The organism is Streptomyces sp. NPDC005963 (genome assembly GCF_040638655.1).
Classification (GTDB): domain Bacteria; phylum Actinomycetota; class Actinomycetes; order Streptomycetales; family Streptomycetaceae; genus Streptomyces.
On the sequence record NZ_JBEXVD010000006.1, the window covers coordinates 288357 to 346027 of the forward strand.

Annotated in this window: 50 protein-coding genes, 1 tRNA gene, 1 pseudogene and 1 riboswitch (2 of these 53 cut by a window edge); of the genes and pseudogenes, 33 read left to right on the plus strand and 19 right to left on the minus strand. The window is 69.3% G+C overall.

All coding sequences use genetic code 11. The features are described from left to right. The 3 genes from ABZ348_RS12550 to ABZ348_RS12560 all read right to left on the minus strand — a co-directional run. Positions 1-2024, minus strand: partial view of a Tex family protein gene (locus ABZ348_RS12550; RefSeq protein ID WP_358932105.1) — the 5' portion only. The gene continues 394 nt to the left of window position 1, outside the view; the window shows 2024 of its 2418 coding nt (coding positions 1-2024); the start codon lies at positions 2022-2024; its stop codon lies beyond the left edge, outside the window. A gap of 87 nt (positions 2025-2111) precedes the next feature. Further along, complete coding sequence (locus tag ABZ348_RS12555; RefSeq protein ID WP_358932107.1) at positions 2112-2246, minus strand: LPFR motif small protein; 135 nt, start codon at positions 2244-2246, stop codon at positions 2112-2114. Positions 2247-2384: 138 nt separating this feature from the next. Beyond that, entirely contained in the window at positions 2385-3197 is an 813-nt protein-coding gene (locus ABZ348_RS12560; protein WP_358932109.1) for an enoyl-CoA hydratase/isomerase family protein, read from the minus strand. 74 nt (positions 3198-3271) lie between these two features. Here ABZ348_RS12560 and ABZ348_RS12565 point away from each other — a divergent pair, with 74 nt between their 5' ends. Further along, positions 3272-3982, plus strand: coding sequence for a DUF308 domain-containing protein (locus ABZ348_RS12565; protein ID WP_358932111.1), 711 nt, complete (start codon positions 3272-3274; stop codon positions 3980-3982). A gap of 135 nt (positions 3983-4117) precedes the next feature. Next, positions 4118-4570, plus strand: coding sequence for an ATP-binding protein (locus ABZ348_RS12570; protein WP_358932231.1), 453 nt, complete (start codon positions 4118-4120; stop codon positions 4568-4570). A 35-nt stretch (positions 4571-4605) separates the two neighbouring features. Here the strand turns inward: ABZ348_RS12570 and idi are convergent, their stop codons facing one another. From idi to galE, 3 genes are all read right to left on the minus strand, one after another. Continuing rightward, positions 4606-5187, minus strand: a complete 582-nt coding sequence (gene idi / locus ABZ348_RS12575; protein ID WP_358932113.1) for an isopentenyl-diphosphate Delta-isomerase — start codon at positions 5185-5187, stop codon at positions 4606-4608. A gap of 372 nt (positions 5188-5559) precedes the next feature. Further along, positions 5560-6507: a cation diffusion facilitator family transporter gene (locus ABZ348_RS12580; RefSeq protein WP_358932115.1), complete on the minus strand. Its 948-nt coding sequence runs from the start codon at positions 6505-6507 to the stop codon at positions 5560-5562. Positions 6508-6803: 296 nt separating this feature from the next. Further along, positions 6804-7775: a UDP-glucose 4-epimerase GalE gene (galE, locus tag ABZ348_RS12585; protein ID WP_358932233.1), complete on the minus strand. Its 972-nt coding sequence runs from the start codon at positions 7773-7775 to the stop codon at positions 6804-6806. 256 nt (positions 7776-8031) lie between these two features. On the opposite strand from galE, the gene ABZ348_RS12590 reads away from it, so the two are divergent. The 17 genes from ABZ348_RS12590 to ABZ348_RS12670 all read left to right on the plus strand — a co-directional run bounded on the left by ABZ348_RS12590 (position 8032) and on the right by ABZ348_RS12670 (position 26656). Next, positions 8032-9852 (plus strand): DUF5941 domain-containing protein, encoded by a 1821-nt coding sequence (locus ABZ348_RS12590; RefSeq protein WP_358932234.1) that lies wholly within the window; start codon positions 8032-8034, stop codon positions 9850-9852. Further along, positions 9849-10586 (plus strand): phosphocholine cytidylyltransferase family protein, encoded by a 738-nt coding sequence (locus ABZ348_RS12595; RefSeq protein ID WP_358932117.1) that lies wholly within the window; start codon positions 9849-9851, stop codon positions 10584-10586. Before ABZ348_RS12590 ends, ABZ348_RS12595 begins: the two co-directional genes overlap by 4 nt. After that, positions 10574-11635, plus strand: a complete 1062-nt coding sequence (locus ABZ348_RS12600) for an iron-containing alcohol dehydrogenase family protein (RefSeq protein ID WP_358932119.1) — start codon at positions 10574-10576, stop codon at positions 11633-11635. Before ABZ348_RS12595 ends, ABZ348_RS12600 begins: the two co-directional genes overlap by 13 nt. Beyond that, positions 11613-12392, plus strand: coding sequence for a CDP-alcohol phosphatidyltransferase family protein (locus ABZ348_RS12605; RefSeq protein ID WP_358932121.1), 780 nt, complete (start codon positions 11613-11615; stop codon positions 12390-12392). The genes ABZ348_RS12600 and ABZ348_RS12605 overlap by 23 nt, the downstream gene beginning before the upstream one ends. A gap of 35 nt (positions 12393-12427) precedes the next feature. Beyond that, entirely contained in the window at positions 12428-13273 is an 846-nt protein-coding gene (locus tag ABZ348_RS12610) for a glycosyltransferase (protein ID WP_358932236.1), read from the plus strand. A gap of 102 nt (positions 13274-13375) precedes the next feature. Beyond that, entirely contained in the window at positions 13376-14305 is a 930-nt protein-coding gene (locus ABZ348_RS12615) for an ABC transporter permease (protein ID WP_358932123.1), read from the plus strand. After that, positions 14298-15086 (plus strand): ABC transporter ATP-binding protein, encoded by a 789-nt coding sequence (locus ABZ348_RS12620; protein WP_358932125.1) that lies wholly within the window; start codon positions 14298-14300, stop codon positions 15084-15086. Before ABZ348_RS12615 ends, ABZ348_RS12620 begins: the two co-directional genes overlap by 8 nt. Before the next feature lie 458 nt (positions 15087-15544). Then, positions 15545-16468, plus strand: a complete 924-nt coding sequence (gene hpnC / locus ABZ348_RS12625; protein WP_358932127.1) for a squalene synthase HpnC — start codon at positions 15545-15547, stop codon at positions 16466-16468. After that, positions 16465-17415, plus strand: coding sequence for a presqualene diphosphate synthase HpnD (gene hpnD, locus ABZ348_RS12630; protein ID WP_358932129.1), 951 nt, complete (start codon positions 16465-16467; stop codon positions 17413-17415). The genes hpnC and hpnD overlap by 4 nt, the downstream gene beginning before the upstream one ends. A gap of 130 nt (positions 17416-17545) precedes the next feature. Continuing rightward, complete coding sequence (gene hpnE, locus ABZ348_RS12635) at positions 17546-19012, plus strand: hydroxysqualene dehydroxylase HpnE (RefSeq protein ID WP_358932131.1); 1467 nt, start codon at positions 17546-17548, stop codon at positions 19010-19012. Between the two features lie 38 nt (positions 19013-19050). After that, positions 19051-20118 carry a polyprenyl synthetase family protein gene (locus ABZ348_RS12640; RefSeq protein WP_358932238.1) on the plus strand — a complete coding sequence of 356 codons (1068 nt, stop codon included), beginning with the start codon at positions 19051-19053 and terminating at the stop codon, positions 20116-20118. Positions 20119-20266: 148 nt separating this feature from the next. Continuing rightward, entirely contained in the window at positions 20267-22300 is a 2034-nt protein-coding gene (shc, locus tag ABZ348_RS12645) for a squalene--hopene cyclase (protein ID WP_358932133.1), read from the plus strand. Then, entirely contained in the window at positions 22293-23072 is a 780-nt protein-coding gene (locus ABZ348_RS12650; RefSeq protein ID WP_358932135.1) for a 1-hydroxy-2-methyl-2-butenyl 4-diphosphate reductase, read from the plus strand. The genes shc and ABZ348_RS12650 overlap by 8 nt, the downstream gene beginning before the upstream one ends. 5 nt (positions 23073-23077) lie before the next feature. Then, a complete protein-coding gene (hpnH, locus tag ABZ348_RS12655) occupies positions 23078-24100 on the plus strand; it encodes an adenosyl-hopene transferase HpnH (RefSeq protein ID WP_358932137.1) in 1023 nt (340 codons plus the stop codon). 201 nt (positions 24101-24301) lie between these two features. Beyond that, entirely contained in the window at positions 24302-25720 is a 1419-nt protein-coding gene (locus ABZ348_RS12660; protein ID WP_358932139.1) for an aspartate aminotransferase family protein, read from the plus strand. Between the two features lie 64 nt (positions 25721-25784). Then, positions 25785-26405 (plus strand): XRE family transcriptional regulator, encoded by a 621-nt coding sequence (locus ABZ348_RS12665; protein ID WP_358932141.1) that lies wholly within the window; start codon positions 25785-25787, stop codon positions 26403-26405. Positions 26406-26464: 59 nt separating this feature from the next. Further along, the gene (locus tag ABZ348_RS12670) at positions 26465-26656 is read left to right on the plus strand and encodes a DUF6126 family protein (RefSeq protein ID WP_358932143.1); all 192 of its coding nucleotides are present in this window, start codon (positions 26465-26467) and stop codon (positions 26654-26656) included. A 210-nt stretch (positions 26657-26866) separates the two neighbouring features. Here ABZ348_RS12670 and ABZ348_RS12675 read toward each other — a convergent pair whose 3' ends face one another. Beyond that, the gene (locus tag ABZ348_RS12675; protein WP_358932145.1) at positions 26867-27679 is read right to left on the minus strand and encodes a tyrosine-protein phosphatase; all 813 of its coding nucleotides are present in this window, start codon (positions 27677-27679) and stop codon (positions 26867-26869) included. Between the two features lie 410 nt (positions 27680-28089). Then, a riboswitch (cyclic di-AMP (ydaO/yuaA leader) is annotated at positions 28090-28275 on the plus strand. A gap of 3 nt (positions 28276-28278) precedes the next feature. Between ABZ348_RS12675 and ABZ348_RS12680 the strand changes: the two genes are divergently transcribed. Further along, entirely contained in the window at positions 28279-29280 is a 1002-nt protein-coding gene (locus ABZ348_RS12680; RefSeq protein WP_358932147.1) for a peptidoglycan DD-metalloendopeptidase family protein, read from the plus strand. 229 nt (positions 29281-29509) lie between these two features. Continuing rightward, on the plus strand, positions 29510-30274 hold the full coding sequence (locus ABZ348_RS12685; RefSeq protein ID WP_358932149.1) for an SGNH/GDSL hydrolase family protein: 765 nt from the start codon (positions 29510-29512) through the stop codon (positions 30272-30274). A 132-nt stretch (positions 30275-30406) separates the two neighbouring features. On the opposite strand, the gene ABZ348_RS12690 is transcribed toward ABZ348_RS12685, so the two are convergent. The 5 genes and pseudogenes from ABZ348_RS12690 to ABZ348_RS12710 all read right to left on the minus strand — a co-directional run bounded on the left by ABZ348_RS12690 (position 30407) and on the right by ABZ348_RS12710 (position 35849). Then, positions 30407-31270 carry an STM4011 family radical SAM protein gene (locus ABZ348_RS12690; RefSeq protein ID WP_358932151.1) on the minus strand — a complete coding sequence of 288 codons (864 nt, stop codon included), beginning with the start codon at positions 31268-31270 and terminating at the stop codon, positions 30407-30409. Between the two features lie 8 nt (positions 31271-31278). Next, entirely contained in the window at positions 31279-32649 is a 1371-nt protein-coding gene (locus tag ABZ348_RS12695) for an STM4012 family radical SAM protein (RefSeq protein ID WP_358932153.1), read from the minus strand. Next, positions 32646-33461, minus strand: coding sequence for an STM4013/SEN3800 family hydrolase (locus tag ABZ348_RS12700; protein ID WP_358932240.1), 816 nt, complete (start codon positions 33459-33461; stop codon positions 32646-32648). The genes ABZ348_RS12695 and ABZ348_RS12700 overlap by 4 nt, the downstream gene beginning before the upstream one ends. A gap of 325 nt (positions 33462-33786) precedes the next feature. Further along, positions 33787-34890 (minus strand): annotated as a pseudogene (locus ABZ348_RS12705) (STM4014 family protein); the annotation flags it as partial. Positions 34891-34892: 2 nt separating this feature from the next. Continuing rightward, on the minus strand, positions 34893-35849 hold the full coding sequence (locus tag ABZ348_RS12710; protein WP_358932155.1) for an STM4015 family protein: 957 nt from the start codon (positions 35847-35849) through the stop codon (positions 34893-34895). 178 nt (positions 35850-36027) lie between these two features. Here ABZ348_RS12710 and ABZ348_RS12715 point away from each other — a divergent pair, with 178 nt between their 5' ends. Both ABZ348_RS12715 and ABZ348_RS12720 read left to right on the plus strand, forming a co-directional pair. Beyond that, positions 36028-36354: a hypothetical protein gene (locus tag ABZ348_RS12715; RefSeq protein WP_358932157.1), complete on the plus strand. Its 327-nt coding sequence runs from the start codon at positions 36028-36030 to the stop codon at positions 36352-36354. A 125-nt stretch (positions 36355-36479) separates the two neighbouring features. Then, a complete protein-coding gene (locus ABZ348_RS12720; RefSeq protein WP_358932159.1) occupies positions 36480-37550 on the plus strand; it encodes a DUF6745 domain-containing protein in 1071 nt (356 codons plus the stop codon). Positions 37551-37654: 104 nt separating this feature from the next. On the opposite strand, the gene ABZ348_RS12725 is transcribed toward ABZ348_RS12720, so the two are convergent. The 3 genes from ABZ348_RS12725 to ABZ348_RS12735 form a co-directional block, all read right to left on the minus strand. Then, on the minus strand, positions 37655-38536 hold the full coding sequence (locus ABZ348_RS12725) for a carbohydrate kinase family protein (RefSeq protein WP_358932161.1): 882 nt from the start codon (positions 38534-38536) through the stop codon (positions 37655-37657). A 176-nt stretch (positions 38537-38712) separates the two neighbouring features. Further along, entirely contained in the window at positions 38713-39333 is a 621-nt protein-coding gene (locus tag ABZ348_RS12730; RefSeq protein WP_358932163.1) for a TetR/AcrR family transcriptional regulator, read from the minus strand. Positions 39334-39666: 333 nt separating this feature from the next. After that, positions 39667-40836: a Glu/Leu/Phe/Val dehydrogenase dimerization domain-containing protein gene (locus tag ABZ348_RS12735; protein WP_358932165.1), complete on the minus strand. Its 1170-nt coding sequence runs from the start codon at positions 40834-40836 to the stop codon at positions 39667-39669. A 511-nt stretch (positions 40837-41347) separates the two neighbouring features. Here ABZ348_RS12735 and ABZ348_RS12740 point away from each other — a divergent pair. From ABZ348_RS12740 to ABZ348_RS12765, 6 genes are all read left to right on the plus strand, one after another. Further along, on the plus strand, positions 41348-42625 hold the full coding sequence (locus tag ABZ348_RS12740) for an MBL fold metallo-hydrolase (RefSeq protein WP_358932167.1): 1278 nt from the start codon (positions 41348-41350) through the stop codon (positions 42623-42625). Positions 42626-43589: 964 nt separating this feature from the next. After that, a complete protein-coding gene (locus tag ABZ348_RS12745; RefSeq protein ID WP_358932169.1) occupies positions 43590-45482 on the plus strand; it encodes an ATP-binding protein in 1893 nt (630 codons plus the stop codon). A gap of 7 nt (positions 45483-45489) precedes the next feature. Continuing rightward, complete coding sequence (locus ABZ348_RS12750; protein ID WP_250917119.1) at positions 45490-45924, plus strand: roadblock/LC7 domain-containing protein; 435 nt, start codon at positions 45490-45492, stop codon at positions 45922-45924. Between the two features lie 2 nt (positions 45925-45926). Then, positions 45927-46298: a DUF742 domain-containing protein gene (locus tag ABZ348_RS12755; RefSeq protein WP_358932174.1), complete on the plus strand. Its 372-nt coding sequence runs from the start codon at positions 45927-45929 to the stop codon at positions 46296-46298. Further along, entirely contained in the window at positions 46276-47028 is a 753-nt protein-coding gene (locus tag ABZ348_RS12760; RefSeq protein ID WP_358932176.1) for an ATP/GTP-binding protein, read from the plus strand. Before ABZ348_RS12755 ends, ABZ348_RS12760 begins: the two co-directional genes overlap by 23 nt. Further along, positions 47025-47600, plus strand: coding sequence for a GAF domain-containing protein (locus ABZ348_RS12765; protein ID WP_358932178.1), 576 nt, complete (start codon positions 47025-47027; stop codon positions 47598-47600). Before ABZ348_RS12760 ends, ABZ348_RS12765 begins: the two co-directional genes overlap by 4 nt. A gap of 325 nt (positions 47601-47925) precedes the next feature. Here ABZ348_RS12765 and ABZ348_RS12770 read toward each other — a convergent pair whose 3' ends face one another. After that, positions 47926-49122 carry an acyl-CoA dehydrogenase family protein gene (locus tag ABZ348_RS12770; protein WP_358932180.1) on the minus strand — a complete coding sequence of 399 codons (1197 nt, stop codon included), beginning with the start codon at positions 49120-49122 and terminating at the stop codon, positions 47926-47928. A 687-nt stretch (positions 49123-49809) separates the two neighbouring features. Here ABZ348_RS12770 and ABZ348_RS12775 point away from each other — a divergent pair. The 3 genes from ABZ348_RS12775 to ABZ348_RS12785 all read left to right on the plus strand — a co-directional run bounded on the left by ABZ348_RS12775 (position 49810) and on the right by ABZ348_RS12785 (position 53707). Further along, positions 49810-50187 carry an MmcQ/YjbR family DNA-binding protein gene (locus ABZ348_RS12775; protein ID WP_358932182.1) on the plus strand — a complete coding sequence of 126 codons (378 nt, stop codon included), beginning with the start codon at positions 49810-49812 and terminating at the stop codon, positions 50185-50187. Between the two features lie 230 nt (positions 50188-50417). Next, positions 50418-50494: transfer RNA gene (locus tag ABZ348_RS12780), tRNA-Pro, on the plus strand. A gap of 777 nt (positions 50495-51271) precedes the next feature. Then, on the plus strand, positions 51272-53707 hold the full coding sequence (locus tag ABZ348_RS12785) for a discoidin domain-containing protein (RefSeq protein ID WP_358932184.1): 2436 nt from the start codon (positions 51272-51274) through the stop codon (positions 53705-53707). 125 nt (positions 53708-53832) lie between these two features. On the opposite strand, the gene ABZ348_RS12790 is transcribed toward ABZ348_RS12785, so the two are convergent. Then, positions 53833-54951 (minus strand): acyl-CoA desaturase, encoded by a 1119-nt coding sequence (locus ABZ348_RS12790; RefSeq protein ID WP_358932186.1) that lies wholly within the window; start codon positions 54949-54951, stop codon positions 53833-53835. A 7-nt stretch (positions 54952-54958) separates the two neighbouring features. Beyond that, a complete protein-coding gene (locus ABZ348_RS12795) occupies positions 54959-56014 on the minus strand; it encodes a ferredoxin reductase (protein WP_358932188.1) in 1056 nt (351 codons plus the stop codon). An 86-nt stretch (positions 56015-56100) separates the two neighbouring features. Between ABZ348_RS12795 and ABZ348_RS12800 the strand changes: the two genes are divergently transcribed. Continuing rightward, entirely contained in the window at positions 56101-57240 is a 1140-nt protein-coding gene (locus tag ABZ348_RS12800) for a helix-turn-helix domain-containing protein (RefSeq protein WP_358932190.1), read from the plus strand. Between the two features lie 68 nt (positions 57241-57308). Here the strand turns inward: ABZ348_RS12800 and ABZ348_RS12805 are convergent, their stop codons facing one another. Next, a protein-coding gene (locus ABZ348_RS12805) for a TetR/AcrR family transcriptional regulator (RefSeq protein ID WP_358932192.1) crosses the window boundary here: on the minus strand, positions 57309-57671 show its 3' end. The gene runs 384 nt beyond the window's last position; the window shows 363 of its 747 coding nt (coding positions 385-747); its start codon lies beyond the right edge, outside the window; it ends in the stop codon at positions 57309-57311.

A 57671-nucleotide genomic window follows, 5' to 3' on the forward strand; every position in this document is an offset into this window, starting at 1 on the left:
TCCTGGTGCACCCCGATGTCCACGAACGCGCCGAACGCCGCCACATTGGTGACCACGCCTTCGAGCACCATCCCGGGCGTCAGATCGCCGATCTTCTCCACGCCCTCCTTGAAGGAGGCCGTGCGGAACGCGGGCCTCGGGTCCCGACCCGGCTTCTCCAACTCCCGCAGGATGTCCGTCACCGTCGGCAACCCGAACGTCTCGTCGACGAAGTCGTCGGGCCGGAGCGACCGCAGCGCACCCGTGTTGCCGATCAGCGACGCGACCGCGCCACCGGTCGATTTCACCATGCGGCGCACCACCGGATATGCCTCCGGGTGGACGCTGGAGCCGTCCAGCGGGTCATCGCCGTCCCGGATCCGCAGGAACCCGGCGCACTGCTCGTACGCCTTCGGTCCGAGCCGTGCCACATCCTTGAGCGCCTTCCGCGAGCGGAAGGGGCCGTTGGCGTCCCGGTGCGCCACGATGTTCTCGGCGAGACCGGCGCCGATGCCCGAGACCCGTGAGAGCAGGGGTGCGGAAGCGGTGTTGACGTCCACGCCGACCCCGTTCACACAGTCCTCGACCACCGTGTCCAAGGAGCGCGAGAGCTTCACCTCGGACAGGTCGTGCTGGTACTGGCCGACACCGATCGACTTCGGGTCGATCTTCACCAACTCGGCCAACGGGTCCTGCAACCGGCGCGCGATCGAGACGGCCCCGCGCAGCGACACATCGAGGCTCGGCAACTCCTGCGAGGCGAAAGCGGATGCGGAGTAGACCGATGCCCCCGCCTCCGAGACCATCACCTTCGTCAGGTTCAACTCGGGGTGCCGGGCGATGAGTTCGCCCGCGAGCTTGTCCGTCTCGCGGGATGCCGTGCCGTTGCCGATGGCAACGAGGTCGACCGCGTGCTCCCGGGCGAGCTGCGCCAGCCGGGCCAGCGACTGGTCCCATTTGTTGGCGGGCACGTGCGGATGGATCGTGTCCGTGGCGACCACCTTGCCCGTCGCATCCACGACGGCCACCTTCACGCCCGTACGGAAGCCGGGGTCGAGCCCCAGCGTCGCCCGGGTGCCGGCCGGTGCGGCGAGCAGGAGATCGCGCAGGTTCGCGGCGAACACCCGCACCGCCTCGTCCTCGGCCGCGGTCCGCAGCCGCAGCCGCAGATCGATACCGAGGTGCACCAGCACCCGGGTCCGCCAGGCCCATCGCACGGTGTCCGCGAGCCACTTGTCGCCGGGGCGACCGCGGTCGGCGACGCCGAAGCGGCGCGCGATCGCGTTCTCGTAGGCGGAGGGACCCGGCTCGTCGGACGGCGCGTCCGGCTCCAACGTGAGGTCGAGGACGTCTTCCTTCTCGCCCCGCAACATGGCCAGCACCCGGTGCGACGGCAGTTCGGTGAAGGGTTCCGCGAAGTCGAAGTAGTCGGCGAACTTCGCTCCGGGCTCCTCCTTGCCCTCACGCACCTTCGCGGCCACCCTGCCCCGCGTCCACATGCGTTCCCTCAGCTCGCCGATGAGGTCGGCGTCCTCCGAGAACTTCTCGGTCAGGACGGCCCGGGCGCCCTCCAGCGCGGCGGCCGGGTCGGCGACGCCCTTGTCCACGTCCACGAAGGCCGCGGCGGCCGTGAGCGGCTCCACCGTCGGATCGGCGAGGAGCCCCTCGGCCAACGGCTCCAACCCCGCCTCGCGGGCGATCTGTGCCTTGGTGCGCCGCTTGGGCTTGAACGGCAGATAGATGTCCTCCAAGCGCGCCTTGGTGTCCGCGCTGCGGATCTGCGCCTCCAGGGCGGCATCCAGCTTGCCCTGCTCGCGCACGGACTCAAGGATCGCCGCCCGCCGGTCCTCCAACTCCCGCAGGTACCGCAGGCGCTCTTCGAGCGTGCGCAACTGCGCGTCGTCGAGCATCTCGGTCGCTTCCTTGCGGTAGCGCGCGATGAACGGCACGGTGGACCCGCCGTCCAGCAAGTCCACGGCCGCCTTGACCTGCCGTTCCCGTACGCCGAGTTCCTCGGCGATCCTGCCTTCGATGGACGTCGTCACGGTTCCCCGACTCGCCTTCCCGTACTGCCAAGTGCCTGAGAGTGCATTGTGCCGGTACGCCGGGACGGATGTCGCGCTGCCCGCCCCTCAGGCACGTCGCGTACGACCTCCACGGCCCGATGCCCCGCCGAAGAGACGGGCCAGCAGACGGAACGGCAGGGTGACGACGGTGGCGACGGCTGAGCCGAGCGTGCGGAGCACATCGGCGATGGCACGGAACATGGGAACCTCCTGATGGCGTGGTGTGCGGTCAGGGGTCGGCTTGCCCCGGGCGGCGCGTCCAAACACGACCGGACGTCCGGGACCCGAACCGCTCGCCGAACCGTCCGGCCACACACGGTCACCACAGCGAAGCGAGAACTAGCGCTGGCGCAGGCCCCCGGCCGGACGCCCGGGTCCCGCCTCCGGCACCGCCCAGGCGAACCGCGGTGGGCGGCGCTCCAGGAAGGCGGCGACGCCCTCGGTCACCTCGTCGGCCGAGCGTGCCTGCTCCGCCCAGTAGGCGTCCCGGTCCACCCGGCCGGCCGCGAACTCCTTCGCCGCAGCCTGTGTGAGCTGGGAGCGAGCGGCGAGGATCCGGGTGAAGGCGGTGACCCGCTCGCCCAGTGTCCCGGTCGGGAGGACCTCGTCCACCAGACCGGTCCCCAGTGCCCGCTCCGCGTCGATCAGCTCGGCGGAGAACAGCAGGTACTTCGTTGCGGAGGGGCCCACCAACGACACCAGTCGACGGGTCGAGGACGACGGATAGACGATGCCCAGCTTGGCCGGCGTCACCCCGAACAGGGCCCCTTCCTCGGCGAACCGCAGATCACAGGCCACCGCGAGCTGGCAGCCGCCGCCCACGCAGTGGCCGCGCACGGCCGCGACGGTCGGCTTGGGGAAGGCCGCCAGGGCGGTCTCCGCGCGGGCGGCGAGGGCCTGCGAGGTCTCACCGGTCCCGCGCAGCGAGGTGATGTCGGCGCCGGCGCAGAAGGTGGCCCCCGCCCCGGTGAGCACCAGGGCGCGGACGGCGGGGTCGCCCGCCAGTGGTTCGAGGAGCTCCGCCAGCTCGTGCCACATCGTTGCGGTCATGGCGTTGCGTTTGGCCGGATTGCTGATCACAACGGTGGCCACACCGTCCGTGACGCTGTGGGTCACCCGCGGTGGGGTGCTCGGCTGGGCTGGTGACTCCATGGGGCGGATGCTATCCGCCACCAGCGGATCTACGATCAAGGAGGGGCAGCGGGGGGCTCGGCAAGGAGGAAGCGATGGCCGGTACCGCTCAGGCTCCCAAGAAACTGAAGCGCAACTTCAGTCTGCTTGCCGGGCTCGGTGTGATCCTCGTGCTCGCCGGACTCGTCGGCCTGGTCTACACCTGGGCGGCGACCCTCACTTCCATGCTGCTGTTCGGCTGGCTGCTGCTCATCGGCGGGGCGATCGGGCTGCTGCACGCCATCGAGTCACGGGGCAGCGACTACTTCTGGCTGGCCGTGGTGGTCGCGGCCCTCAACATCGCCGCGGGAATCGTGGTGATCCGGCACCCCGAGGGGTCGGCGGAGGCCCTGACATTGTTCGCGGCGCTCCTGTTCCTCACGGGCGGGCTCTTCCGCCTGGTGGGTTCCCTGGTCGTACGGGGGCCGCAGTTCGGCTGGACGCTGCTCCAGGGCGCCTTCGGACTGCTGCTGGGCATTCTGGTCCTCGGCAATTGGCCCGAGAGCAGTCGGTACGTACTGGGGCTGTTCTTCTCGCTGGCCCTGCTCTTCGACGGACTCGGCCTGTTGGCGATCGGGGTAGGCGGCCGTCGGATCGTCCGCATGGTCGCCGAGCCGGCGGACACGGGAGGGCGGTCGGCCGCCCCCGGTACGGCGGACCCCTTTCCCGACGGCGGACCCGAAGGCGGACCCGGAGCCGGGCCTGACGGCCGTGGCGGGCCCGACCCGCAGCGGCCAGAAGGGGGCCAGGACCAGTCGCGCGGTTGACCCTGGCATACGCGTGTGGTCAATACGGGTCAATTGGTGCTGACTTCTGTTCAGTGCCACTGACCGGACCGGCTCGCTGCCAAGACTGTTGACTCGATGGTCAGTAACAGTCGAGCCAAGGGCGGTACCGCAACGATGGAGAGCCGTGGGAGCGTCCCTGCGCATCCACTTCCCTATGAGGGCGTCTGGCGGTTCACCGCCCCGACGGTCGAGGTGTCGGTGCCCCAGTCCCGGCAGGCGGTGCGGGACCTCCTGCACCGCCAGCGCGTTCCCTTGGGGGACGACCTCCTCCAGGGCCTCCTCCTGATCGTCTCCGAGCTCGTCACCAATGCCGTCAAGCACGCCGCCGTGCTCTCGCCCGAGGTGATCGTCGAGGTCACGGTGGTCGGGCAGCGCGTACGGGTCTGCGTCGAGGACGACCACCCCTACCGCCCGCAGGCGCTGGAGTCGGACTGGCGGCAGACCGGAGGCCGCGGATTGCACCTGGTGCGGGAGATCACGCGCGAGGCGGGCGGCAGTCACGCCGTCGAACACACCGCGCGGGGCGGAAAGGTCGTGTGGGTGGAGCTGCCGTTGACAGGGTGCTGAGGGACGCCCGGCGGGGCGTCCCTACCGCGCTGCCGCTACCAACCGCAGGCGCGCCCCGTCATTTCCCTGACCGCCGGACGCGCCGCGTCCAGCACCGTCGTGAACCAGGTCGAGAAGGTGTCCTTCTCCACGCGCTCGGCCAACTCGTCCGCCGTGACGTACGCGGTCTCGCCGACCTCGTCGGGGTCGGGGAGGACGGGGGCCTGGACGAGCCCTACGAAGAGGTGGTTGTACTCCTGCTCCACCAGGCCGGACGCGGGGTCCGGGTGGTTGTAGCGCACCGTGCCCGCTGCGGCGAGCAGCGAGGGCGAGAGGCCGAGTTCCTCGTGGGTGCGCCGGGCTGCGGCGGCGAACGGCGCCTCACCCGGGTACGGGTGTCCACAGCAGGTGTTCGACCAGACTTCGGGGGAGTGGTACTTGCCCGCGGCGCGGCGCTGGATGAGCAGGCGCCCCTGCTCGTCGAAGAGGAAGACGGAGAACGCCCGGTGCAGTTGTCCGGGTGCCTGATGGGCGGCGAGCTTCTCGGCGGTGCCGACGGTGTTGCCCTGCTCGTCGACCAGTTCGAGCAGAATCGTGGGGGGTGCACTGTTCGTGGCGGTGGCTGGTGAGGTCGGCATAACCATCCTTCGCATGTGGTCCTCGCCCTGAGGGGCCTGCCTAGTCTGCCGTACAAAAGCGGCTTGTCCGCACCTCTGCTTGTCCGGGCATGTCCTTTAATGTCCATTTCGCTAGCCCGGGCCCCGGCATTCACCCGGGCCAGGGGCGGCACTCCGCTGGTCGTGGAAACGGATCGTGCCCCGTGCCGTCCGGCGGCACACTCCAAGGTCAATCAAACACCAGTTCCGCCGAGGCCCTCACACCGGTATGCCGATCGCGGGGGACCGCCACGCACCGGGCTCCGCAAGGCGTCGAAGTGCACTCATGTGAGGGGCCGCCGAGTCATCTGTGACTCGGCGGCCCCTCACATCGACGGTCCCGGGAGGTTCACCTCAGTGGCACACCTTCGCCTCGTGCTCGGCATGGCCCACGGGCTCCAGTTGGAACGTGCAGTGCTCCACGTCGAAGTGGTCTCCCAGGCACTCCTGGAGGTCGTGCAGGATCTTCTCGTGACCCTCCTGCTCCAGGGCGTCGGGGCTCACCACCACGTGCGCGGACAGGACCGGCATCCCGGAGGTGATGGTCCAGGCGTGCAGGTCGTGTACGTCCTCCACGCCGGGCAGTGCGGTGATGTGCGCCCGTACGTCGGCCATGTCGACGTCCTTGGGGGCGGACTCCAGGAGGACGTTCAGCGTCTCCCGGAGCAGCTTGAAGGTGCGCGGCACGATCATCAGGGCGATCACCAGCGAAGCGATCGGGTCGGCGGCCTGCCAACCGGTGGTGATGATGATCGTGGCGGACACCAGGACGGCGAGGGACCCGAGGGTGTCCGCGAGGACCTCCAGATACGCCCCGCGCACATTGAGACTCTCCTTCTGCCCGCGCATCAGCAGCGAGAGGGAGATGATGTTGGCGACCATGCCGACCGCGGCGAAGGCGATGGTCAGGCCGCCCTGGGTCTCGGAGGGGGTGATGAAACGCTCCACCGCCTCGAAGAGGACGAAGCCGCCGACTCCGAGCAGCAGCAGACAGTTCGCGAGGGCCGCGAGTATCTCCGCCCGGGCGAGACCGAAGGTCCGGTTCTGGCTGGGGGGTCGATTGGCGAAATGGATGGCCATCAGGGCCATGGCGAGACCGACGCCGTCGGTCGCCATGTGGGCCGCGTCGGCGACCAGGGCGAGGGAGCCGGTGATCACACCGCCGACGATCTCCAGCACCATCACGCTCAGCGTGATCGCGAGCGCGATCCGCAACCGCCCCTTGTAAGCCGCGGCTGCCGTGCCCGTCGGTGGTGCGTGAGAGTGCGAATGCGAGTGTCCGTGGTCGTGCCCAGCCCCCATAGGAGACGCCTCCCGGTCATCGAACAATGATCTGTCGAATCCACAGTGAACTACGGGTGGGGGGTATAGGCAACACGGCACTGAACACCGTTGTCATATCCTCTGACCTGCGGAAATGTTCCGCAGGTCAGAGAGTCGGCCGGACATTTCAGCCCGTCCGAAGAGTGAGACGGCCCTGCTGCCCCCCGGCGCGAGCGCCCCCGCGCACCTGCCGTGAGGGCGTCGAGGTGCGCGCCCGCAAACGAAGACCGGGTCGGGGCGTGTGCCCCGACCCGGTCCCAGGGCCCGTACGCGTCCTACTCCGGGTGCCGCAGCCGCCAGCCTGCCCAGGCGGACTCCACCATCTCGCGCACCCCGTGCGACGCCGACCACCCCAGCTCGTCGCCGATCAGACCGACCGAGGCCACCGCCTTCGCCGCGTCACCCGGCCGCCGCGGCTCGACCACGGGCTCCCCGGTGTATCCGGTGACCTCGGCCACCAGATCGGCGAGCTCCCGCACGGAGACGCCGACCCCCCGGCCGATGTTGACGGTGAGGTCACCGCGCGCCTCGCCCCCGGCCAGCCTGCGCGCCACGGTGAGGTGGGCGTTCGCAAGATCGGCCACGTGGATGTAGTCGCGGATGCAGGTGCCGTCCGGCGTCGGATAGTCGTCGCCGAAGATCCGCGGTGCCTCTCCGCGCGTGATGCGGTCGAAGAACATCGGGATGATGTTGAAGACCCCGGTGTCGGCCAACTCGGGTGTGGCGGTGCCCGCCACGTTGAAGTAGCGCAGACAGGCCGTCGACAGCCCGTGGGCCCGGCCCGTCGCCCGCACCAGCCATTCCCCGGCCAGTTTGGTCTCGCCGTAAGGATTGATCGGCACGCACGGTGCCGACTCCGGGATCAAGTCCAGCTCGGGGACGCCGTACACCGCCGCCGACGATGAGAAGAGGAATCTCTCTACGCCGCCCTTGACGACAGCTTCCAACAACACGGTCAGACCGTGAACATTCTCCTGGTAGTAGTGGAGCGGCTGCTCCACAGACTGACCAACCTGCTTCTTTGCCGCTAGATGTACAACCCCCGTGACATCGTGAGTCGCGATGGTGTGATCCACCACTTGCCGGTCCAGCACCGAACCGCGCACAAGCGGAATCTCTTGGGGGAGACGCTCAACGATCCCAGACGACAAATCGTCCAAGATCACGACCTTCTCACCCGCCCCCAGCATCGCCCGCGCCACATGCGCGCCGATATACCCCGCTCCACCTGTAATCAGCCAACTCATGACCGCCACCCTAGAGCGGTGAGGGGGCGGTTTGTGGGCCGAGGCACTGATCGATAATGATGATCTCCGTGCGGGTTTCCCTCCACGGGTGCCCGCTATGCCGGTCGGAGGCCGACCGGGGCGCAAATGGCCAGTGAACTCCCGCCTGAGTGCATCCGATAGCCTCTGCCGCAGTCTCCGCCGACGTGCCGCCGTCCTTCAGTGCAGGGACGGGCCGCCGCGCACCACCACCCTCGGTTCCAAGGAGTGAGTTCGTCTGCCGACCGCCATCCTCACCGGTCCGCCCGTGCCCGGATCGTCCCTCGATGGCGATCTGCGGTCCCTGGGCTTCGACGTACGGATCTCACCGGAGGCCGAGCGCACCGCCGAGATCCTGGCCGCCGTGCCCGCCGCCGAGCGGGTCGCCCTCGTGGACGCGCGGTTCGTCGGTCATGTCCACTCCCTGCGTCTGGCCCTGACGGACCCCAGGTTTCCGCTGGCCGCCGTATCCGGGGCGCTCACCGCACAGCCCGCGGCGCGCTCCGCCCTCCAGGGCGCCCTGACCGCCGTGGAGTCCCGCGGCGCCGACCGTGCGGTACGCGTGGACCAGGCGCTGCCCGACCTGGTCGCCGAGGACCTGACCGCCGACGGCACGGCCGTCCACCGTCCCGAACTCGGCTCCCTCGTGGCGACCGTGCCCGACGACCCCCAGACCCGCAACGAGGCGCGCCAGGCCGTCGCCGCCGTGGACGAAGAGGCCGTACGGCTGCGTTCCGCGGTCAAGGCCCGCGACGGCTTCTTCACCACCTTCGCGATCAGCCCTTACTCCCGCTACCTCGCCCGTTGGTGCGCCCGACGGGGGTTCACCCCCAACCAGGTCACCACCGCGTCACTGATCACGGCCCTGATCGCGGCGGCAGCCGCCGCCACCGGCACCCGCGGCGGATACGTGGCCGCCGGCGCCCTGCTGCTGTTCTCGTTCGTCCTGGACTGCACCGACGGACAACTCGCCCGCTACTCCCTCCAGTACTCGACGATGGGCGCCTGGCTCGACGCCACCTTCGACCGGGCCAAGGAGTACGCCTACTACGCGGGTCTCGCACTCGGCGCGGCCAGGGGCGGCGATGACGTGTGGGGGCTGGCCCTCGCCGCCATGGTGCTCCAGACCTGTCGCCACGTCGTGGACTTCTCCTTCAACGAGGCCAACCACGACGCCGTCTCCAACACCAGCCCCACCGCAGCCCTCTCCGACCGACTCGACAGCGTCGGCTGGACCGTCTGGGTCCGGCGCATGATCGTGCTCCCCATCGGCGAGCGCTGGGCCATGATCGCGGTGCTGACCGCCGTCGCCACCCCCCGGATCGTCTTCTACGCCCTCCTCGTCGGGTGCACCTTCGCCGCCTGCTACACCACTGCGGGACGTCTGCTGCGCTCGCTGACCCGCAAGGCCGAGCGGACCGATCGTGCCGCCGGCGCCCTGCACGACCTCGCCGACTGCGGCCCGCTGGCCGAAGCCGTCGCCCGGGCCGCGCACGGGCCGGTGCGCGGGCTGCCCGCGCTCGCCGCGCCCGTCATCGCCCTCGTCGGTGCCGCCGGGCTCGTCACCGCCGCCGCCCTGAGCGACTACGGTTCGCCCTGGCCGGTGATCGCCGCCGTGCTCTACGTGATCACCTCGGGCCTCGCGGTCGCCCGCCCCCTCAAGGGAGCGCTCGACTGGTTGGTCCCCCCGATCTTCCGCGCCGCCGAATACGGCACGCTGCTGGCCCTGGCGGCCCGTGCCGAGGCCGATGGCGCCACCGGGGCGCTGCCCGCGGCCTTCGGGCTGGTCGCAGCAGTCGCCTACCATCACTACGACACGGTGTATCGCATCCGGGGGGGCACTGGCGCGCCCCCGCACTGGCTGGTGCGGGCGATCGGCGGGCACGAGGGCCGGATCGCGGCCGTCGCGCTGCTGGCCGCCCTGGTCGACGGCACCGGATTCACCATCGCGCTGACGACCCTCGCCGCGGTCATCGCCCTCGTGGTGCTGGTGGAGAGCATCCGCTTCTGGGTGTCGTCCTCCGCACCCGCCGTACATGACGAAGGAGAAACCGCATGATCGGCCTCGTACTGGCCGCCGGTGCCGGACGGCGACTGCGCCCCTACACCGACACGCTTCCGAAGGCCCTCGTGCCCGTGGCCGGTGAGAAGACCGTCCTCGACCTCACCCTGAGCAACTTCGCCGAGATCGGGCTCACCGAAGCGGCGATCGTCGTCGGCTACCGCAAGGAAGCCGTCTACGAGCGCCAGGCCGCCCTGGAGGCCGCCTACGGCCTCAAGCTCACCCTCGTCGAGAACGACAAGGCCGAGGAGTGGAACAACGCCTACTCCCTGTGGTGCGCCCGAGAGGTCCTCAAGCGCGGAGTCATCCTCGCCAACGGGGACACGGTCCACCCGGTCTCCGTCGAACGTACCCTGCTGGCCGCCCGCGGCGAGGGCCGGAAGATCATCCTCGCCCTGGACACGGTGAAGCAGCTCGCCGACGAGGAGATGAAGGTCATCACGGGCGACGCCGACCAGGTGCGGAGCATCACCAAGCTGATGGACCCGCAGACCGCGACGGGCGAGTACATCGGCGTCACCCTGATCGAGCCCGAGGCCGCCGTCGACCTCGCGGACGCCCTCAAGGTCACCTTCGAGCGCGACCCCGACCTCTACTACGAGGACGGCTACCAGGAACTCGCCGACCGCGGCTTCGGCGTGGACGTGGCCCCCATCGGCGATGTGAGCTGGGTGGAGATCGACAACCACGACGACCTCGCGAAGGGCCGTGAGATCGCGTGCCAGTACTGACCCGGCTCATCCCGTCGCCGGTCGTCGTCGACATCAGCAGGGGAGCCCTCGACGATCTGGCCGGCCTCCTCGCCGACCAGCGCATCTCGTCGTCCGGCAAGCTGGCGGTGGCGATCAGCGGCGGCTCCGGGCGCACCCTGCGCGAGAGGCTCTCGCCGGTGCTGCCGGGTGCGGATTGGTACGAGGTCGCCGACGGCACCATCGACTCCGCGGTGAAGCTGGCCGACGCCATTAAGGGACAGCGGTACGACGCCGTGGTCGCCCTGGGCGGCGGCAAGATCATCGACGTCACCAAGTACGCGGCGGCCCGCGTCGGGCTGCCCATGGTGTCCGTCGCCACCAATCTCGCCCACGACGGCATCTGCTCGCCCGTCGCCACCCTCGACAACGACAACGGTCGGGGTTCCTACGGCGTCCCCACGCCGATCGCCATGGTCATCGACCTCGACGTGGTCCGTGAGGCACCACCCCGGTTCATCCGCTCCGGCATCGGCGACACCGTCTCCAACCTCTCCGCCATCGCCGACTGGGAGTTGTCCCACGAGATCAACGGCGAACCGGTCGACGGACTGGCCGCCGCGATGGCCCGTACCGCCGGCGAAGCGGTGCTGCGGCACCCCGGCGGCGTCGGTGACGACACCTTTCTGACCGTCCTCGCCGAGGCCCTCGTCCTCACCGGGATCGCGATGTCGATCAGCGGGGATACCCGGCCCTCGTCCGGTGCCTGTCACGAGATCAGCCACGCCTTCGACCTGCTCCACCCCCAACGGGCCGCGAGCCACGGCGAACAGGTCGGTCTCGGAGCCGCCTTCGCCATGCACCTGCGCGGAGCCACCGAGTCCGCCGGACTCATCGCGGAAGTCCTGCGCAGGCACGAACTGCCGGTACTCCCCACCGAAATCGGCTTCACCGTGGACGAATTCGTCGAGGCCGTGAAGTACGCCCCCCAGACCCGCCCCGGGCGCTTCACCATCCTTGAGCACCTTGACCTCACCCCCGACCAGATCAGGGACGCGTACGCCGACTATGCCAAGACCATCCGTAGCTGAACTCCGCCCGGTCGTTCACCCGGAGGGAGTGAAGGACCGGAGAAGCGGCGAACACTGGGCCGGACGCCTCTACATGCGAGAGATCTCGCTGCACATCGACCCCTACTTGGTGAACACCCGGATCACTCCCAACCAGCTGACCTACCTCATGGTCGTGGTCGGCGTGATCGGAGGCGCGGCGCTGCTGGTGCCCGGACTCACCGGTGCGATCCTCGCCGTGGTGCTCTTCCAGATCTACCTGCTCCTCGACTGCGTCGACGGGGAGGTCGCCCGCTGGCGTGGCCAGACCTCCGTGACCGGGGTCTACCTCGACCGCATCGGCCACTACATCTGTGAGGCGGCCCTGCTGGTCGGCTTCGGCGTGCGCGGCGCCGACGTCTTCGGCGACGGGCGGCCCGAGTGGCTCTGGGCCTTCCTCGGCACGGTCGCGGCACTGGGCGCCATCCTGATCAAGGCCGAGACGGACCTGGTCGACGTCGCCCGGCAGCGCAGCGGACTGTCCGCGGTGAAGGACGAGGCTTCGGTCCCGCGTTCCTCGGGCCTCGCCCTTGCCCGTCGGGCCGCAGCGGCGCTGAAGTTCCACCGGCTCGTCGGCGGCATCGAGGCGAGCCTCTTCATCCTGGTGTGCGCGATCCTCGACGTGGTCCAGGGCGACCTGTTCTTCACCCGTCTCGGCATCGCGATCCTGGCCGGCATCGCCGTCGTCCAGACGCTGTTGCACCTGGTCTCGATCCTCGCCTCCAGCAGGCTCAAGTGACCGCCTCCCTCCGGCTCGGCGCGGTGGTCATCACCATGGGTGACCGCCCTGAGGATCTGCGTGCCCTGCTGGAGTCGGTGGCCGAGCAGAAGGGCGACCCCGTCAGCGTGGTCGTCGTCGGCAACGGAGCTCCGGTGACCGGCGTGCCCGCAGGGGTGCGGACGGTCGAGCTACCGGAGAACCTGGGCATCCCCGGCGGTCGCAATGCCGGGATCGAGGCGTTCGGACCGTCCGGAACCGAGGTGGACGCGCTGCTCTTCCTCGACGACGACGGACTGCTGCCCGACCCCGGCACCGCCGAGTCGGTGCGCGAGGCCTTCACCGCCGACTCCGGTCTCGGCATCCTCAGCTTCCGGATCGCAGATCCCCAGACGGGCGCCACCCAGCGGCGCCACGTGCCAAGGCTGCGCGCGTCCGACCCGATGCGTTCCTCCCGCGTGACCACCTTCCTCGGTGGTGCCAGCGCTGTGCGCACCGCGGTGTTCGCCGAGGTCGGCGGCTTGCCGGCGGAGTTCTTCTACGCACACGAGGAGACCGACCTCGCCTGGCGTGCCCTCGACGCGGGATGGGCCATCGACTACCGCTCGGACATGCTGCTGCACCATCCGACGACGGCACCCTCCCGGCACGCGGTCTACCACCGTATGGTGGCCCGCAACCGGGTCTGGCTGGCACGCCGGAACCTGCCTGCACCCCTGGTGCCGATCTATCTCGGCGTCTGGGTGCTCCTCACATTCGCCCGGCGACCTTCCGCGCCCGCGCTGAAGGCATGGCTGGGCGGATTCGCCGAGGGTTGGCGGGCACCGTGCGGTGTCCGCCGGCCCATGAAGTGGCGTACCGTGTGGCGGCTCACCCGACTGGGCCGACCACCGGTGATCTGACAAGCTTGGGCCTTGAGAGCACCGGGCGCACTCCGGTCATCCGGCGACGGCCGGGTATCGCGCCCCAACTGCCGCGCATCTCGAAGACGAAAGTTTCCACTTGTGAGTGACACTACCCATGACGGCGCGATCACGATGACCGCCCGGCCATCGGCCGACGACGGTCTGTCTCCGGCGCAGCTCGCCACCAAGTACGGTCTGACGGTCAGCGGCGCCCGGCCGGGACTGATCGAGTACGTCCGTCAGCTGTGGGGCCGGCGGCACTTCATCCTGGCCTTCTCGCAGGCCAAACTCACCGCCCAGTACAGCAAGGCCAAGCTGGGGCAGCTGTGGCAGGTCGTCACCCCGCTGCTCAACGCCCTGGTCTACTTCCTGATCTTCGGCCTGATCCTGGAGGCCAACCGGGGGATGGCGGTCGAGGTCTACATCCCGTTCCTGGTGACGGGTGTGTTCGTCTTCACCTTCACCCAGAGTTCGGTCATGGCCGGTGTGCGCTCCATCTCCGGCAACCTCGGTCTGGTGCGCGCCCTGCACTTCCCCCGGGCCTCCCTGCCCGTGTCCTTCGCGCTCCAGCAGCTCCAGCAGTTGTTGTTCTCCATGATCGTGCTGCTGCTGATCGTGATCGGGTTCGGCAGCTATCCCCAGCTCTCCTGGTTGCTGGTGCTCCCCGCGCTGGTGCTCCAGTTCGTGTTCAACGCCGGCCTCGCGCTGATCATGGCCCGGCTCGGCAGCAAGACGCCGGACCTCGCCCAGTTGATGCCGTTCATCATGCGGACCTGGATGTACGCGTCCGGCGTGATGTTCTCCATTCCGCTCATGCTTGAGGACAAGCCGGCCTGGATCGCCGATCTGCTCCAGTGGAACCCGGCGGCCATCTATATGGATCTCATCCGATTCGCGCTCATCGATGACTACGGCTCGTCGAATCTGCCGGACCACGTCTGGGCGTTCGCCGTCGGCTGGGCAGTCCTGTTCGGCGTCTGCGGGTTCGTGTACTTCTGGAAGGCTGAAGAACGGTACGGCCGTGGCTGATAACAACACTGAGCGGGTCCCCACCGTCATCGCCGACGATGTCCACATCGTCTACCGGGTGCTCGGCGCAGGAGGTGGCAAGGGCAGCGCAACCGCCGCCCTGAGCCGCATCGTGCGCCGCAAGAAGAAAGGGGAGCAGCAGCGGGGCGTGCGCACGGTGCACGCCGTGCGCGGTGTTTCCTTCACCGCCTACCGCGGTGAGGCCATCGGTCTCATCGGCACCAACGGCTCGGGCAAGTCCACCTTGCTACGGGCCATAGCCGGACTGCTCCCCACCGAACGCGGCAAGGTCTACACGGACGGCCAGCCCTCGCTGCTGGGTGTGAACGCCGCGCTGATGGGCGATCTCACCGGTGAGCGCAACGTCATCCTCGGCGGCCTGGCGATGGGCATGTCCCGTGAGCAGATCCGCGATCGCTACCAGTCCATCGTCGACTTCTCCGGCATCAACGAGAAGGGCGACTTCATCACGTTGCCGATGCGGACGTACTCGTCGGGCATGGGCGCGCGGCTGCGGTTCTCGATCGCGGCGGCCAAGGACCACGACGTCCTGATGATCGACGAGGCCCTGGCCACCGGTGACCGGAAGTTCCAGATCCGCTCCGAGCAGCGGATCCGGGAACTGCGCAAGCAGGCCGGCACGGTCTTCCTGGTCAGCCATAGCCTCGGCTCCATCCGGGACACCTGTGATCGGGTGCTCTGGCTGGAGAAGGGCGAACTGCTGATGGACGGCCCGACCAACGAGGTGCTCAAGGCGTACGAGAAGGAGACCGGCAAGTAGCTGCGGTAGAGCCGTGGGAACGGTTCCGGCAGTCGGCCGGCCCCGATAGGGCCCCCGCCTAGTCATCCTGGCGGGGGCTTTCCCGCGTCCTCACAACGGAGGACGGGCGGCTCCGTCAAGACCCGTGCCGCAGTGGACGGGAACTCTGAAGCGGGTCAAGTCCGTTCATTGAATGAAAGGTTGGCTGATAATGCGACGTTCGTGTAATGGCCGCTACGCCCCGGCGCATCAGCGGGTGTTGTACGACGTAAGCTGTACCAGTGCTGAATCGCGGCAAGTAGGGCGATACGTCCTCGACGCCCCGCCCGGCGGTCGGACCTCCAGTCGACGCGAAGACCGGCGGCGTGTCCGAAATAGGATGGATTGGGTCGGCAGTGTAGAACGGGAGATGTGACGGCAATGATCGGAATTCTCCAGCTCCACGAGGCTTTCGCCGTCCGCACACCTGGCAGCCACGTATGACCGCTACCCGAGAGACCCCCGCAGCGCCTCCGGTGCCCACCGTACGCGCCACCCTCGACAAGGCGACGGAAGAGAACTTCCCCGTCGCCCCCTTCTTCCTGCCGCGAGCCTGGCGCGCGGACCTCATGGCCGTCTACGGATTCGCCCGACTCGTCGACGACATCGGCGACGGCGATCTCGCGCCCGGCGGTGCCGACGCCCGATGGCTCGGCGTCGCGCCCGCCGACGCCGACGACCGACTGGTCATGCTCGACGCACTCGAAGGCGACGTACGACGTGTCTTCGCCGCGGACGAACCACGTCACCCGCTCCTGCGCACGCTCGCCGCGACGGTCCGCGCCCGGTCCCTCACGATCGACCCGTTCCTCGGACTGATCGAGGCGAACCGCCGCGACCAGGTCGTCCACCGGTACGCGAGCCACGACGAACTCCTCTCCTACTGCGAACTGTCCGCCAACACCGTCGGACACCTCGTGCTCCAGCTCACCGGAACCACGACCCCCGAACGCCTGCGCCGTTCCGATGCCGTCTGCACCGCGCTCCAGATCGTCGAACACCTCCAGGACGTGGCCGAGGACCTCCACCGCGACCGCATCTATCTGCCGGCCGATGACATGCGTCGCTTCCACGTCACCGAGGCCGACCTCGCGGCGCCCGCGGCGAACGCCTCGGTGCGCGCCCTGATCGCCTTCCAAGCCCAGCGGGCCGACGAACTGCTCGACGAAGGGATCCCCCTCGTCGCCAGCGTGAGCGGCCGGCTGCGACTCCTCCTCGCCGGATTCACCGGCGGCGGACGGGCCGCAATCGGCGCGATCCGATCCGCGCGCTACGACGTACTGGGCGGGCCGCCCAGACCTGCCAGGACACAACTGCTCCGCGACGTGGGAGCCGTATTGCGAAGAGCACGCAAAGAGGGGTGAGCCGGACCATGGAACAACCGACACGGGCGCCCGCCCCGGTGCAGGCCGCGTACAGCTACTGCGAGGCCGTCACCGGACAGCAGGCACGCAACTTCGCCTACGGCATCAGACTGCTGCCGCCCGACAAGCGACTCGCGATGTCCGCGCTGTACGCGTTCTCCCGGCGCGTCGACGACATCGGCGACGGCACGCTCGCCCCCACGGAGAAGCAGAAGCGGCTGGAGGCCACCCGGGAACTCCTGGACCGCATCCGGCGCGATGACGTCGCCGAAGACGACACCGACCCGGTCGCCGTCGCCCTCGCCGACACCGCGCGCCGCTTCCCGCTGCCCCTCGGCGGTCTCGACGAACTCATCGACGGCGTACTGATGGACGTCCGCGGCGAGACCTACGAGACCTGGGACGACCTCAAGGTCTACTGCCGTTGTGTCGCGGGGGCCATCGGTCGCCTCTCCCTCGGTGTGTTCGGCACCCAGCCCGGTACGTCCGGCACCGAGCGCGCCGCCGAGTACGCGGACACCCTCGGCCTCGCCCTCCAACTCACCAACATCCTCCGGGACGTCCGCGAGGACGCCATCAACGGGCGGACCTATCTGCCCGCCGACGACCTCGCCAAGTTCGGCTGCTCGGCCGGCTTCACCACGGCCACCCCACCCGCCGGATCCGACTTCGCCGGGCTGATCCACTACGAAGTCCGCCGCGCCCGCGCGCTCTTCGCCGAGGGCTACCGACTGCTCCCCATGCTCGACCGGCGCAGCGGGGCGTGCGTCGCGGCGATGGCCGGCATCTACCGACGGCTGCTCGACCGCATCGAACGCGATCCGGAAGCCGTCCTGCGCGGCCGTGTCTCCCTGCCGGGCCGGGAGAAGGCGTACGTCGCGGTGCGCGGCCTCTCGGGCCTGGACACCCGGCACATCAGCCGCCACACCCTGCGGGGCCGTCCATGAGGCACCAGCCGACACCGTCCGGCGCGACCCCCTTCGGCGGGGTCGCGGGGCGGCCGTCCGCCCCGACCCGCGATGCATCGAGGTACGCCGTCGACGCTCCGTACGCCACGGGCAGCAGGGGGACCACAGCATGACCGATATCGACAGCCACACCGACAGCGACAGCCACACCGACAGCGGCAGCCACACTGACGGCGACCGTCACCGAGCGCCGTCGGACGACCCCGCGAGCGGGCGGCACGCGGTCGTCATCGGCGGCGGGCTCGCCGGTGTCACCACCGCCCTGCAACTCGCCGACGCGGGACTACGGGTCACCCTCCTCGAAAGCCGCCCCCGGCTCGGCGGGCTCGCCTTCTCCTTCCAACGCGGCGACCTCACCGTCGACAACGGCCAGCACGTGTACCTGCGCTGCTGCACCGCTTACCGCTGGTTCCTCGACCGGGTCGATGGCGCACACCTCGCGCCGCTCCAGGACCGGCTGGACGTGCCCGTACTGGACGTGGGCCGATCCGCCGGACCGCGGCTGGGGCGACTGCGTCGATCCGCACTGCCCGTGCCCCTGCACCTCGCGGCCAGTCTTGCGACCTACCCGCACCTCTCCCTGGCGGAGCGGGCGAGCGTCGGCCGTGCCGCACTCGCCCTGGGTCGGCTCGACCCCGCCGACCCCGAGCTCGACGGCATCGACTTCGCGACCTGGCTCGGGCGCCACGGCCAGACCCCGCGCGCCATCGAAGCCCTCTGGGACCTCGTGGGCGTGGCCACCTTGAACGCCACCGCGGCCAACGCCTCCACGGGCCTGGCGGCGATGGTCTTCAAGACCGGGCTGCTCTCCGACCCCGGAGCCGCCGACATCGGCTGGGCACAGGTGCCCCTCGGCGACCTCCACGACACCCTCGCCCGCAAGGCGCTGGACTCGGCGGGCGTGCGCGTCGAGACCGGCGCCCGGGTCCGCGGGCTGCGCGCGGCACGCGACGGCGGCTGGCGCGTCGACATCGACGGGGAGGGGCTCGACGCCCACACCGTGGTGCTCGCCGTAGCCCAGCGCGAGGCCCACGCGCTGCTCCCCGAGGGAGCCCTCGCCAACCCCGACCGGTTGTTGGACATCGCCACCGCGCCCATCCTCAACATGCACGTCCGCTACGACCGCAAGGTGCTGCGCCGACCGTTCTTCACCGCGCTCGGCTCCCCGGTGCAGTGGGTCTTCGACCGCACCGAGGCCGCCGGGCTGAAGGACGGCCAGTACCTGGCGATCTCCCAGTCGGCGGCCCAGGAGGAGATCGACGCACCCGTGGCCGAACTGCGGGCCCGGTACCTACCGGAGTTGGAGCGGCTGCTGCCGCCCGCACGGCAGGCCCGGGTGGAGGACTTCTTCGTCACCCGCGAGCGGACGGCGACCTTCGCCCCCGCTCCGGGCGTCGGCCGATTGCGGCCCGGTGCGTCGACCCGCGCGCCCGGCCTGTACCTTGCGGGCGCGTGGACCGCCACCGGCTGGCCCGCGACCATGGAGGGCGCCGTGCGCAGCGGATTCACCGCCGCGGGTGCAGCCCTCCGTGACCTCGGCCGCCCCCATGAACATCCGCTCAAGGAGGCGGCGTGAGCCCGTTTACCGGAACAAGAGGAGAGACCGTGCCGACTGTGCCTTCGGCGAATCCGGCTGATGACACCGCAGCAGGCGTGGACATCGCCGCGCTCCTGGAGCGCGGACGTGCCCTGTCGACACCGGTGCTGCGCGCTGCCGTGGACCGCCTAGCGGCACCCATGGACACCGTTGCCTCGTACCACTTCGGTTGGATCGACGCCGAGGGACGGCCGTCCGTCGGGGACGGCGGGAAGGCCGTACGGCCGGCGCTCGCCCTGCTCTCGGCGGAGGCCGCGGGGGCTCCTGCCGAGGTGGGCGTCCCCGGTGCCGTCGCCGTGGAGTTGGTGCACAACTTCTCGCTGCTGCACGACGACCTGATGGACGGCGACGAACAGCGCAGGCACCGCGACACCGTGTGGAAGGTCCACGGGCCCGCCCAGGCCATCCTGGTGGGAGACGCCCTGTTCGCGCTCGCCAACGAGGTCCTGCTGGAACTCGGCACCGTGGAGGCCGGCCGCGCCACGCGACGGCTGACCAGCGCCACCCGCAAGCTCATCGACGGCCAGGCGCAGGACATCTCGTACGAGCACCGCGAGCGCGTCACCGTCGAGGAGTGCCTGGAGATGGAGGGCAACAAGACGGGCGCCCTCCTCGCCTGTGCGGTGTCCATCGGCGCGGTGCTCGGCGGTGCTGATGACCGCACCGCCGACACGTTGGAGTCGTACGGCTACCACCTCGGCCTCGCCTTCCAGGCGATCGACGACCTGCTCGGCATCTGGGGCGACCCGGACGCCACCGGCAAGCAGACGTGGAGCGATCTGCGCCAGCGCAAGAAGTCCCTGCCCGTCGTCGCCGCACTCGCCGAAGGCGGTCCGGCCTCCCGACGCCTCGGGGAACTGCTGGCCGCGGACGTCAAGAGCAATGACTTCGACACCTTCTCCGAGGAGGAGTTCGCCACCCGGGCCGCCCTGATCGAAGAGGCCGGAGGCCGTGAGTGGACCTCCCAGGAAGCACGGCGGCAGCACACCATCGCCGTCGAAGCACTGTCAGGCGTCGACATGCCCACCCACATCAGGGCGCAGTTGATCGCGCTCGCCGATTTCGTCGTCGTACGGAAGCGATAGTCCGGCAGGACACGAAAGAGATGATCCCCACCCCGCCCCCCATATCCATGGCAGTCGCCGGCCAGTGAGCGGAATCTGAACCGCCCGCCGGTCGACGGAAACCCCAGCACCGCAGAGTTCAGCGCACCACTGCACCGAAGGGGAAGCCATGACAGCGACGACCGATGGAAGCGGTGGGCCCGTGCGGGCCCACGCGGCTGCGGCCGGCGAGATGACCGAAGTCCACGTGCCCGTGCGCCCCGGCGACAACGATGTGTTGGAGGCCGCGGGACGGGCCGTGGCCCTCTCCGTCGAGCACCTGCTCGGCAGACAGGACGCCGAGGGCTGGTGGAAGGGCGACCTGGAGACCAATGTGACCATGGACGCCGAGGACCTGCTGCTGCGGCAGTTCCTCGGCGTCGGGGACACCCGCACCACCGAGGCCGCCGCCCGTCACATCCGCGCCGAGCAGCGCGAGGACGGCGCCTGGACCACCTTCTACCGCGGCCCGGGTGATCTGTCGGCGACCATCGAGGCGTACGTGGCGCTGCGACTGGCCGGTGATCGGCCCGACGAGCCCCATATGGTGCTCGCCTCCGCGTGGGTGCGACGGCACGGCGGGATCGCCGGCGCCCGGGTGTTCACCAGGATCTGGCTGGCCCTGTTCGGCTGGTGGCAGTGGGACGACCTGCCCGAGATGCCCCCGGAACTGATCTTCCTGCCCCGCTGGTTCCCCCTGAACATCTACGACTTCGGCTGCTGGGCCCGCCAGACCATCGTGCCGCTCACGGTGGTCTCGGCCAAGCGCCCGGTCCGACCGGCCCCCTTCACACTGGACGAACTCCACACCGACGCCCGGCAACCCAATCCGCCCCGTCCGCTGGCCACCGCCCTGAGCTGGGACGGCTTCTTCCAACGCGCGGACAAGGCCCTGCACCTCTACCACAAGGTGGCTCCGAGGAGGCTGCGGCGGGCGGCGATGGACGCCGCTGCGCGGTGGATCGTCGAGCGCCAGGAGAACGACGGGTGCTGGGGCGGCATCCAACCGCCGGCGGTCTACTCGCTGATCGCCCTCCACCTGCTCGGCTACGACATCGACCACCCCGTCATGCGGGCCGGGCTGGAGTCCCTGGACCGCTTCGCCGTGTGGCGCGAGGAGCACGGTGACGCCGGTGGGTCCGTCCGCATGGTCGAGGCGTGCCAGTCGCCTGTGTGGGACACCTGCCTTGCGACCGTGGCCCTCGCGGATGCAGGACTGCCCGCCGACCACCCCGCCTTGGTCCGCGCGGCTGACTGGATGCTCGGCGAGGAGGTCGTACGGCCCGGCGACTGGACGGTACGGCGACCACAACTCGCCCCCGGTGGTTGGGCGTTCGAGTTCCACAACGACAACTACCCCGACATCGACGACACCGCCGAGGTCGTCCTCGCCCTGCGCCGGGTGCGTCATCCCGATCCGATGCGGGTGGAGGGCGCCATCGCCCGTGCGACGCGCTGGACCTTCGGCATGCAGTCCAAGAATGGGGCGTGGGGTGCCTTCGACGCGGACAACACCAGCCCCCTGCCGAACCGGCTGCCCTTCTGTGACTTCGGTGAGGTCATCGACCCGCCGTCCGCCGATGTGACCGCGCACGTCGTCGAGATGATGGCCTACGAGGGCAGGACCGACGACCCCCGCACCCGACGCGGCATCGACTGGCTCCTCGCCGAACAGGAGCCCACCGGCGCCTGGTTCGGCCGGTGGGGCGTCAACTACATCTACGGTACGGGCTCGGTGGTGCCCGCCCTGATCGCAGCAGGGATGCCCACCTCGCATCCCGCCGTCCGTCGTGCGGTGCGCTGGCTCGAATCCGTACAGAACGACGACGGCGGCTGGGGCGAGGACCTGCGCTCCTACGACGAGGAGGAGTACATCGGCAAGGGCGCCTCCACCGCGTCGCAAACGGCGTGGGCCCTGCTCGCCCTGCTGGCGGCCGGGGAGCGGGAGAACAAGACGGTCGAGCGGGGTGTCGCCTGGCTCACCGGAACACAACGCTCCGACGGCTCCTGGGACGAGCCGTACTTCACCGGCACCGGCTTCCCTTGGGACTTCTCCATCAACTACCACCTGTACCGGCAGGTCTTTCCGCTGACCGCGCTCGGTCGGTACGTCAGGGGCGAACCGGTGCTCGCCGGCCTCTCCCCGGAGCGCACCCATGGCTGACTCCCCGGGCCCGTCGCCGTACGTCCCGGACCCCGGCCCGGCAGCCTGTCCGCCACCCCAACACACCGGGGCGGCCGAAACCCCCGATGCCTCCTCGTCCGCGCCCGAACCGGGCGGGCACCCGGAGCCGTCCGACGGGCCCCTGCTGATCGTCTGTGCACTGGCCATCGAGAGACTGGCGCTGCGCGCCGGTGCGCGCGGTGTGCAGGGCCGGGCGACCGTCCTGCGCACCGGAATGGGACCTGTGAACGCCGCACGCGGTGTCGGGGCCGCGCTCGCCGACCCTTGTCTGCGCGGGGCGGCCGTCATCGCCTCCGGCTTCTGCGCGGGTCTCGCGCCCGACATGCGTCCCGGTGACCTGGTGGTGGCCACCCGGACCCGGGGAGCCGAACACGCCACCGGTGCGGACGCTGACACCCCCTGCACCGAGACCTCGGCCCTCGCCGATGCGGTCGCGCGGGCGGTCCCCGGCCGTCAGGTCCACACCGGGGTGCTCATCGGCTCGGCGCACATCGTCCGCGGACCCGAACGGGCGGCCCTGCACGCCGGGGGAGCGATCGCCGTGGACATGGAGTCGGCGGTCAGCTTGCGCACGGCCCTGGCCGTCGGGCCCCGCCCGGTTGCCGCCGTCCGGGTGGTCGTGGACGCCCCAGAGCATGAGCTGGTCCGCATTGGCACGGTCCGCGGTGGAATATCGGCTTTCCATGTTCTTCGTGCCGTACTTCCCGCATTTCATGAATGGCACCGTTCTCTGCTGCTCCCCCGGAGGTGAGCTAGATGGCCATGCCGCTCCGCCAGACCATCCGCGTCGGAACCTATCTCTTGGAACAGAAGCTTCGCAGGCGGGAGAAGTTTCCGCTGATCGTCGAACTGGAGCCGCTCTACGCCTGCAACCTCGCCTGCGAAGGGTGCGGCAAGATCCAGCACCCGGCCGGTGTGCTCAAGCAGCGGATGCCGGTGGCGCAGGCGGTCGGGGCGGTGCTGGAGTCCGGTGCCCCGATGGTGTCCATCGCCGGCGGCGAGCCTCTGATGCACCCTCAGATCGACGAGATCGTACGCCAGTTGGTGGCCCGGAAGAAGTACGTCTTCCTCTGCACCAATGCGATGCTGCTCCGCAAGAAGATCGAGAAGTTCACACCGTCCCGGTACTTCGCCTTCGCCGTTCACATCGACGGCTTGCGGGAGCGGCACGATGAATCGGTGGCCAAGGAAGGAGTGTTCGACGAGGCCGTGGCAGCCATCAAGGAAGCCCAACGCCGTGGCTTCCGCGTCACCACCAACTCGACCTTCTTCAACACCGACACCCCCCAGACCATCATCGAGGTGTTGAACTACCTGAACGACGACCTCCAGGTCGACGAGATGATGATCTCGCCCGCGTACGCCTACGAGAAGGCCCCCGACCAGGAACACTTCCTGGGCGTCGAGCAGACCCGAGAACTCTTCCGGAAGACCTTCGCCGACGGCAACCGAAGGCGCTGGCGCCTCAACCACTCGCCGCTCTTCCTCGACTTCCTGGAGGGCAAGGTCGACTTCCCCTGCACGGCGTGGGCGATCCCCAACTACTCGCTGTTCGGCTGGCAGCGGCCCTGCTACCTGATGAGCGACGGCTACGTGCCCAGCTACCGCCAACTGATCGAGGAGACCGACTGGGAGAAGTACGGCCGGGGCAAGGACCCGCGCTGCGCCAACTGCATGGCCCACTGCGGATACGAACCCACCGCGGTGCTCGCCACCATGGGCTCGCTGAAGGAATCCCTGCGCGCTGCGCGCGAAACGATGTCGGGCAACCGCGGATAGCGATCGACCGCGCGAGCACCACACCATCGGGACCGCCGGCCGAAACGGCTCCCGCCTCGGTCTCGCGCGGTCGATCAGCAGGTCGCCCGTGGACGCGGTGCGGCCGAGAACCAGGGGGCGGTGCGCCGCCGCACCGACCTGGACCGACCTGGTCGGTGTCGGTTCCGTCCCCACGGCGCCGCCAGTGAAGGAGACCACCCCATGACCGATCCGCCGTCCGCGGCGAACGGGTCGCGCCCCACCGGCTTCGACCTGACGGCCCTGCTCGCCGCCCGCGGCGCCGAACGCTACGCCCTGCACGAACGCCACCTCAACCCACAACTCCCGCGCATGTTGCGGACCATCGGATTCGACAAGGTCTACCAGCGGGCCGAAGGCGCGTACTTCTGGGACGCCGAGGGGCGGGACTACCTCGACATGCTCGCCGGCTTCGGAGTGATGGGGCTCGGCCGCCACCACCCCGTCGTCCGTAAGGCGATGCACGACGTGCTCGACGCCTCGTTGGCGGACCTGACCCGCTTCGACTGCCCGCCCCTGCCGGGACTGCTCGCCGAGAAGCTCCTCACCCACAGCCCCCATCTCGATCGGGTGTTCTTCGGGAACAGCGGCACGGAGGCGGTGGAGACGGCCCTGAAGTTCGCCCGGTACGCCACCGGACGCCCACGGGTCCTCTACTGTGACCACGCCTTCCACGGGCTGACCACCGGCTCCCTCTCCGTCAACGGGGAAGCGGGCTTCCGCGATGGCTTCGCCCCGCTCCTGCCCGACACCGCGATCGCCCTCGGCGACCTCGACGCGCTGGAACGGGAACTGCGCACGGGCGATGTGGCCGCCCTCATCGTGGAGCCCATCCAGGGGAAGGGCGTCCACGAGTCCCCGCCGGGCTTCCTGCGCGCCGCCCAGGAGCTCCTCCACCGACACCGGGCGCTGCTGATCGTCGACGAGGTGCAGACCGGTCTCGGGAGGACCGGTGACTTCTACGCCCATCAGCACGAGGAAGGGGTGGAACCCGACCTGGTGTGCGTGGCGAAGGCGCTCTCCGGTGGCTATGTGCCGGTGGGGGCGACCATCGGCAAGGACTGGATCTTCAAGAAGGTCTACTCCTCCATGGACCGGGTGCTGGTGCACTCGGCGAGCTTCGGCTCCAACGCCCAGGCGATGGCGGCCGGTCTCGCGGTCCTCTCGGTCATCGAGGATGAGCAGATCGTGGCCAACGCCCGGGCGACCGGGGACCTGCTGCGGTCCCGGCTGGCCGCACTGGTGGGTCGCTACGAGTTCCTGCACGCGGTGCGCGGGCGGGGACTGATGATCGGGATCGAGTTCGGGCGCCCCCAATCCCTGGCCCTGCGCAGCCGCTGGACCGTGTTGCAAGCCGCGCGCAAGGGCCTGTTCGCCCAGATGGTGGCCGTCCCGCTGCTGGAACGGCACCGGATCCTGACCCAGGTCTCCGGGGACCGGATGGAGGTGATCAAATTGATTCCTCCCCTGACGATCGGCGAGCGCGAGGTGGACCGGTTCCTGGCCGGCTTCACCGCGGTCATGGAGGACGCCCACGCCGGGGGCGGTTTGATGTGGGACTTCGGCAGGACCCTGGTCAAGCAGGCCGTAGCCAACCGCTGAGCTGGCTTTTTGCCTCTGAGGCACGAAACTTGCCTCAGAGGTACTTTCCTGGCGCAATGGACCCATGCAGAGTCCTCCCGGGGGCCACCCCCCGGACCTTCGAACCCGGGTCGGAGAGCCACCGGCCGAGCTGCCGGACGTGGCGCCGCAACTGCGCGACCTGCGCCGCAGGCGGGGGCTCACCCTCGAAGCAGCGGCCCAGCGCGCCGGGCTCTCACCCGCGCACCTGTCCCGCCTGGAGACCGGCCGCCGCCAGCCCTCGCTGCCGATGCTGCTCTCCCTGGCCCGCATCTACGGTACGACCATCGCCGAGCTCCTCGGCGAGCTCGCACCCGAGCGCGACCCGGTCATCAGGGCCGGCGTCCGCGAGCCCGCCATGGCCGACGGCTGGACGTACCACCAGGTCGGAACGCCCGGGCGGGCCATGCAGCCGCTACGGCTGATAGTCCCGTACGGCGCCCAGGGCGAACTGGTACGGGTCCACCCGGGCGAGGAGTGGCTCTACGTCCTAGACGGGCGACTTCGCCTCAGCCTCGGTGAGGCCGTGCACGAACTGGGACCCGGCGACAGTGCGCACTACGACTCCCTCACCCCGCACCGCATCGCCGCGGCCACGCGTGAGGGCGCCGAGATGCTGTTCGTCCACACCCTGCTCCAGAGCCCCGACCTCTATCCGCACATCTGATCCAGCCGAGCGCCTGCCCGGAACGAGCCCCGGAAAGACCGGAAGTCGAGAGGACCGTCATGTCAGAGAACCCCACCGCACCCGAGAACGCAGTCGCCGACAGCGCCGCCGCCCACGCCGCAGCGACCAAGAAGGGCAAGGAGAACGGCCGGTTCCCGCGCGGGATCTGGGTGCGCCTCTTCGCCTATCTGATCGCCGGCCATGTGTTCGCGGGCTTCCTCTACCTCCTCTTCGAGATGGGCGCCAAGTAGCGACCGCTCATGGGGGCGCAGTAGTCCGACGCAGCCGGCCGAGGACGTCAAGGGTTCTCAAGGGGGCCTCATGGGTCCCGGTCCCGCTTTCGGCGGCTGACGACCCACGGGGAATCGTCGAGCGACGAGGGGTCCACGAGTGCCGGCAGCGGACGAACGTCCCAGCTCCTGGCGCTTCCACCCCGTACCGCCCGACGTCTACCGTGCAGGTCAGACCTCGTCGAGGAGTCGATGGCGCAGCCGCTCCCGTGTCTCGGGAGTGATCCGCAGCCCCTCGGTGAGATAGCGCTCGGTGCCGCCCCACGTCTGGTCGATGGTTTCGAACGCGGTGTGGAGGTACTCCCTCCGCGCGTCGAAGAGCGGGCTGAGCAACTCCATCACTTCCGGTGACATCCCGGCCGGTGATTCGTCGCTGCGCCGCACCCGATACCGACGGTGCGGGTCGTTGGACTTCAGGTAGTCCGCTTCGATCGCGTCCCGCTCCACGCCGACCGCCAGGAGCGATACGGCTATGGAGAGCCCCGCCCGGTCCTTGCCCGCAGCGCAGTGCATCAGGGCGGGAACGCTGTCTTCGGCGAGGGCGTGCAGCACCCTGCTGTGCTCGTCGGTGCGGTCCCTGATGATCATCCGATAGGTGTCGGACATTCGTGCGGCTGCCTGGCCGTCTCCCAGGATGGACCGCAACTGCTCGATGTCCCCGTCGCGCACCATCTGCCAGAACTCCGCACCGTCCGCCGGGTCGCTGAGCGGGAGATTGAGGTTGCGTACGCCCTGGAGGGCGATGTCCGGACCTTCGAGCAGCATGTCCGCCGCATTGCGGAAGTCGAAGATGGTGTGGAGCCCCAGGGAGGACAGGAACGCCGCGTCGCTTCCGGTCGCATGGGCGAGGTGGCCACTGCGGAACAGTCGACCCTGCCGCACCCGACGACCGTCCAGGGTCGGGAGCCCGCCCACGTCCCGGAAGTTTCGCACCCCGGACAGCTCCGGCTCGATCGACGGGACCTGCGGCAGCTGCTGCGTCACGGAGGCTCCTGAGGGTCACTGCCGTCGGCGCCGCTCGCCGACGTTGGCGTGTTCTCGACGATACGACATCCGTTCGTCAGACGATCATGTTGTGTGATCTCTCCTGAGAACTGATTGTTCCACTCATTCTGTGCGATTGGCGCAATAGATGCTTCTGTCCGAAATGGGGGCTTCGGTGGCTTGATGTCCTTCCTGCTAAATGTTCGAAGGCCATCTCGTGAGCGGGATCATAGTGGTGACCCTCAGTGGCGGTGGGGCGTGACAGGATTCCCAAAGCGGTGGGGGAGTTGGCCATTCGCCGTCCACGGAGTGTTACGGGAAATTCTGCCCTCTATGACCTTTGTCATTGATCAGAAAAAGGCCCGGCTTGTTTGCCTCAAGAGGGCTCGATTACGGTCACGGAACTCCGGACGGATCGCCTAATCCTGCCGCCGACCGGAATTCATCCACATCCACGCGTGGCAGGAGCGGGGGACCCAGGTAGTACGCCGATCCCGGATTTCCGGACGGCTTGGGGTGAAGTCGCGCACAAGCGCGGCCGGGCATCTCCAGCTCGAACCCGACAGCTCACCTCGTAGGCGCCGGAGAGGAAATGCGCCATGCCCGCAAAGGGTAAGCACCGCCGTACCAGGACCAGCACCATCACCCGCGGTTTCGTCGCTGCCGGCACCGGTGGCGCAGCCATCGCCCTGCCGCTGATGGGCGCCTCGGGTGCCTTCGCCGCCGAGCGCACCGCACCCGTCGCGGCCCCCGTGGTCGCCTCGGCGAACGCCGCCGCCACACCTGCCGCTGCGCCCGCCGAGCGGACCGCCACCCCGGTCAGCTACCGGGTCGTCGCGGGCGACTACCTGTCCAAGATCGCCCAGGAGCACCGGGTCGACGGCGGCTGGCAGCAGCTCTACGCCGACAACCGCGAAGCGGTCGGCGACAACCCCTCGCTGATCCACCCCGGCCTCAAGCTCACCATCGGCGGCGCATCCGCCACCGAGTCCAAGGCCGCCGAGAGCAAGCCCGCGGCTCCGACCGAGACCAAGGCCAAGAGCAAGGCGGAGCCGCAGCCCGAGCCCAAGCAGGAGCGGCCCGCCAAGGCCGAAGCCAAGGCCGAGGTCAAGAAGGAGGCTGCGGCTCCGGCCGCCCAGTCCTCCGCCGCCCAGACCTCCACCAGCGACGATTCCGCCACCGAGGCCACCGGCTCGGGCTGGACCGGCCCGCTCTCGGGCGTCGGCGTCAGCACCTCCTACCGGATCTCGGGCGCCATGTGGTCCAGCGGCTACCACACCGGCATCGACTTCGCGGCGCCCACCGGCACCACCGTGAAGTCGGTCGGCCCCGGCACCGTCGTCTCCGCGGGTTGGAGCGGCGCCTACGGCAACGAGGTCGTCATCCAGCACACCGACGGCAAGTACTCCCAGTACGCCCACATGTCCTCCCTCTCGGTCTCCGCGGGGCAGAGCGTGAGCGGTGGCCAGCAGATCGGACAGGTCGGCTCCACCGGCAACTCCAGCGGCCCGCACCTCCACTTCGAGATCCGTACCGGCCCCGGCTACGGCTCCGACGTCGACCCGGTGTCGTACCTGCGTCAGCACGGCGTCTCCCTCTGATCGAGTCGCCCGTCACGGGCGCCGGAGGTCCTCGACGACCCCCGGTGCCATGAACACCGAGAAGTCCCCGTTTCGTCGCCGCGAAACGGGGACTTCCGTGTATTCCCTTGAGCGCCCCGATTCCCTGGTGGCATAGATCACCCGGCGTCAACCCCTCCTTACGGTCGCGTAGGTCACATCGCGGAGGTCAAGATGAGTGATCGTGGCAGGCGATTCGGGAACAGGGAGCATGAATACATTCGCGTCGTACGCGGCGATCGGCGACAGCTTCACGGAAGGGGTCGGGGACCCCGGTTCGGACGGAACCTTCATCGGTTGGGCGGATCGATTCGCCGCACTCCTCGGTGACGGAATGCCAGAACACACCTTCCGCTACGCCAACCTCGCCGTACGCGGCAGGCTCCTCGACCAGATCGTTGCCGAACAGGTGCCCCGCGCGAAGGAACTCGCCCCCGATCTGGTGACGTTCTGTGCAGGGGGGAACGACATCATCCGACCAGGCAGCGACCCCGACGACGTCGCCGAGCGTCTGGAGCGGGCGATCGCGGACCTCACGAGCGCGGTGGGCACGGTGATGGTGACCACCGGCTTCGACACCCGGAGAATGCCCGTGTTGCGTCATTTGCGAGGCAAGGTCGCCACGTACACCGCCCATGTCCGGGCGATCGCCGACCGCCACGGCTGTCCGGTACTCGACCTCTGGTCCTTGAAGTCGGTCCAGGACCCGCGTGCTTGGGACACCGATCGGCTCCATCTGTCGCCCGAAGGACATGCCCGGGTGGCGGTGCGCGCCGCCCAGGTGCTGGGACTCGATGTCACCACCGACCCCGACCAGCCCTGGCCCCCGCTACCGCGGCGCGGGACGCTGGAGGTGCGACGGGACGACATCTACTGGGCGCGCGAGCATCTGGCGCCCTGGATCGGCCGCAGGTTGCGCGGCGAGAGTTCGGGCGACCACATCGAAGCCAAACGGCCCGATCTGCTACCGCTGTAGACGGTCGACGCCCCCACCCGGCTGCTGGAACCCTGGGCGGTTCCGTACCAGGTCCGCGCGTGGCAACGACTGCGGGACCGGACGATCGATGTGACGGCCCCGTCCCCGTACCGCGAGGTCCCCTCGACGGACTCATCCCTTCCGAGCAGGGGCGGACGAGGCCGGGATCCGCTCCAGCACCCCTCCGGCGAAGACGTCGTACAGCGGAAGCGACTCCAGATGCACATAGCCGATGTGGCAGTCGCACACCGCCAGCGGACACGGGCGCGGACGCAGCGCCTCGCGGTAGGAACCGTCGTAGAGGTTGCCCAACTCCGTGGCGACGAAGTGGCAGCGCCGTACCGTGCCGTCGCCGTCGACGGAGACGACCGACTCCCCGGTCCGACAGGGCAGCCCGGCGGACGGGTGGGCACGGCGACTGTAGGAGAAGAGGGGGTCGAGGTCCGTCCACTTGGCCGCTTCGGCGTCCGAGTAGGTGTGGCCCTCTGCCGCATTGACCCAGAGGTAGATGTGGTCGGGCAGTGCTGCGCGCAGTTGACGCGCGTGGTCGAGGTGCTCCGGTACGCCGACGATGCCCACACTGAACCGGACGCCGAGTCGGGCCAACTCCTCGCACTTGCCGAGGAACCGCTCGTAGGGGGTCTGCCCTGGATGGTAGGTGCACCACAGTGCGAGAGCGGTGAGGTCGGCTTCGGCGAGCCAGTCGGTGCGGCAGCTGAGATTGGTCTGGATCGCCACCCTACGCACCTGCGGCAGCCGGGACAGTTCGATGAGGGCACGTCGGTACCAGGAGCGCACAAGCCCTTCGCCCCACGGTGTGAACAGGACCGACAACCGATCGTCGCGCTGATGGGACACCCAGGTGGTGAATCGTTCCAGCGCTGCCCGATCGGTGCGCAGTTGCTCCGGGGTGTCGCGGCGCTTGGCGAAGGGACAGTAGGGGCAGTCGTAGTCACAGGAGGCCAGCGGGCCGCGGTAGAGCAGTGTCAGATCCATGGGGCCGCTCACTTCGACTCGTACCGTGCCATGGCCGTCCGTACCGTGGGGGAGAAGAGCTCCGGCCCCAGTGCGTCCGAATGAGCCAGCCCCTCCGGGGTGAGCTTCAGCCGACCCGATGTGTGCGGCTCCAACCAACCGAGTGCGGTGAAGCGGTTCAACTCTGCGGCGAAGTCATCGGCGGGATCGCACTGGAACCGCTCCCGGTAGTCGGCCGTGTCCATGCCCTCGGCCTGGAGCAGGGATTGCAGGAGGTGACGGCGGCGGGCTTCCGTCACATTGATGCGGTAGCCGAACTCCGCACGGTCGAAGTCCTCGGTCCGCGTGTAGTCGTCGATGATGGAACGCACTTCCCCGGGCCGTACTGCGTAGTCGAAGGAGTAGTGCAACTCGGACGTGTAGGAACGGGCTCCACAGCCCAACCCGATCATCCCGTCGGTCTGGCACGCATAGTCGTCCGCGCCCTGGGCGGGTGCGTCCGGCCGGCGGAACATCCGCATCGAGACCTGCTCGTAGCCCTGGTCGACGAGGTGGTCGCGGCCGTGCCGGTACAGCCGGAGCCGCTGCTCGTCCCAGGCGGCGTCACCGGCCGTGCCCTGCGGGGTGGCTTCCGTTCCGCTACCGCTCGGGGTGCGTCGGTCCAGACCGGTCAGCGGTCTCACATAGAGCGGATAGAGGTAGAGCTCCTCGGGCCGCCAGGCGAGCGCGGCATCGAGTGAGCGACGCCAACTGTCCTCGGTCTGACCGTCGATGCCGTAGATCAGATCGATGTTCAGCACGGGGATGCGCGCGTCGCGGATGCGGCCGAGTGCGGCCTCGACCTCGGCTCGGCGTTGTGGCCGGACGGCCGCCTTCGACTCCTTGTCGTCGAAGCTCTGGACGCCGATGCTGAGCCGGGTGGTGCCGCGTTCGGCGAGGACGGCGAGCCGATCGGCGGTCGCCGTGGCCGGCGACGCCTCCACGGACAGGGGTATCGCGGTCAGCTCGGCGCCCATGCGCTTCTCGGCGATGTCGCAGAGCCGCTCCAACTCTCCGGCGGTGAGGAAGGTGGGCGTGCCCCCTCCGAAGGCAGCAGCGGCGAACCGCACGGGTGCGCTGTCGCCCAGTGCGTCCCGCACCGCGCTCGCCTGGCGGTCGAGCGCATCGAGGTAGCGCGTGGTGAGTTCGTCGGGAGCCCCGATCCGGGTGAAGAGGTTGCAGAAGCCACAACGGATCTCACAGAAGGGGATGTGCAGATACAGCGAGAGTGCGTCGGTGGGCTCCGCGGCCCAGGCGTCGCTCAGACGGGGACGGTCGGTGAGCCTGCGGTAGGCGGTCTTGTGCGGATAGGCGTAGACATAACTCTGGTACGGGCGCGGAACGACCGGGGGAGTGCTCATGCGGGGGCCTCGGCGGACTCAAGGAAGAAGTGGGCGTACGGCACGGTCCAGACGGCCTCATGGCCGAGGCGGTGGCCGGTGTAGCCGTCATCGCCGTAGGTGGTGCCGTGGTCGGAACAGATGACGACGAAACAACGGCGGCGCCTGCGAACCACCGAGAAGAGCCGTTCGATGTGGCGGTCCACGTACTCCAGGGCCGCCGCATGGGACTCGCGGGTGTCTCCGGTCTCCTTGGTCGCACCCGGCAGATGAAACCAGTTGGGCTGGTGCAGTGCGGGCACGTTGACGAAGAGGAACAGCCGCTGATCCGACGGCAGCGCGCCGATGACGCCTTCGGCACGCTCGATCTGGGCCTGGAACGACACGGGTGAGGTCACCCCGAACTCCGGCTCCCAGTGGCTCTCCTGGAACAGACCCGGCAGCACCGAACCGAGCGGACCCTGCTGGTTGAAGAAGCCGACGCCGCCGATGCACACCGTGCGGTACCCGGCTTCGGCGAGCCCGGAGACGAGGTCGGGCGTGTCGAAGACGAACGTTCTCCCCTCGGTCGTCTCGCTCCCTGTGAACCGTGCGGCGAAGAGCCTCGGATGGGGGCCGGGTTCGGCCGGAGTCGGGAGGAACCCGGCGAACATCGCCTGGTGGGATGCATAGGTGAAGTTCCCCGGCGCATGTCTCCGCTGCCAGGCGCCGCCAGGGAGGTACCGGGCGAGATGGGGCGTGCGGCCCGCCGCGCAGAGCTCCGACGCGACGTCGTGGCGCAGGGTGTCCACCGTGATGAACAGGATGTCGTCATGCCCCACGACCTCGTTCATGTCCGGATCGTCGCACCGGGCCGCCTCCTCGCCGAGCGGTGGAGGCAGGACGGGCACGGGTGGGGACGGCAGGGCGGGAGTGTCAGGCATGGGCACGGTGGTTCCTCGTCCTACGGGGTGCACGGTCGCGCGGATCGGTGGCGGCACCGCGCCCCACCGTCGTGCTGGGTGCGAATGGTTCCTCGGTGGTGTCGGCAGTGTCGGCAGTGTCGGTGCTGTTGACGGTGTTGACGGTGTCGGTGGTGTCGGTGGTGTCGGTGGTGTCGGTGGTGTCAGTGGTGTCGGTAGTGTCGGTGGGCCGTGCGCGGGCCGCACATCGCGACCGTACGGCGGTGATCTGGGCGGCGTAGGTGTCCTCGGACTCGGCCCCGCTGCCGGGGAGGCCGATCAGACCGGGCAGCAGATCGCCGAAGGCGTTGACCTCGCCGATGAAGAAGCTCCGCCAGTCCGAGGCGGGCAACAGGTCGACCCCGACCCGCAGCGAGCCGGGGAAGGCGCGCGCAGCCCCCTCGCACAGGCGCAGCGCCCCCGCCCAGTCCCCGCCGGCTCGCTCGATGGCAGTGCGGGCCGCGGCCAGATCGCCCCGGGCGCCGCCGAGGTGGAGATTGGTCATGGGAGAGCGGCTGGTGCGCACGACCGCGTGCGTGGCGAGCCCGGCGGTGACGACCACCCGTAGATCCGCGGTCCGACCGTCCTGGGACGCCTTGGGCACCCAACGTTCGATGTGCAGTCCGTCCGGCGCCAGGGCGTCGACGAGCGCCGCCACTTCCCCCTCGGTGCGGTATCGGCGCACTCTGAGGGAGTTGTAGAGCCGGCCCCGCCCGTCACGTTCGACCGAGGTGGTCGCCTGGATCCGGCCGCCGCTCGCCGTCTCCACGGCGAGCACGCCGGACGCCGATGAACCGTGGGCGAGCTTGATGAAGATCCGGCGCAGGCCGGTGCTCTCCTGAAGCGCTCGGACATCCGCCCAGCCCTGCACACGGGGTGCGCCGGGGCCCGAGGTCGGCGATGGGGGCACGGCGAGTCCGGCGGTTGCGAGCACGCCGTGGCAGAGCCGTTTGTCGAACAGGACCGCCAGATCGTCGGGGTCGTCGAGCAGGGTGGCACCGGCCGAGGTCGCGGCGGCCGAGACCTCACGGGCCGCGGCCATGAACCGCTCATACCAGCGGGCGGTTCCCTCGACCCTGGTCGGATCGTCGACGCCCCGCAGCGCCTTCTCGACTTCCGGGTCTTCACCCGGCGAGTCCAGCCGCACCAGTTCATCGGGGCCGAACCGAGCCCGCCCGCGCAGCACGTCCATCCATGACACCACCCGTACGTCGGGCAGTCGGGCACGCCGTGCGGCTTCCCGGAAGAGGACGACACGTCGATTGGTCGGATTGCCGACGACCACCAGATGGGGTGAGGCCGGCGGGCGGGACCCGGCCACGGTCACTCCGCCACGGAGGTGTAGCGGTGGCTGTCGTCCTCGTCGTCCTCGACCTCGCCCAGTTCGGCCTCGGAGAGGTCGATCGACACGTCCGTGCCCTCGAACGTGGCCTTCAGGCGCTCCACCATCGGAGCGGTGAGGAAGTGGTGGTGCAGATCGAGGCTCCTGAGATGCGTCAACGGCTGACCGTTCAGCAGTGCTTCGGCCCCGTCGTCGCCGAGGGTGCCCATGGACAGGTCCAGCGTGTGGAGCCGTGCCACCACGGGGGCTCCGGCGACCGCCGTTGCGATCTGGTCCTGGATGTCGCTGTTGCGGAGCGCCAGATGGCCCAGGTTGGGCAGGTGCGTGCCGGCGAAGAAGGGCTCCAGGTCCTCGACCGCGGTGTCCGCCCCGTACCAGGACGATCCGAGCCAGATGTCGAGGCTCTCCAACGCGGGGAAGTCACCGGCCGCGATGCCGCGGACGACACCGACGGGCAGTCCGCCGGACTCCACCACGAGCGATTGCAGCTTGGCGTGGCTGATCTTGGAGAACTCCAGGCCGCTGCCGCCGCGCACCCCGAACTCCAACAGCTCGGGGAACGCCTCCACGAGTGGTGCGACCTCGCCCTGCTGGATCCAGGAGATCTCGCACTCGTCGTATGTGATGTCACCGAGGAACAGCGCACGCAGGGCGGGGAACTCGCCCGCGGCTGCCGTCAGCGTGGCGATGACGGCAGCCGGTCCGGTGTCGTACGCCTCGTTCCACTGGCCGATGATCAGGGCCCGCACCCGGGTGGTGTCCACCGCCGCCGCGAAACGGGCGTAGGCGTCCTCCCATTCCTCGCCGTCGTACTCGGAGGAGACTCGCCACGCCACGGACTCCACGGGCGGCAGCTCGGTCTTCGCCTGGGCCGTGACCGTGGGGAAGTCGAACGCGGGCAAACCGTGCAGCTCGCTCAGATGGCTGGAAATGGTCATGACGGGCTCCAGATGGGGCGACATTGATCGGCCAGTTCCGAGCAGTTGTACCAAGTCCCACTGACAACGGGGTGCGCGGGGCAGCTTCCGACGCTGGGCTGCAGTGCGTTGTCAGACCCTGCGGTTAGCGTCGATTCCAGCTTCGGCGCACCGGGCGCCGGGAGTTGAGGGGAGAGCCATGTACCGGCAGGGAGACGTGCTCATCGTGCCCGTCGCGGAGGAAGCCGTGCCAGCACACATCGAGCAGGCCAGATCACAGTCGCGTGATGGACTGGGGCGGCTGGTCCTGGCACTGGGGGAAGTCACCGGTCATGCCCATGCTGTGATGGGGCCGGGTCGGTTGGTCCTGGAGCCGGGCCCCTTCGGCCCGATGGTCCTCCACCTTCCCGAGGGCGGCCGTGTCGTCCACGAGGAGCACGCGGCGATCACCCTCCCCAAGGGTTGGTACCGCGTGGTGCGCCAGCGCGAGTACCTGCCGGGAGCGGTGCGCATCGTCGCCGACTGACACCAGGCGCTCCATCACACTGCTCCACACCACTGCGCGGAATGGCACGCAGAACAGCACGCGGAACGGCATGCAGAACAGAACGGCACCGGGTGAAGGCCGGTCGATAGGGGACGGGGATTCCTATGCAGCACATGGACAAGTGGCGGGCCGTTGCGGCGGCGACGGGACCGGCGGACCGGGCAGCCGCCGAGGCCGGAGTGCGGCTGGCCTACCGCACCGCGGGGCTTGCAGAGCCCGAGCGCATCGTGTGGGTCGATTCGCCGCGGGCGGGCGTCGAGGCGGTGCAGGCACTCAGCGGCGGCGGACCTTCGGTCAGGGAAGAGGTGCGCACCCGCCCCTGGGCGGAGGAACGCCGTCGGGTGCACGACGAGTTGGGGCCGGCCGGTTGGACCGAGTTGTGGAACTCCACTGGTGCCCGTCTGTGGGACACCACCCGAGCGCTCGCCGACCGCATTCGGGCCGGTGTCGTCGATGAGTTGGCCGGTCGTCCCGTGTCATCGCCGCCGTCGGGGGTGGAGACGGCCGGTCGCACGGTGGACGGGGCCACTCCGCAACAGCCCTCCTCTCCGCACCAGATCCGGCACCTGCTGCTCGACGCCGTCCTCGGTCAGCACGATGCGGCCTGGCTGGCCGCCTTCGACGGCCGCAGCGAGCGGCTGGACGGTCTGGCGCGCGTCGCCGCCCACGCCGGTTGGTGGTGGCCGTATGAGAAGGCGGTGGTGATGTGTGAGCGCCCGACCGTGCTGCATCGTGATGAGGCGGGTCGTCTCGACAGCGGCGAGGGTCCCGCGCTGGCGTTTCCCGACGGCTTCAGTCTGTACGCCTGGCGAGGAATGCCGGTGCCGGCGGACTTCCTCGACGAACTCTCCTCGATCGACGCCACACGCATACGCACCGAGGAGAACGCCGAACTGCGCCGTGTGATGCTGGAGCACTACGGCTACGACCGCTATCTGGCCGAGTCCGGCGCGAAGCCCGTGCACAAGGACGAGTCCGGCATTCTCTGGCGGATCGAGTTGGTCGATGACGAGGATGTGACGATGGTGGAGGTCGTCAACTCCACGGCGGAGCCCGACGGCACGTTCCGCACCTACTGGCTCCGTGTCCCACCCACCACCAGGACGGCAAAGGCAGGTGTGGCCTGGACGTTCGGACTCCAGGAGGAGCAGTACGAGCCGCTGCGACAGACCTGACACCTGTCTGATGCATCGTCAGATCTCGTCTTGCGCCAGCCTAGTGCGGGGTGTGAAGGGCGGGGCATGGGAGAGCCGGGCCGGCGGGCCCGGTGTCCGATGCGTCAGACCCGGACCGACAACAGCTCCTCCCGGCTGATCAACGAGGTGCTGCCCTCACCGGTGCAGGCATGAGCCCCCGCCCGCGCGCCCAATCGGGCGCTCGTCTCCAGGTCCTGGCCGGCGAGTAGCCCGTAGAGGAAACCGCAGACGTAGGCGTCGCCCGCGCCACTGGAGTCCACCACGGGGGCGGGTGGAATCGCGGCGGGGACGGGCCGCGGAGTACTGCTGCCCTCGCGCATCAGGAGGTACGAGCCACCTGCACCGGCGGTGGCGATCACGGCCTGCGCGCGCCCGCTCCGCAGGATGTCCCGCATCACGGAGGCGATGCGCTCGCCCGCTCCGGCAGAGCTGAGGAACACCAGGTCCGATCGGAGTGCGAACTCCCGTTGGCGTTCGTCGACTCCGTCCCAGTCCTGGAGATCGGTCGAGACGGAGAGCCCCAAGGCCGCGATGTCGTCGAAGAGGTGCCGGGCGAAGTCAACGGCTGACAGATGGACGTGCCGTGCCCGCTGGAGGTAGGGGAGGTAGAAGTCGCGCGGCATGCGCAGATCGTCGGGGTCGCGGCCGTCGTGGAACGACACCTTGCGTCCCGAGGGGTCGACCAGGCTGACGGCGCGGCGCGTGCCGGTGGGGGACAGGAGGGGATCGAAGGCCACACCCGCCGCGATGAGCCGTTCATGGACCTGCCGTCCGGCCCAGTCGTCGCCGAGGAAGTCGAGGAACGCGACGTTCATCCCCAGCGCCCGGCACCCCAACGCGACGTTCCCCCCGGTGTGTCCGGGCCATTCACGGATCGGCGCGACACCGTGGGCGTCGGCGAGGGGTACGGGCAGTGAGCCGACCCGTACGACGGTGGCCACGCCACTGCCTCCGATGACGAGCACATCGTGAGGGTGGTGCGGGGAGGCAGGATGGATTTGCTGCTCAGACAGGTGCGACACAGTCGCACAGTAGCCGTTGTGCTGGCGCCCGGGGTCGGTGTCCGAAATGGTGGGAGTTCTCGCAGGCACCGGATTCGCCGGCTCCCCGCGGTCCATCACTTCGTGGGAACACCCCCGGGTCAGCGCACGGCCGCTGCGAGCTCCCTGCGATTTAGACCCAGTTCGCGCGCCAGGGCGTCATCGGTCCACTCCAGCATGGCCGCACGCGAGAGGGAGCCTGCGTACGAGGTCATCTGGACGGCGAGCCCATCGAGGAACGCCGTGAGCCGCCAGGCCGCCTCGGCGGGATCCTGGCAGGGGAACTCCCCGGCTTCGGCTCCTTCGGCGATGACTTCTGTCAGCGCCGCCTTCCACTGTTGATCGAGGTCGCGTGCCACTTCCCGGAGTGCGGGCTCGCGCAGGGAGACCGCCCAGCCCTCGATCCACAGTCGCCAGCCCTTGGCCGGCCCGGTCGGTGCGTACCACCGGACCGCCGTCCTCAATCTGCGCAGTGCGGAGGTACGCCGTCCCAGCAGCTTCCGCAGATGGGCGAGGTCGCCGTCGGCGGCATGGGTGAAGGCTGCGGCCACCAGTTGTTCCTTGCTGGAGAAGTGGTAGAGCACCAGTGCATTGCTCACTCCGAGCGCTGCGGCGACATCGGCGATCCGCAGTGCCGCCACTCCGCGCAGTTGGATCTGCTCGACGGCTGCGCCGAGGATCTCCTCGCGTCGCTCTGCCACGCTCAACCGGACTCTGGCCACGGCACAACCCTACACAGCTGATCTTGACGTGGAAAATTGCCATGCCCACATCAGCTTTGTCGCTGGTGGGATGCCCGGAGCTGCGGTTTGCCCGAGGTGAACTGGGGCCGACGCGGTCGAGGCCGCCTGCGTCCGAGGGCCGATCCGGTCGGAGGCCCGGTCGACTCGGCCCTGGACGGTCGATCGATGCGCCATCGCTGATCCGTCCTCGTCGGTTGCGGTCTGAAGCCGCCGTCTGAAGTCGCGGTCTGGAGGTGCCTTCGGGGCGGTCGGGTGAGATGCCCGACCGCCTTTCTGTGCACGGCACCGGCAGGTCAACGCCGGCTCCGGTGTTCAGTTGTAGCGCTGGGTGATGGTGGGCAGACGGTCGGCCGCGAGCGCATGGGCCGCGGCCCGTGGAGTGGTCCCGTCGCGTTGCGCGCGCTCAAGCACCCCGCTCACCAGGGCACGCATCGACCGCCGCGTATGCGAGAAGGCCTGGTCGGCATCAGCCTCGATGTCCCCGAAGAGCGTCCACCACCACCAGGCGTTCGTGGCGGAGTTGACCACCACGTCCGGCAGTACGGTCACCCCGCGGCGCGTCAGCAACTCCTCCGCCGCGGCGACCACCGGCATGTTCGCCGCCTCCACGATCCAGCGAGCCGTGATCGTGGCCTGATTGTCCGTATCGATGGCGTAGGAAACCGCTGCCGGCACCAGGACGTCAGCGTCCACTGACAGCCAGGCGTCACCCGGCAACTCCCGGTCCTCGGCCCGGAGTACCGAGCGGTCGACCGTCCCGTGTGCGTCCCGTGCCGACAGCAGCGACTCGACGGACAGCCCGTCCGGGTTGGCGATGGTTCCCTTGATGTCGGCCACGGCGACGACCGTCAGTCCCGCGCGATCCAGGAAGCGGGCCGTCGCCCCGCCCATCGTGCCCAGCCCCTGCAAGCACACCCGAGTGCCCTCGTACGGCACGTCCGCACGGTCCAGGGCCGTCAGTACCGATTCGGCGACACCGCAGCCGCCGACCAGTTCGTCGAGACCGATGCCGTCCACCTCGATCGCGAAGGCGTCCCGGAGGCGCTGCCGGGCCGACTCCTCGTCGTCGAGCAACCGGTACACCGCCTGCACCGAGGAGACCAGCCCCGCCTCCGCGGCAGCACGGTCCACCGTGTCCTGGCTGAGGCCCAGGTCCTCGCCGGTCGTCCAGAAGGACTCGATGTACGGACGGGTCGCCTCCAAGTAGCGGACCAGGATCCCGTACGCCTCGGGGTCGCGGGGGTCGCAGTCGATGCCGCCCTTGGCGCCGCCCAGCGGTACGTACCTGCCGTCCGGGTTGTAGTGGAGCGCCTCCTTCAGTGTCATCCCGCGGGCCAACTGCGCCACCTCGTCCAGAGTGCAGCCGGGCCTCATGCGCAGACCCCCGCTGGAGACCCCGCGCACCAGCCGGTCGACGACGAGGAACCCTCGGCGCTCGGTGACCGGATCCGTCCAGGTGAGTGAGAGCAGTGGGGCGGTCATCGGGAACCTCCTCAAGGCGGTGATCAAGGGTGAGGCAGGCGCACGACCAGGATCATCTACTGAATGGCCAGTCAGTATCGAGACTGTTTGTCCTGCTTGTCAACGTGAACTAAGCGGAGGCTGCCTTGGTGGCAAACCAGCCCCCGCCGAACAGTTGTTACCGACAAGTCGGGAGTCCACCCCGCGCGAGAAGGCTGCGCACATGACTGCACCGCCGGACTCGAACGGCCGGAAAGAGACCCTGCCCACGGTCGAGGGTGCGCCATGCTCAGGATGGGGCCCAAAAGCGCGGGAACGTGGGAGGCGTCCCCAGGAACACCAACCGCACGGCGTGCGTTCCCCTGTGCGTGACCCCGATCCCAGCCGACTGCACGCGGCGCGAGCCAAAGGCCCGTGGACACCGACCCCTGCCGCCGATGCCGGTGAAGCCGATGTTCCAACCGGCCGATCTCCACCCCGCACCGTCGTACACCGCGCACATAATGAGAAGACCCCGACACCTGGAGGTGCTGTGACCGGAGCCGGTTCCCCTCACTCGCTGAGATCACGGCTGCGCACACTGCGCCCCGCCGCATTCGGCGCGGACCCGACGGGAGCGCGGCTGGAGCGCATCCGCAGCTCACCGCAGTACGCCGATGGCGCGTTCCTCAATCCCGTGGGCGCGCGCACGAGGCCGTCCGGGGCTTCGATGGTCGAGTTCGCCAAGATCTACTTCCAGAAGGAGGCGCGGGTACGACGGGCGCCCACCGGACGCATCCCGCTCCACCCCACCACGCTCGCCGATCTGTCCCATCCCCCCGTCTCCGGGCTGCGGATCACCTGGATGGGTCATTCCACCGTCCTCGCGGAGGTCGACGGGCGGCGGGTGCTGTTCGACCCGGTCTGGGGCGAGCGCTGCTCCCCCTTCTCCTTCGCCGGACCCAAACGCCTCCACCCCGTCCCCGCGCCCCTGGCCGCGCTGGGGCCGGTCGACGTCGTGGTGATCTCCCACGACCACTACGACCACCTGGACATGCCCACCACCAAGGCGCTCGCGACGGGCGAAACCGTCTTCGCCGTCCCGCTGGGCGTCGGGGCCCATCTGGAGCGCTGGGGGGTGGCGGCGAACCGGCTCCGCGAGTTGGACTGGAACGAGAGCGCGGAGGTCGCCGGCCTGCTCCTCACCGCGACGCCCGCGCGCCATTTCTGCGGACGCGGACTGCGCAACCAGCAGCACACGCTCTGGGCCTCCTGGGCCGTCGCCGGCCCGGAACACCGGGTCTACCACAGCGGTGACACCGGGTACTTCCCGGGATTCCAGGACATCGGTGCCACGCACGGCCCGTTCGACGTCACCATGATCCAGATCGGTGCGTACTCCGAGTACTGGCCCGACATCCATATGACGCCGGCCGAAGGGATGCAGGCCCATCTCGACCTTCAGGGCGGTCGCCCCTTCGGGATGATGCTTCCGATCCACTGGGGGACGTTCAACCTCGCGCCCCACGCCTGGGCCGACCCCGGCGAAGGCACGCTCGCCGCCGCAGCCGAGACCAGTGCCCCGCTCGCCCTGCCCCGACCCGGTGAGCCGTTCGAGCCCGCCTCGGCCTCCTTCACCGCCGAGCCGTGGTGGCGCGCCGTCGCCTCGGTGCCTCCAGGGGGCTGGGAAGCCACGAGCCCGCCCGCCGTCGCACCTGGCGGTGCCTCCCGCACCCGGACCGCACCGGGCGCCACTGCGTTCGGAGTGGACCACCAGGCCCGTGGTTCGGGGACGGGGCCCGGGAGCCCGGAAGCTGCGCCCACCGGCTGACCTGCACTTCTGACGGGCGTCCCCGACCTGCTCACGAGTCGTGGTCGCGGGGCGTCCGGGCATGGACTCGTACGAGGGTTGGCCTGTTTCCGCGCCCCCGGGGGTGTACGCGAAGGACGGTCGGCCTTCGGCGCCCATGGGCGTCGATGACCCCTGCGCCCCCTTCCGGTGGTGCGTGAGGGGCCCGTCTCCTCCTCGTCCGGCGCCGCTCCCTTCCCACTGCCGCGGCCTGCCTCGGAGCCTTCGCCGCAATGCCCGCGTCCCGGTCGGCCCTCTCGTATCCGGGTCCGGGTACGAGGAGACTCCCGCGGCACCCGGGGACGTCCGGACCCCGGGTGCATTGCGCGCCCCCCTCGCAAACCAACCCGTTCCACCTGCGCCATCTGTGCACCGGCGTACACCCTTCGCCTCCCGGCACGTTCGTGCACGCCCGGCGAGCTGCTCGAACATGCGTGGCAGCCCAAACCACTGATGCCTCAGAGTTCATCTGCAACCCCAGGAGGCTCTACTGACTCGAAGGTCAGTGGAGTCACGGAGATGCTCCCTGGTTTCGGACGAAAACAGTCACCCCGCCTTTCACCTGCATCGATCGTCCGCACCGAAGGCGCAACGCCGATGGTCCCCTTGGTGCGCCGGCTCGGACCGCGCACGTTCAGAGGTGGATCGACACCCTCGCGCTGTGCCGGCGCATCCTTCGGGCGCTTCGTTCGGGACCACCGGCCCGACATGGGGTTTCGCACCGGAGTGCGAGCCCTCATACCAGAGCGGGACCAATGCTGGGGAACTTTCCCGACTGACCGTCGCGTGTACGCCAAGCACGACTACCGTGTGTGGCCAGTGATCAACGGCGGGCTAACACCCTTCGCGTCATAGAAGCATTGAAAAACGCACAAACCCACCCATGGCACCCATCCCCATGCAGTGCACCCCATGGACCCCGCACCCCCACGTACCGAGGACGCCGATGTCTCCGCAACGCGCACCCACCCCACGGTCGGACGGCCGTGAGAGCGGGCGTCACGGTCGGTCGAGCACCCGCTCAGCCCCCGCTGCGCGCAGATCGCGACCGCTTCCGCTGCCGCCGGAATCCCACATCCGCCCCCGACTGCTCCGTACGGCGGTACTCCCGGCCCTCGTTGCCGCACTCAGCGGTGCGACCGCCGTCACCTACACCGTGCACAGTGCCGCACCACGCCCCACCACCACCCTGTGGGCCGTACTGACCGGCACCGCCGCACTCGCCATAGCGGCGGTCGCGGTGGCAGCACTCGGCGCCGACCGCCTGGCCGCCTCGGTACTGGGCCGCTGCGCCCATCTGCGCCGCTCCATCGAACGCGGACAGGACGACCTGCGCCAGGTTGTGGAGCGCCTACGCCGAGGTGAGCGCCCTCCCAGCCCGAGGTCACCCCAGCCGAGGACCCTGCGCGGAGACGAGTTCGACCTCGTCACCAGGGACCTCAGCCGATCCCACGACGCGGCCGTCGCCGCCGTCGTCCAGGCGTCCCAACTCTCCAGCAGCGTCGGCAACGAACAGAAGGTGGAAGTCTTCGTCAACCTCGCCCGCCGGCTCCAGTCGCTGGTGCATCGAGAAATCCAACTCCTCGACGAGTTGGAGAACGAGGTCGAAGACCCCGAACTCCTCAAGGGCCTCTTCCACGTCGACCACCTCGCCACCCGGATCCGTCGCCACGCCGAGAACCTCGCCGTCCTCGGCGGAGCGATCTCCCGGCGCCAGTGGTCGCACCCCGTCACCATGACCGAGGTGCTCCGATCCGCGATTGCCGAGGTCGAGCACTACCCCCGGGTCAAGCTCGTCCCACCGATCGACGGCACCATGCGGGGGCACGCCGTCGCCGACGTGATCCACCTCCTGGCCGAACTGGTCGAGAACGCCACGGTCTTCTCCGCGCCCCACACCCAAGTGCTCCTGCGCGCCCAACACGTCACGGCCGGACTCGCCGTCGAAGTGGAAGACCGGGGCCTCGGGATGCCCACCGACGAGCAGGACAAGATGAACGCCCTGCTCGCCGACCCCGATCAGGTGAACGTCGCCCATCTGCTCCAGGACGGCCGCATCGGTCTGTTCGTCGTCTCGGCCCTGGCACGCAGACACGGCATCGCCGTCCGGCTCCAGTCGAACATCTACGGCGGCATCCAGGCCACCATCGTCCTGCCCCAGGGCCTCCTCGGCACCGAACCCGGCGGTCTCCAGCAGACCGACCCGGTCTCCGGCAGGACCCGACGCCGACGCAAACCCCCCACGACCATCACCACCTCGCCCCCCACGATCCCCGACCGCCCGCAGACCGAGCCGAAACCCGCCCCCCGGCAACCGGCCCCACTCCGACCACTGCCCCCGCAGACACCACGTCCGCAGGCCCCCCAGCCCCCGGTCGCCGCGCCCCGGACCCCCGAACCTCCGCGCCCACCACAACCGGCGCACTCCAGCCCGGCCCTCGCGCCCCTTCCCGTACGAGCAGAACACGTGGACCGCCCCAACCCCGCCGCCGCCCGACCCGGCGCCAACTACACGACGCGAAGGACCGAGGCACCAGCCCCCGACCGGTCCGCCACCATCACCTCCGTCCCCACCGGGGTCGTGCGGGGCACCATGGGCCGCCCCCAACTCCCCAAACGGCGCAGCCAGGAGCACATAGCTCCTCAGCTCAAGATGGGCCCCCCTCCCCGCAAGGAGGACGAGGCCGCGCTGCACGACCCCGGGCTGATGGCGGCCTTCCAACGGGGCATCGGCCTCGCCGAAGCCCAACCGCTCAAAGCGGACCACGCCCCCGGAACCGGCGTCCCCAACGCAACGCAACCCACCCCGCAACGCCACGACAACACCTCCAAGGAGTAGATGCACCATGGCGAGCGATGCGCCGAACGGTCATACCTCGGACCTCGACTGGCTGCTCAGCGGTCTGGTCCAGCGTGTGCCGTACACCCGCAATGCAGTACTGCTCTCCTCCGACGGCCTGGTGAAGTCCGTACACGGCCTGGAACCCGACAGCGCCGACCACATGGCGGCCCTGGCCTCCGGCCTGTACTCCCTGGGACGCAGCGCCGGCGCGCGCTTCGGCGACGGGGGAGAGGTGCGCCAAGTCGTGGTGGAACTCGACTCGACCCTGCTCTTCGTCTCCACCGCCGGATCGGGCACCTGCCTGGCCGTGCTCGCCGGCCGTGAGGCCGACGCCGCCGTCCTCGGCTACGAAATGGCGATGCTCGTGAAAAGCGTCCGACCGTACCTCACCACTCCGGCCAGACAGTCGACCGGGGCGCCGAGCATCGCGGGGCAGTGATCGTGCCGGCGCCCAAGGACGGCCCCCTACTCGACGACGCCGCCGGCCGGCTCATCCGCCCCTACACGGTCAGCGGTGGCCGCACCCGCCCCACGGCCCCGCTGGACCTTCTCTCCCTGGTCATGGCCACCGGGGCCGTACCCAAGGACAACCTCGGACCGGAGCACGCGCTCGCGCTCGGGCTCTGTGACGGTCCGACATCCGTCGCCGAGATCGCCGCGCACCTGAGGCTTCCCGCAGTCGTCACCAAGGTGCTCCTCTCCGATCTCGTGGACTGCGGCGCGGTCACCGCCCGAGCGCCCCGCTGCCTTGACACACCGACCGACCGTTCATTGCTGGAGGCAGTGCTCGATGGCCTACGACGACGGCTCTGAAGTCGACAGCTCATGGAAGTACGGCCCTCGGACCGAAGGTCCGTCGGCCGGCGACTCCACGGGCCAAGGACCGCTCCCCCTGGCCCTTTCGCCCGGGCGCCCCGCGAGCGACGACCTCGACCCAGCGGAACGCACCGCGGCCGATCCACTCTTCCCGACCGCACTCAAAATCCTGGTCGCGGGAGGCTTCGGAGTCGGCAAGACCACTTTCGTGGGGGCGGTCAGCGAGATCGACCCGCTCAGTACGGAGGAACTGCTGACCCAGGTCAGCGCTGCCACCGACCCGCTCGAAGGGGTCGAATCGAAGACGACCACGACCGTCGCCATGGACTTCGGCCGCATCACCCTGGACGAACGCCATGTGCTCTACCTCTTCGGCACACCGGGCCAGGAGCGCTTCTGGTTCATGTGGGACGAACTCTCCGAGGGCGCACTCGGTGCCGTCATCCTCGCCGACACCCGAAGGCTCCAGGACTCCTTCTCCGCAGTGGACTTCTTCGAAGGGCGGGGAATCGGATTCGTCGTCGCCGTCAACGAGTTCGACGGGGCCTACCGGTACGACGCGGAAGAAGTCCGGTCCGCCATCGACCTCAAGCCCCAGGTACCGGTCGTGATGTGTGATGCGCGGATCGCCAGCTCGGGCATCGGCACCCTGGTCACCCTCGTCCAACACCTCCTCACCACCGCCCCGGTCCCCGCCCCCGCGCCGAGCTATGGAGCACCGACATGACGTACGACCCAACAGGCCATCTGCTGCTGACCCCCATCGACAGGGAAGCGCCCGTACGGGTCAAACGGCTGCGGCAACTCGGTTTCGGCGACCGACCCGACCCGGCCTTCGACGAATTCGCGCACCATTTGGCGCGGGTGACCGGGGCTCCGTACTCGATGGTCAACTTCATCGACGAGCACCGGCAGTTCTTCGCCGGCCTGCACACTCCAACCGGCGATCACGACAACCACGCCCTCAGTGCCGCAGTGACCGCGGTGGGCGGGGAGGTCAGCCGCTTCATGGACCGAGACCACGGGTACTGCCCGCACGTCGTCGTCCGGAGGAAGGCACTGGTCCTGGAGGACGTGTGCGACTACCCGAGATTCGCCGGGAACCCCGTCGTCGACGAAATCGGCATCCGCTCCTACCTGGGCGCGCCGCTCATCGACCGCACCGGGATCGCCCTCGGAACGATCTGCGTGGTCGACACCGAGCCCCGGCCCTGGGGCAGGGCCGGTCTGGAAACCATCAAGTCGCTCGCTGCGGAGCTGATCGAACAGATTCACCGCCGTGAAGACGGCGGCATCTAGACCACGACGGACGCCCGGAGGCATCGATCGGGCGTGGATACGACGGGGAGGCCCACTCGACGCGACCGAACGCGAGCCACCTCCTGCACCCCTGTGCGCCGGGACACACACCCGGCTGGGCGCAGCCGTATCCACTTCCCCCCATCAGACGGCTCCTCCCCACCGTCCGTACGACAGGATCACGGGTGCACTTGGTGGGCGCCCCCCTCCGAGGCCCCACCTCGACCCGACCGCCATCCACTCCCCCCGAACTCGTTCACGGGGGTGCCGCGCGACGACGCGGCCTGCCCAGGGCCCCTTCCCCGGGGACCGGCGTCTGCCTCGTTCAGACCGCCGGCTCCAGCTTGACCGCCTCGGACAGCCGCTGCGACCACTGGCCCTTCACCGTTCCCAGCGCCACCTCGGCCAGCCGGAGCAATTGGATGTCCGAGGTTCCCGCAGGCGCGAACATGTGAAGTGCGTCCCGCAGATAGCGCTCGATAGGGCGGTCGGTGAAGAGACCGGCCGCAGCATGGATCTCCATGGCATTGCGGGCCGAGTCGATGGTCGACTCCACATTGATCAACTTGGCGTTCATCAACTCCGCATCGCACGGCAGCCCCTGATCGAGCAGATGCACGGCGTGGTAGGCCGCGAGCCTCGCGGTCATCAGCCGTGACTGGAGCTTGCCCAGCTTCATCTTGATGGACGGCAAGTCATGGAGGGGATTGCCATAGCGGTACCGCTGCGCGCAGAACTTGGTCGTCTCGTCGAGGATCGCCTGGTGAATCCCCAGCGATACGGCGGTGAGGTTCGCCCGCCCGTAGAGCACGCTGGACGAGTACGCCACCGAGAGCCCGTCCCCCTCCGCGCCCAACCGGTTGCTCGCCGGCACCCGGCAGTTCTCGAAGAACAGTTCGCCGAAGCTGAAGCCGTGCAGCCCCAGCGCCGGGCGCTGCTCTCCGATGATGCAGCCGGGGCGGTCGGCCTCGACCAGGAATGCGGTCAACCCGCGCGAACCGGGTCCCGTCCTCACCACCACCCCGTGCAGATCGCCGATGTGGCTGTTGCCCACGTACACCTTCTGGCCATTGAGTATGTACTCGTCGCCGTCCCGAACGGCGGTGGCGGTCATGCCGAGCACATGGCCGCCCGAGTCGGGCTCGGTCACGGCGATCGTCGGCAGGCAGTGGCCGGCAGCGATGCTCGGCAGCCAGGTCCGCTTCTGCTCGGGGTTGCCGAAGTGCAGGATCTTGGCGACCCCCAACTGGGACGCCTGGACCATGGCGCCCATCGCGCCGCTGACCCGGGAGAGCTCTTCGATGATGATCGTCTTGGCCAGATGACCGGCGCCCATGCCGCCGTAGTCACGGCCGATGGTGGCGCCCAACCAACCCTGCCTCGCTATGAGCCGAGACAGGTCGCCATGAGCGGTCCGCGTTGCTTCCAACAGAGGGATTCGGGGCCTCACCTCCTTCTCTGCGAAGTCCCTGACATCGTTCCGAAGTCGATGATGCAGCTGACTGGCGAAGTACTCGTCCATCGCGAGCCTTCCTCTGCGATTACGCCTACTCGGGCGATTGTTCGAGTAGGTGGTGCGTGGAGAGGGTCGGGACGGTGCTGACCGGCCATCTCCGTTCTGCCGTACGGCATTCCCTGCGTGGTTCCCTCTGCTACATGTCGAGGGCGATGGATTCTCGGGGGGCCGGCACGGCCTGCCGACGGCCTGTCTCAGGCGTGCACAGACGCGACATCTGGCACCTTCTGAAGAACCGATACGGCATAGACCTGGACGGAAATGAACGTACCTGAACAGGGTGATTGAGCCACGAGGGGAAGCCTCCCAGCGCGTAGGAGCGTTATCCAGCGCGCGATGTGAGAGGGGTGGTGGATGGCGCACTCGTGGCCCTATGAAAAAGCACGCGCCCCCGCCTCCTCCATCACGGCGATAGCTTTATGCACCTATATGTGCACTATGCCGGAGAGTGCCGGGGGTCCTCCCGCCATGTTCCAGAGCGCGCGAGCCGACGGCCGCGCGCTCCTTTGCACCCCATGCACCTGCTCATCCATCGACCGCCCCGCCACATGACTCCCCTGAGGCTGCTGTGTCCTCCTCCGCGAGGCACGGCGAAGGGCGTTCCATGGCCAAGAAAGCGCTCTCTCGATCGGTTCGCCTACCCGGCGGATCGGTCAGGGAGCGGCTGTCAGTGCCGCATCGTACGGTCGTCGCATGGCCACCGCTGATGACGTTCGCAGAGTCGCGCTCTCCCTGCCCCGGACGATCGAGAAGCTCGCCTGGGGGATGCCGACCTTCCGCCTCGACGACGGCGGAAAGATCTTTGCTTCGCTCGATGACGACGATCGGGTGATGGGGGTGAAATGCCCCAAGGAGGAGCGGGCCGAGTTGATCGAGGCCGAGCCGACGAAGTTCTTCCTCCGTGAGGGCCACGACGACAACTACGCCTGGATCAGGGTCCGGCTCGCCGCGCTGGAGGACGAGGCCGAGCTCCATGCGATCTTGCTCGACTCCTGGCGCCAGGTCGCGCCCCGCAGACTGCTGGCCGCACATCCGGAGCTGGCACACCCCTCGCCCGAGCGACCCGCATGAGGGGAGCCGCGCCGTCCGGCCCGAGCCCGTCCTCCGCGGCCCCGCCCCGGGCGCCCTCCGCCCCGAGCGCCGGGCTGCTCTCGTTCACTCCCGTACGGCCCCGGATCTGCTCCATCCCTTCTGGCGACCGGGATCGCCGGGCGCGGAAAGCGGTTCGTGACCATCGCCCGGAGTGCGGTATTGTTCTCATGCGCGTTCAGCCAGGGGAAAACCCCAGGTCAAACGAGCATCGGGACGTGGCGCAGCTTGGTAGCGCACTTGACTGGGGGTCAAGGGGTCGCAGGTTCAAATCCTGTCGTCCCGACCACGCGGAAACGCTGGTCGGAGGCCGTTCTCTCATCCATGAGAGGGCGGCCTTTCGTGCGTCCGGGGGCGTGGTGGTCGCCGTGTGGTCGCACGCCCGGGCTGGGATTGATCGGCTTGCAGCGCTGGAGGCGGGTGGTGCGGGGGAGCGGAGCCGGCCGAGGGCTGCGCGGAGGCGGTGGAGGTGGTCGCGCGGTGGTCGCAGCTACGCGGGCCGGTGCGTACGACAGCCGTCTGCTGCGCTCCGCTGAGGACGTGGTCGATGGTGTCGACGGCCTGGTGTGCGTACGGCCCGGATGTCGTTCTCGGTCGTGACCGTATCCATCTGATGGTGGCGTTCGTGCTGGTGATGTGCGGGGCGGTCGGCGGATCCGTGTGCGAGAGGTGTGCCCGTTCCCCCGCGGGCTGCCGGGGAGTGCTCGCCGCTGGTGAACGAGGCGAGTAGAGGGCGTTCGCCGTCCGGGCGGCATGGGTGGTGTGGGCTTCATCCGGCGGAAGGGTCGGCTTCGCGTACAAAGGCGCAGGTTTTGCGTCAACTCGCTTGTTTTAAGCCTGAGTTAATGTGCGACGATCTTATGTTCAAGGGGTTCACGGCGGGCCCACAGCGGGCTCACAGCCGATGTCGGCGCTTCACCGTTCCCTTTCCGCTTCCGCGGTCTGCCCAGGAGGTCCGTTGCACCCCAGACGTATCCCCGCTCTCCCCCGAGCGTTACACCGTTCCCCTCTGCTCATAGCCTTTGCCCTCGGCTCGTTGCTCGTCGGGGCCACGCCATGGCTCGGCGTGGCGAGTACCGGGCCGGGCGGCCTCCGGCCGGCGTCCGCATCAGTCGGCCAGCAGGCGGCGAAGGTGTCGCCGCACCACGCCGTGGCCCCGGCGAACGCCATGGAGCCCGCGGCTCCGCTGCTCGACCGGACCGGATGGACCGTCACGGCGAGTGATGAGGAGACCGCCGCCGAGAACGGCCGCGCGGCCAACGTCCTCGACGGTAACGCGGCCACCATTTGGCACAGTAGGTATGCCGGCACCTCGGCCCCGCTGCCGCACAGCATCACTATCGACATGAACCGCACGGCGGTCGTCTCCGGCCTCGTCTACCTGCCCCGCAATGACGGCCCCAACGGGCGCGTCGGCGAGTACAGCATCAGCATGAGCGCGGATGGGCAGAACTGGGGCAGTCCCGTCGCCACCGGCACCCTCGCGGACGACGCCGCCGCCAAGACCCTCGGATTCGCCCCGACGGGCGCCCGGTTCGTCCGCCTCACCGCCGTCACCGAGGCCGGCAACCGCGGCCCGTGGACCACCGCCGCCGAGCTCAACCTGCTCGGCGACCCGGGAACCCCGGCCGCCACCGTCGACCTGCCCCGGACCGGATGGACGGCCACGGCGAGTGATGAGGAGACCGCCGCCGAGAACGGCCGCGCGGCCAACGTCCTCGACGGCAACGCGGCCACCATTTGGCACAGTAGGTATGCCGGCACCTCGGCCCCGCTGCCGCACAGCATCACCATCGACATGAACCGCACGACGGCCGTCTCCGCCCTCGTCTACCAGCCCCGCAACGACGGCCCCAACGGGCGCGCGGGCGCGTACACCGTTACCACCAGCACCGACGGGACCACCTTCGGCACCCCGGTCGCGGCGGGCACCTGGCGCGACGACGACACCGTCAAGACCGCCACCTTCACCCGCACCGCGACCGCCCGCTACGTACGCCTGACCGCGACCGGGGAGGCCGGCAACCGCGGGCCCTGGACCACGGCCGCCGAGATACGCCTGAGCGGACCGGCCAACCCGGCCACCCATGGCGCCTGGGGCCGGATCACCGGATTCCCCCTCGTACCGGTGGCCACCGCCGTCCTGCCCGGCGACAAGCTCCTGGCCTGGTCGGCGTACGCGGTCGACCGCTTCGGCGGCAGCAACGGCTACACCCAGACCGCGATCCTCGACCTGAAGACGGGCAAGGTCACCCAGCGCCGCGTCGACAACACCGGCCACGACATGTTCTGCCCGGGCATCGCGATGCTCGCCGACGGCCGGGTCCTGGTCACCGGCGGCAGCAACGCGGAGAAGGCCAGCATCTACAACCCGGCCACCGACACCTGGTCCGCGACCAGCAACATGAACATCGCCCGCGGCTACCAGTCGATGACCCTGCTCTCCACCGGCGAGGCCTTCGTCCTCGGCGGGTCCTGGAGCGGAGTCGCGGGTAGTGACAAGGCCGGTGAGGTCTGGTCGCCGAACACCTCTACCTGGCGCAAGCTCCCCGGCGTCCCGGCCACTTCGACCATGACCGCCGACCCGGCCGGCCCCTACCGCGCCGACAACCACATGTGGCTGTACGCCACTTCGGGCGGCAAGGTGCTCCAGCTCGGCCCGAGTAAGCAGATGAACTGGATCACCACCGCCGGGAACGGCAGCATCACCCCGGCCGGCACCCGCGCCGACAGCCAGGACGCCATGACCGGCAACGCCGTCGCGTACGACATCGGCAAACTGCTCACCCTGGGCGGCTCGCCCGCGTACGACAACGTGCCCGCCACCCGGCGCGCGTACACCGTGAGCATCAACGGCAGCCAGGTCCAGGCCGCGCGTACGGGCGACATGGACCAGGCCCGCGCCTTCGGCAACAGCGTCGTGATGCCCGACGGCAAGGTCGCCGTCTTCGGCGGCCAGTCGTACCCCGTGCCGTTCAGCGACGCCACCTCCGTGCTGACCCCCGAACTGTGGGACCCGGCGACCGGCAGGTTCACCCCGCTCGCCACCATGGCCATCCCGCGGAACTACCACAGCGTGGCGAACCTGCTGCCCGACGGCCGGATCTTCTCCGGCGGCGGCGGCCTCTGCGGCGACTGCGCCACCAACCACGCCGACGGAGCCGTGTTCACCCCGCCGTACCTGCTCAACGCGGACGGCTCACCCAAACCGCGTCCCGCCATCACCGGCGGCGTACCGCCCCAGGCCCCCGCGGGCACCTCGCTCACGGTCACCACCGGCGGGCCGGTGGCCTCCTTCGTGCTGATGCGGGCGGCGGCCGCGACCCACTCCACCGACAACGACCAGCGGCGTGTCCCCCTGACCTCCACCCCCGCGGGCGCCAACACCCATACGGTCTCCATCCCGGCCGACAGGGGCGTCGTCCTCCCCGGCACCTACATGCTCTTCGCCCTCAACGCCCAAGGAGTCCCCAGCACCGCCCGCTTCATCACCATCCCCTGACCCTCACCACTCCCGACCACCACCTGAAACCCCCTCGCCCCGCCCCGTCACCGGGGCGGGGCGAGGGCGAGTCCACCCCCGCGTGCGCGGGGACCATGGCCGAAAGATCTGGACCAGTACCGGGATCAGGCCGCGACGGGCTGCTGCTTGCGGTCCGGCGTCTTGATCTTGGGCTTCTTGTTCGGCAGCGAGAGCCGGAAGACCTTGTGCCATGCGGAGAACACCTGCTTGGGCAGCGGCCCGGTGACGTACTCCAGCTCGTACTTTTCAAACAGCGCGCGCACCTTCACCGCGACCTCGGCGTACCGGTTGCTCGGCAGGTCAGGGAACAGGTGGTGCTCGATCTGGTGCGACAGGTTGCCGGTCATGAAGTGCATGGCCTTGCTGCCGCTGATGTTCGCCGAGCCCATCATCTGGCGCAGGTACCACTGGCCGCGCGTCTCGCCCTTGATCGACCGGCGCTCGAAGACCTGCACGCCCTCGGGGAAGTGCCCGCACATGATCACCGAGTGGGACCAGATGTTGCGGACCAGGTTCGCGGTGAACGTGGCGGCGAGCGTGGTGAGGAACGACGGGCCCGACAGCAGCGGGTGGATCACGTAGTCCTTGAGCACCTGCTTGCGGATCTTGCGGCCCACGGCCTTGGCCCGCGCGCGGAACTCCGGGTTCTTGCGGCGGCGCTTGTGCAGGTTCCTGCCGAGCTCCAGGTCGTACGCTGCGATGCCGTACTCGAAGAAGCAGGCGTTGATGAAGTTCCACAGCGGCTGGCCGAGGTGGAACGGGTGCCACTTCTGGTCCTCGTCGACGCGCATGATGCCGTAACCGAGGTCGTTGTCCTTGCCGATCACGTTGGTGTAGGTGTGGTGCAACTCGTTGTGTGAGTGCTTCCACTGCTCGGACGGCGAGACGTGATCCCACTCCCAGGTGGAGGAGTGGATCTTCGGGTCCCGCATCCAGTCCCACTGGCCGTGCAGGATGTTGTGGCCGATCTCCATATTGTCCATGATCTTCGCCACGGACAGGCCGGCGGTGCCGATCAGCCACGCGGGCGGGAAGATCGAGAACAGCAGTACGCCCCGGCTGACCAGTTCCAGCTTGCGCTGCACCGATATGACCTTGCGGATGTAGGCGGCGTCCTTCTCTCCGCGGCTGGCGATCACCTCGTCGCGGATGGCGTCCAGCTCGCGGCCGAGCTCCTCGATCTGCTCCGCGGTCAGGTGGGCGGTGGGGTCGATGGCGGTCAAGGTGCTCCTACCGTTCGATGTCGCAGGGGCCCGCCGCGGCGGACACGCAGGTCTGGATGAGGACGCCCGGCTCGGCCTCGGTGATCTCGCCGGTGCGCAGGTCACGGACGGCGCCTGCCTTGAGCGGTGTGATGCAGCCGAAGCAGATGCCCATGCGGCACCCGGAAGGCATGAGCACGCCGGCCTCTTCGCCGACGTCCAGCAACGGCGTGGCGCCGTCCGCGTCGACGGTCTTGCCGGTGGTGCTGAACGTGACCTCGCCCCCGTCGCCGACAACGGTGATGCTGGGGCGGAAGCGTTCGATGTGCAGTCGCTCTTGTACACCGTGCTCGGTCCAGTGCTCTTCGGCGGCTTCGAGCAGGCCCGCGGGCCCGCAGGCCCAGGTCTCACGCTCGGCCCAGTCAGGCACCAGCTCGTCGAGACGGGTGATGTCGAGCATGCCGTCCGTGTCGGTGTGGACCTCGGTGAGACGCAGCTTCTTGGCCGCGACGAGGTCGTGCAGATCGTTGCGGAAGATCACGTCCTGCGGCTGCGGCGCGCAGTGGACCATGACGACGTCGTCGAACTCGCTGTCGCGCAGCATGCCCATCACAGGCGTGATGCCGCTGCCGGCCGTCAGATAGAGCACCTTGGCGGGCTTGGCCTTCGGCAGCACGAAGTCACCGGTCGCCTGGTCGAGCTGGATCAGCGTGCCCGGTCTTGCCCTGCGGACCAGGTGGTTGCTGACCTTGCCGTCCGGGATCGACTTCACGGTGATCGTGACGCGACCGTCCTGGCGGTTCGTCGGGGAGGTGATGGAGTAGGCACGCCACAGGCGCACCCCATCGACGTCGATCCCGATCCTTACGTACTGACCGGCCGTGTGGCCGCGCCAGCCCCGTCCTGGCCTGATCACGATGGTCGCGGCGTCATCCGTCTCGGGATGCACGGCTTCGATGCGCCCACGCAGGTCAGCGCCCGCACGCAGCGGACTGACCAGGTCGAGGTAATCCGACGGCAGCAGCGGCGTCGTGACCATCTCCAGCAGTTTCCACGCCCTACTGCGGAGGGCTGCACTCGTCATGGCTCCAGCTTGATGTGCCTCAGGGCGTAAAGTCCTACCCGTAGGACGTGAATCTGATCGGCTGAATTGTTCGCAGGGAACAAAAAATGGGGCATGTAATCCGGAGGGCCACCGAACTGGCCCTGGATGAGACGACGGTCACCGCACTTCGGGCCGAGCTGAAGAGCACCGCCGACGAGGTCGTCCAGGCGATCATCGACGAGGTCCCTCCCTACGCCAACGCCCTTTCGGGTCGCATGGGCGGCACCATCCGCCGAGCCGTCCGCACCGCCCTGGGGCACTACCTGGACCTTGCGAGCGGGAACGCCACGCGCGGTGACGCCGGTGATGCAGCCTACGAGCTGGGCCGCGGCGAGGTGCGCGGCGGCCGTTCGATGGACGCCCTGCTCAGCGCCTACCGCGTCGGCGCCCGCGTGGCCTGGCGATGCCTGGCGGCGGGTGCCGTGCCCGCAGGTCTGCCCGCCGCCGAGGTCGCCAAGTTCGCCGAGCTGACCTTCGCCTACATCGACGAGCTCTCCGCCGCGAGCGCCGCGGGCCACGCCGACGAACTGGCCGCCCGCGGCCGGGTCCACGAGCGCCACCTGGAACACCTGGCCCGCGACCTCCTCGCCGGAGCGAGCCCGGACGTGCTGCTGGCCTCTGCTCAGCGGGCAGGGTGGCAGCCTCCCGTTTCGCTGACCGCGGTCCTGTTGCCCGCTGCCCAGGCCCGGCCCGCCTACCGCGCGCTCGACCCGAGCACCCTCGTCCTCGACGATCTGCCGGACGCCACCGGTGTGCTGTTCGTCCCCGACGCCGACCGATCACATCTCCTGAGACAGCTGACCGACCGCACCGCCGTGGTCGGCCCGCCCCGGCCATGGACCCGGGCGTCCGCCTCGTACACACGAGCCGTACGCGCGCGCTCCCTCTCCTCCGATGTTCGCGACACCGAGGACCACCTGCCCGAGCTGGTGCTCAGCGCCGACGTGGACGCGTTCGCAGATCTGCGTGCCCGGGCGCTCGCACCGTTGCGGACCTTGCCCGTCGCAACGGCACGGCGGCTGGAGGAGACGTTGCGGGCATGGCTGCTGCACCAGGGCAGACGGGACGAGGTGGCGGCGGCGTTGTTCGTCCATCCCCAGACGGTCCGGTACCGGATGTCGCAGCTGCGGGAGCTGTTTCCGGATCTGGCATCGCCGCACCGGGTCCTTGAACTGACGCTGGCGGTCGGTCTTCGGGCCAGCTGACGCGAGAACGACACCGGGCCACGCCTTCCGGGGAGCGCCCGCCGCAAGGGCTCCTCCATCGCCTCCGGTTACATCGCATCAGGGCCGGGGTCGGGGATCCGGCTGTGGACATCCTCCACCAGGTTCTGCACCCCCATGCGGAAGATCTCGGCCTGGTGCCCGCCGAGGAAGCCGGTGTGCCCGAACACCTCCAGGACGACGAGGCCGTGCAGATGTCCCCACGCGCTCAGGAGAAGAGCGATGGCGGGAGGCGGCAGGGCACCCAGGCCGTGCGGCGGCAGCTGTTCCAGATGCGCCCGCATCGAGGGTGAGATCGCCGGGGCGTCGGCCGCTGCCAGCTGAGCCGTGGTGAACCCGTCGAACATTTCCCGCTGGAAGATCGAGCTCATCCGGATCATCGCCTGGGTGGTCGGCCCATTGGCGGGTGCCGC

Bases quoted from the DNA above. Each gene is read 5' to 3' on its own strand.
- ABZ348_RS12750 (WP_250917119.1), top strand. From the start codon at position 45,490: ATGGCGAGCGATGCGCCGAACGGTCATACCTCGGACCTCGACTGGCTG.
- ABZ348_RS12765 (WP_358932178.1), top strand. From the start codon at position 47,025: ATGACGTACGACCCAACAGGCCATCTGCTGCTGACCCCCATCGACAGG.
- ABZ348_RS12695 (WP_358932153.1), bottom strand. From the start codon at position 32,649: ATGAGCACTCCCCCGGTCGTTCCGCGCCCGTACCAGAGTTATGTCTAC.
- ABZ348_RS12800 (WP_358932190.1), top strand. From the start codon at position 56,101: ATGGGGCATGTAATCCGGAGGGCCACCGAACTGGCCCTGGATGAGACG.
- ABZ348_RS12555 (WP_358932107.1), bottom strand. From the start codon at position 2,246: ATGTTCCGTGCCATCGCCGATGTGCTCCGCACGCTCGGCTCAGCCGTC.
- idi (WP_358932113.1), bottom strand. From the start codon at position 5,187: ATGCCGACCTCACCAGCCACCGCCACGAACAGTGCACCCCCCACGATT.
- ABZ348_RS12665 (WP_358932141.1), top strand. From the start codon at position 25,785: ATGCAGAGTCCTCCCGGGGGCCACCCCCCGGACCTTCGAACCCGGGTC.
- ABZ348_RS12775 (WP_358932182.1), top strand. From the start codon at position 49,810: ATGGCCACCGCTGATGACGTTCGCAGAGTCGCGCTCTCCCTGCCCCGG.
- ABZ348_RS12760 (WP_358932176.1), top strand. From the start codon at position 46,276: ATGGCCTACGACGACGGCTCTGAAGTCGACAGCTCATGGAAGTACGGC.
- galE (WP_358932233.1), bottom strand. From the start codon at position 7,775: ATGAGTTGGCTGATTACAGGTGGAGCGGGGTATATCGGCGCGCATGTG.
- ABZ348_RS12690 (WP_358932151.1), bottom strand. From the start codon at position 31,270: ATGGATCTGACACTGCTCTACCGCGGCCCGCTGGCCTCCTGTGACTAC.
- ABZ348_RS12710 (WP_358932155.1), bottom strand. From the start codon at position 35,849: ATGACCATTTCCAGCCATCTGAGCGAGCTGCACGGTTTGCCCGCGTTC.
- hpnH (WP_358932137.1), top strand. From the start codon at position 23,078: ATGGCCATGCCGCTCCGCCAGACCATCCGCGTCGGAACCTATCTCTTG.
- ABZ348_RS12580 (WP_358932115.1), bottom strand. From the start codon at position 6,507: ATGGGGGCTGGGCACGACCACGGACACTCGCATTCGCACTCTCACGCA.
- ABZ348_RS12745 (WP_358932169.1), top strand. From the start codon at position 43,590: ATGTCTCCGCAACGCGCACCCACCCCACGGTCGGACGGCCGTGAGAGC.
- ABZ348_RS12720 (WP_358932159.1), top strand. From the start codon at position 36,480: ATGCAGCACATGGACAAGTGGCGGGCCGTTGCGGCGGCGACGGGACCG.
- hpnC (WP_358932127.1), top strand. From the start codon at position 15,545: ATGACCGCTACCCGAGAGACCCCCGCAGCGCCTCCGGTGCCCACCGTA.
- ABZ348_RS12670 (WP_358932143.1), top strand. From the start codon at position 26,465: ATGTCAGAGAACCCCACCGCACCCGAGAACGCAGTCGCCGACAGCGCC.
- ABZ348_RS12700 (WP_358932240.1), bottom strand. From the start codon at position 33,461: ATGAACGAGGTCGTGGGGCATGACGACATCCTGTTCATCACGGTGGAC.
- ABZ348_RS12685 (WP_358932149.1), top strand. From the start codon at position 29,510: ATGAATACATTCGCGTCGTACGCGGCGATCGGCGACAGCTTCACGGAA.
- ABZ348_RS12660 (WP_358932139.1), top strand. From the start codon at position 24,302: ATGACCGATCCGCCGTCCGCGGCGAACGGGTCGCGCCCCACCGGCTTC.
- ABZ348_RS12565 (WP_358932111.1), top strand. From the start codon at position 3,272: ATGGCCGGTACCGCTCAGGCTCCCAAGAAACTGAAGCGCAACTTCAGT.
- ABZ348_RS12735 (WP_358932165.1), bottom strand. From the start codon at position 40,836: ATGACCGCCCCACTGCTCTCACTCACCTGGACGGATCCGGTCACCGAG.
- ABZ348_RS12605 (WP_358932121.1), top strand. From the start codon at position 11,613: ATGCCAAGACCATCCGTAGCTGAACTCCGCCCGGTCGTTCACCCGGAG.
- shc (WP_358932133.1), top strand. From the start codon at position 20,267: ATGACAGCGACGACCGATGGAAGCGGTGGGCCCGTGCGGGCCCACGCG.
- ABZ348_RS12650 (WP_358932135.1), top strand. From the start codon at position 22,293: ATGGCTGACTCCCCGGGCCCGTCGCCGTACGTCCCGGACCCCGGCCCG.
- ABZ348_RS12610 (WP_358932236.1), top strand. From the start codon at position 12,428: ATGGGTGACCGCCCTGAGGATCTGCGTGCCCTGCTGGAGTCGGTGGCC.
- ABZ348_RS12795 (WP_358932188.1), bottom strand. From the start codon at position 56,014: ATGACGAGTGCAGCCCTCCGCAGTAGGGCGTGGAAACTGCTGGAGATG.
- ABZ348_RS12570 (WP_358932231.1), top strand. From the start codon at position 4,118: ATGGAGAGCCGTGGGAGCGTCCCTGCGCATCCACTTCCCTATGAGGGC.
- ABZ348_RS12770 (WP_358932180.1), bottom strand. From the start codon at position 49,122: ATGGACGAGTACTTCGCCAGTCAGCTGCATCATCGACTTCGGAACGAT.
- ABZ348_RS12715 (WP_358932157.1), top strand. From the start codon at position 36,028: ATGTACCGGCAGGGAGACGTGCTCATCGTGCCCGTCGCGGAGGAAGCC.
- ABZ348_RS12680 (WP_358932147.1), top strand. From the start codon at position 28,279: ATGCCCGCAAAGGGTAAGCACCGCCGTACCAGGACCAGCACCATCACC.
- ABZ348_RS12560 (WP_358932109.1), bottom strand. From the start codon at position 3,197: ATGGAGTCACCAGCCCAGCCGAGCACCCCACCGCGGGTGACCCACAGC.
- hpnE (WP_358932131.1), top strand. From the start codon at position 17,546: ATGACCGATATCGACAGCCACACCGACAGCGACAGCCACACCGACAGC.
- ABZ348_RS12595 (WP_358932117.1), top strand. From the start codon at position 9,849: ATGATCGGCCTCGTACTGGCCGCCGGTGCCGGACGGCGACTGCGCCCC.